The following is a 56,265-nucleotide window of genomic DNA, read 5'->3' as shown; positions in this document are numbered from 1 at the left end:
AGATATAGAATCTCCAAAGTATAGAATGTTCTTCGAAGAAGAAGAATACCCACAAAGTAAGTCGAAACCAAATCAAACTGATGGACCAACTAGCAAATCTTAGCTTCTTTGGATCCATACTTGTTTATGGGTTCGTCAGTAGTTTTCATTGTTTGGTGATGTGCGGTCCCTTTGTTTCCCTTTTACAGACCGAAAAAGGAAAGTCCATTCCCGTTTATCTCTACCATCTTGGCCGTGTGATCTCTTATACGTTTCTTGGTATGGTGCTTGGCTTTCTTGGCAAAGGAGCCAATGCCCTAGGAGATCTAACTGCAGTGAAAGGAGTCGCAGGAGTTTTCACATTCATTTTCCTAATTGTATTTGCAATTCGAACCTATTCTTTTAAATCAAGCTCTTCCTTTGGTACTTTGCCCCAAGGGATTCGAAAGTTTTTAGAACAAGTTCGTTCTCGGTTTAGCAAAAACGGACTTGGATTTGGAATCGGAATCGTGAGTGCCCTACTCCCTTGTGGTGTATTGTATCCAGCCTATGCCGCTTCCTTTGCGACGGGGAACCTTTTCACGGGAGGACTTGTGATGTTTTTCTTTTATTTGGGAACGGTTCCCGCACTCACTGGCCTTAGTTTCATAGTGGGAAAATGGAGGCAGCACATCCAACCGAAATGGATTCCTGCATTTGGTACTCTTGTGATTCTAACTTCTCTTAGTTTTTTACTCTACCGATTGTTTTTCCATGCACATGGTGAATCTTGCGATCATTTACTATAACTCTTGTATCCTACGGATTTTCCTCTAGACAAACTACTGTTTGGTTATTAACTACAAATACTCACTTAGCCTAAAATGAAAATTCTCTTCCTCGAAAGTATTTTTCTTTGAAGTGACTTACTAAGTCTTGGTTGATATTGGTGTCATTGTTATTGCCTATCACAGCAATGAGTTTTTTTGCTAAGTTTCTATCATGATTTACGAGCCATCTTCTGTACTGAGCATTCAGTTCCGACTCTCCAACAAGAATCACCTCGCTTGGTGATTGTAAGGTTTTGGTGATGTCCTCAAAATCCCAAACATCCGATTCCATTGGTTTTTCCCAAGTTTTAGATCGCATTTGGTCTGATTCAAACTTGATCATCTCAATTCGCTTTTTGTTGAGGTATAGGATGCAGGCGTTCATATTTTTCACTTCCCTTCACTTAATTATGACGCAAAGGAAAACAAAATCACACTCTTTTTAAAAAAACCTCCTGTTCTCTTTCATGACTTTTATCATTGATAAATGTCAATCCATACTCAGACTCACAATCGATTCTGAACTTAGTTCGTCTACCAGATAATGGACATTAGTTGATAGTTCACTTGGTTCGATGATCCACTCATTGAAAAATAATAGGGAAAAGGCTAAACAAGAGGTAGCTAAAGCGACATAAATTTTTCGTTTTGTCTTCTCTGTTCTGATTCTAGCTTTGGTTTGTCTTACCAATCGTAATTCAAAATCAGAATCATTCAATAGTTGTTCCCATTTTTTAGGATTCTTGGAATTCATTTTTCCCTCCTGGTATGTGTTTGCGGATCCATTCTTTGGTACGAAACAAACGTGACTTCACTGTTCCCTGTTGGATCTCTAATTCCTTCGCAATTTCTTCCATCGTATTGCCAGACAAATAGAGACGTAAGGTTTGGCGATACACTTCAGGGATCCTGTCAAGCATGGATTCGATCCATTCTTCTTTTTCCCATCTAGCCTCTTCCCTTTGTCCCGAAAGTTGGACTTTGTTTTTTACTAAGTACCTTTTTGCTTTCTCTTCTTCTCGCAATCGTTTTTCATTCAAACGTAATGCTTCGTTACGAGCTATGGTGTAGATCCAAGTAGAAATTTTAGACCTTCCATCAAAACCACCTTTCTCCAAAGATTTAAAAGCACGAAAGTATACTTCCTGAACTACATCTTCTGTAGCATCATCAAAACGGTCGATGAGAGTGTCACCGACCGTTTTAAGTACCAAATATTTGGTTTCTTTGACTACTGTTTCGAAGTCAAACTCTGGCATTGTTTACTCTTCCGGTGGTTGGTGGCGACTTGCGAAACGTTCCACTAGATCTGCAAATTTTTCCCTTTGTTCTGGTTTTAAAACCGCATGGAATTCTACAAGTTTGGTTTGAAAAAACTTACGCATCTCTTGGTGGCGAGCTTCTCTTTCTATACTCATTTTATCCAATAACTTTGTGTCTATTTTTTCAGCCCGAATTTGGGTAGCCATTTCTTTCGCCCAAGATTCCTGTTTTGGTTTCATTTCCTTGTGTTTGGCAATGAGTTCCGCTTTGATGGTTTCCAGTTTAGCTTTTTGAGCATCATCCAAATCGAGTTTGGATGTAAGTTTTGAAGCTACCCATTCAATTCGTTTTTCGAAATCTTTATGCCCACGGCAATTTCCAAAAGCAAATGCCATAATCGATACAAGACCGACCGTTGTTGTAATTTTTAAAACTCGTTTGAGAGAGATCATAAAACCTTCCTTGTTTGTTTGGCGTATATGACCCGGAAGATCGAGGGAGAGTTCCCTACCTCTGAAAAAAAGAGGCAGGGAATAACAAAATTTAGATTAGAAAGTTGGGAATGGGTCTCCTGTGAGATAACCATCGGTTTTCAAATCTTGGCAAGAAATGATATTAGTGATTGTAGACCCGAGTAAAAAACCTTTGAACCCTTGAATCTCAGAAACACACTGATCCACATCTGCTTTTACATAGTACTTTGCAGAATCAATATTAGCAATATCTGCCGCAAGCAAACTGAGAATTGAAACACTAGCTCTTCCTGCCAAAACAGTAGAATTGATTAGATCCGTTTGGATCGCCGCATCTGTGATTCGGGAAGCCACAACAGAACCTTTTTCGCGATCGATCGTTGCACCTGCAGGATTTAAGATCAAGCAGTTAGTTAGCGAAAACGCTAAAGCAACAAAAAGTAATTTTTTTAACATAAATGTTTCCTTGGATAATGGTTTCACCAAATCTAAATCATCCATACTTGTGTTTCAAGAAAAAACTATAGGAAATCTTTAATTAACAGCGGTCAATCGCCTACAATAAAGATAGTGAGAACCCAATTGTTTTTCTTTTTTTCAAAGAATGCTCTGTAGTCCAGAGGACTACGTAAAAACCGATCACAAACATACCCAGGTTTCCCTTGTGGAGTACAAATCTTTTTCCAATTACAATTGCTTTCTTTTTCGAGTCGCCGGCCATCCAAATCATCTGCTTCTGCTCTCACAATTTGGTAACTAAGCTGTGCGATTGATTTTGATTCTTTGGTAGCATCTTCTCTAACATTCACATTCTTTCCAATGACCAAATAATGAGTGAAGGGGTCATAATCACCTGGAAAGGTTTCAAAGAAATAAGGGGCAACCATTTGCCCTTCTTTGTTCTGGCGAAAACCTAATTTGACAACTTCTTCCATTAGTTCCCAAAAGTTAGAGGAAGATGGTTTTTCTGTTAGTTGGAATGATTTTAAAAAATCCTTTTTCCCAGCTTCTCCACCAAAAGAAAAATGAATGTCCTTATCGATAACCTCTTCCAAAGCTTTTCGGTCTTTGGATTTCAGAATCTTCTGGAATTTGTTTTTAAACTCATTAAAACTTTTCTCTTTCGACGAATGGTCGATAGGTGTTAATGTTTTAGAAGGGAAAGGGTCACATGGGAGGAGAGCCATTGGGACAAGGAAGATAAAAAGAACTGTATAGTATTTTAGCATAAAACTTGCGAGAAGGATAAACCAAACTCCCAAAGAATCAATTCTTTTTCGATACGTTTACCGCAATGGCACATTGTTTTGCGATCCCAAGGTTTTCACGTATTTCTTCTAAGGAAAGTTTTTTCCGTTTGAGTTCGCATACTTTCAAAAAAAGTTCGGAATACTCTTTGTCCAATTTTTCGCCTTCCTCATCTTCTTCGGTAAGCACAAGTTTGGCAATATCGTGACAAGATTTTTCCGATTCAGGTAATAGTTGGAAAATGGTTTTCACGGTTTCTTCTTTTTGTTTGCAAGAAACTCCCGTTGGCTGTTTTTCCTTTGCTACCAGCGTAAAGAGGAAATTGAAAAAGATTAGAGGGAAGAGCAAAAATCTGATTTTAAACATCGGCAACATAAATCTTCTTCCCAATTGGATTTGGTCGAGTATCTTTCGTCCTATCCAAGAGAATTTAGGAAACTATGAACGAATCCACGCGTAGAGAACACGACCTTTTGGGGGAACGAGATCTCCCCGCTCTTGCCTATTGGGGCATCCATACCTTGCGAGCCTTAGAAAACTACCCCATTACCAGAAAAACGATCGGAACCTATCCTAACTTAGTGAGTGCCTTGGCCTATATTAAAAAGGCAGCAGCCAAAGCCAATTTGCAACTGGGCCAACTCTCAAAGGAAAAAACAAAAATGATTACCGATGCCTGCGATCGGATTCTTGCGGGAGAATTTCATTCCGAGTTTGTTGTGGATGTAATCCAAGGCGGTGCAGGTACTTCTACAAACATGAATGCCAATGAAGTAATCACAAATATTGCTCTGGAAATGAACGGATTTCGAAAAGGAGAATATGAACATTTACATCCTTTAAATGACGTCAACATGTCACAAAGTACAAATGATGTTTATCCCACTTCCATCAAGGTTGCAGCAGTGTTTGCTATCAAAGGATTACTTAAGGCTATGGAGGAACTCCAAACCTCTTTTCGCAAAAAATCAGAAGAGTTCAAAGATATCCTAAAAATTGGAAGAACCCAATTACAAGATGCGGTTCCAATGACTTTGGGACAAGAATTTTCCACCTACGAAGTAATGTTAGGTGAAGATATTAGTAGGTTAAAAGAAGCAACCTCTCTCATTGGGGAAATCAATTTAGGTGCCACTGCCATTGGAACGGGAATCAATACTGACTTTCGATATTCACAAATTGTCACTGATATTTTATCCAATGATACAGGCCTTAGTCTAATCGCAGCACCAAATTTAATCGAGGCCACACAAGACACCGGAGCCTTTGTCCAGTTATCAGGAGTACTCAAACGGATTGCGACTAAACTTTCGAAGGTATGTAATGACTTAAGACTTCTTTCTAGTGGGCCACAAGGTGGGTTTAACGAAATCAATCTTCCCGCAAAGGCGGCAGGTTCTTCCATTATGCCAGGCAAAGTAAATCCCATCATTCCAGAAGTAGTCAATCAAATTGCCTATGAAGTGATTGGTAACGATATCACTATCACCATGGCTGCAGAAGCTGGACAACTCCAATTGAATGCTTTCGAACCAATCATTGCTCATAGTCTATTCAAAAGCATTGAACACCTAACAGCCGGTTGCAAAACATTAGAGATTAATTGTATCAATGGAATCACGGCCAATCGGGAACTTTTAGAATCTCGAGTGAAAAATTCGGCAGGTCTTGCCACGGCCCTGAATCCGTACATTGGGTACGAAAATGCAACCCTTGTAGCAAAGAAAGCCCTTCTAGAGAACCGATCGGTGGAATCTATTGTTCTTGAACTTGGTCTCTTAGAAGAAAAAAAATTAAAAGAAATCCTTAGGCCTGAAATTTTAACTTCACCCCATACTCTTTAAAGATGGTTTATTTCTTGCTTTCTTTTTCTTTTTCCAGAAAATACGCTCGGCTCTATTCGTAATTTATGAAACAATTAAGTATGATTTATCTAGTTGAAGATGATGTGATTACAACATTTCTCATCAAAACTTTGATGGAGAAATTTTCTTTTGCGGACGAAATTCATGGATTCCAAAATGGAGAGGAAGCTCTCCATGCGCTCCTAGACGGAAGTGTGGACCCCGATATGTTATTTTTAGATTTGAATATGCCCGTCATGGATGGCTGGGAATTTTTAAATGCCATAAGCAAACACCCCAAATATGCCAAACTTCCCATCTATATCCTTACCTCTTCCATTGACCCCACTGACAAGGCCCGTTCTGCAGAATTCAAAAATGTAAAAGGTTACCTTGTAAAACCCCTCTCCCTCAGAGATCTACAATCCATCAACCCTTCAGTGGGCTAATGAGACATATTTTTTTCTTTAGTTTTCCCCATCTTTGTCGATCTTTAAGTTGTGAGATTGACTGATATTCCTTCTGTATCTTCTGTGTTGAATCGGATGGAGTCCCTATCCAAACTTTCGGAAAATCCCAAGTCTCTCGTTTCCTTTCCCGATGTTTTGGAAAGAGAATGGAACCAGACAAAACAATCCGGAAATCCAACCTCTTCCTCGAATCCAAACCCAGTAGATTCCATCACACTCCCTTTCCCGGAAGAATCTAAATCGCAATTCCCTACTTCCTCACAGGCAGGTAGAAACACTAAACCAAATGATATCTTAGGAACCATTGAATCCATTGCCAAATCCCAAGGGATGGATCCCAATTTGGTTAAAGCCATGGTCAAAGCAGAATCGGATTTTAAACCCAAAGCCGTATCACCGAAAGGGGCTATGGGACTTATGCAACTGATGCCAGAAACTGCGGAATCTTTAGGAGTGACTGATCCCTTTGATCCTGAAGATAATATCGGTGGTGGAGTGAAGTTTTTAAAAGGGCTTATGAAAGAGTTCAAAGATCCTGAAAAAGCGATCGCAGCTTACAATGCCGGACCTGGGGCAGTCAAACGGTATAAAGGCATTCCTCCTTACGAAGAAACACAAAAATACGTAAACAAAGTCAAACGTTATTATAAAGATTTTAGTTCTTAAAACTTTTGATTTAATAAAAAGTTAAATATCCAAATTTTTTCTGTAATCCGGCTGTATAAACATCAAATGGATGTTTTGTGGCAGTTCCAAGCCATGCATCTTCCACTTTTTTAGCGATAAACTGCAAACTCTTCTCATTTTTAATTTTTTCAGCCGTTGCTCTTTGGATGAGAACATCATCTTCACTAATAGGTACGATAGCAAAAGATCTAGAGTTACGTCGGAAGAGTCCTGACTTCTGTATCAATTGGATGTCTTGGTTCCAAATTCCATCCACATACAAAAACGATTTATCGGTAACTTTGTCTTCCCGTATGTATTTGGTTTTAGTACCTGTTTGAAAATAAAAAGCAAAGGAAAATTCCTTCGGTAAATAAATAGGATCTGATTTTAAAATGAGAGCTTGTCCAAATGCTTTGGTAAGATTTTTGGATTGTAGATCCCATGGTTCTTTATCCGCTGATTTTAAGTTTTTGAAAACAAAATAAATAGAACCTGCAATACAAAGTACAAGTATAATGGAAGCAGTGATGGTATTTAATTCTTTTTCTGTTTTTAATAAGACATGCCCAATTCCAAGAACGACAAGAGGGAATAGAATGAGAAGTGCTGAAGAATACCAAGTTTTGAATAAAAATCCAACGGAGTTTCGTCCAAAAAAATCTGTATAAGAGAAGTAAATGAGAGAGAGGATAAAAAATCCTAGGTATCCAAGTAAAAATAGAAAAGGTACATTTTTCTTTTTATAGAATACTGATGTTTTTTGGGCTGCTTTGCGAGATCCACGAATTCCCGTAAAGATGACAAAGAAGGTAAACCCAAGATAGAACATGATAAAACTAGAAAAGAAGGCAAGAGCGGTAAAAGTAGGAAAAACCAAAAGGTCTGTCATCTTTTCCAATCGAAACGTGAGAAAAACTAAAAGTAAAAATACAAGGCAAAGTGTTTCTGTAAAATAGGAAGTGGGGAAACCGTACGAAAAAGGCAAAAAGGCTGCCAAGTAGACCAAAAGGTAATGGTTTCGTTTCCACTCTTCTTGCTTTAGCAACAACATAAAAAGATGTAAGAAAAGACTGTAAAAAATTCCAGCTAACACAAGAAAGGAAGGGATATAATTCATCCCAAAAAGTTTCTTCCATGCGACAACAAACCAGATCGCGAGAGGTTCTCTGGCGGAAACGAGTCCCCCTTCTTCGGTAGCAGCCTTGATATTAGCCAAAAACTCCCATTCTGTTTCCGTTGTAGGAAAAGGTCTAAAATAAGAGAACAGTGCAAAGCCCAAACTTAAGAGTAAGATGCTAAAAAGGAAAGGAAGTGGTGAAAAAGGTTTTGGGTCGCGCATCTTGGAAAAGGCTCAAATTGCCTAGTCCTGTATAAATTTTTAGGTGAAAATATTCCAGAAGATTTTCAATTATACATAGAATTTATAAAACGAGGCAAAGAATGTCCGCCGAAAAAAAAGATTACCTTCTCGTGGACGAGAATGGACAGGGAAAACCTGACAAACCATGGATTTTTAGGACTTATGCAGGGCATACCAATGCAAAAGCCTCCAATGAGTTGTACAGAAAGAACCTTTCTAAAGGCCAAACAGGGCTTTCCATTGCATTTGATCTCCCAACACAGTGTGGTTATAGTTCCGACCACGAGGTATCACGCCCAGAAATCGGAAAGGTGGGAGTTCCTATCAACTCTCTCGAAGACTTTCGTATTTTATTCGACCAGATCCCGATTGAAGAGATGAACACCTCCATGACCATCAATGGAACTTCCATGTGGTTACTTTCCCTATATGTGGCGCTGGCAGAAGAAAGAGGTGTGCCTTTAGAGAAACTCAATGGAACCACTCAAAATGATTTAATCAAAGAATATCTAGCACGCGGAACCTACATTTACCCTCCAAAGGAATCCATGAAAATCATCGTGGATATGTATGAGTATAGTTTGCACAAGATTCCAAAATGGAATCCATCTAACATTTGTTCTTACCACTTACAAGAAGCAGGTGCCACTCCCGTACAAGAACTTTCCTTTGCTTTAGCAACAGCCATTGCCGTGTTAGATGCCATCAAAGAAAGAAATTGTTTTACAGCGGATGAATTTGAACAGTGTGTCGGCAGGATTTCCTTCTTTGTCAACGCAGGGATTCGTTTTGTAGAAGAAATGTGCAAAATGCGCGCATTCACTGAAATGTGGGAAGAAATTACCAAAGAACGTTACGGAGTCAAAACGGCAAAGTACAGAGTGTTCCGTTATGGAGTGCAAGTAAACTCCCTTGGCCTTACAGAAGAACAACCGGAAAACAACGCATGGAGAATTCTAATCGAATCACTTGGTGTGACACTTTCCAGAAATGCAAGATGCCGTGCATTACAACTTCCTGCTTGGAACGAAGCACTATCTCTTCCAAGACCTTGGGACCAACAATGGTCACTACGATTACAACAAGTCCTTGCCTACGAAACAGACCTACTCGAATACCCAGACATCTTCGAAGGTTCTAAAGTCATTGAATCAAAAGTAAAAGCTTTGAAAGAAGAAGCCAAACTTGAAATTCAAAAAATCGTCGATATGGGCGGAGCCCTTGTTGCGATTGAGAATGGATACATGAAATCTCAACTTGTGAAATCACAAACTGAGAGACTTTCAAAAATCAATTCCAATGAACTTGTGATTGTTGGTAAAAACAAATGGACCGACGGAATTAAATCCCCTCTGATGACAGACTCCGATGGCGGAATTTTTAAAGTAGATCCAAAATCCGCAGAACAAACATTAAACGTATTGGCAGAAGCAAAAACACGTCGTAACGCAGAGGCTGCAAAAAAATCATTAGCTGATTTAAAACAAGCAGCAAAAGACGGGAAAAACCTTATGCCTTTCTCGATTGCTTGTGCAAAAGCTCTTGTAACCACAGGAGAATGGGCCGATGCTCTTCGTGAAGTATATGGAGAATACAACCCACCTACTGGAGTAGATGGTCAAAAACTCTTTTTGTCAGATGATAAAGTATCTACTGTTCGCGGAAAAGTGGAAGCCTTTACAAAAGCCAATGGACATAGACCAAAAATTGTAGTAGGAAAACCAGGTCTCGATGGCCATTCGAATGGAGCAGAGATGATTGCAGTTTCTGCAAAACATAGTGGTTTTGATGTGATTTATTCAGGAATTCGCCTTTCTCCGGAAGAGATAGTACAGTCCGCCGTGGAAGAAAATGCCAATGTCATTGGACTCTCTATTCTTTCTGGTTCTCACAAAGAAATCGTGAAACAATTGTTTGATGAACTCACTCATTACAAGGCAAAAATCCCTGTTGTGATTGGAGGAATCATTCCTGAATCCGATTTTGAGGAACTAAGAGCTATGGGTATTCGTGAAATCTTTACACCAAAAGATTATGATCTAATGTCGATTATGGAGAAAATCATCGACATCATTACCGTAGAACCAGTTCTCGTTTAATCACGAAGACCCGTTTTTTTAACTTCCATTGCAATTCAAATTCCAAATTTGCAATGGAAGTTTACACTACTCTATTTTATATCTAAATAATGGCAACATCCCTTGATTGATACTAAAGAATCATTATCCCAATTGGTTTCTGATGCACTGGTAGGTGAAAAATATCCGATTGCCAAAATCATTTCTAAAATTGAAACCGAAAAGAATTTAGAATTCAGAGAGTCTTTATTTCAGGAACTATCACACCAAAAACCAAATTTTAAAGAAGGAATTACCATTGGCATTACTGGAACTCCTGGTGCCGGCAAATCTTCGTTACTTGGTGAATTATGCCGACTTTTTTTAGAATTTGCTCCAGATAAAAAAATGGCAATCGTAGCCATTGATCCTTCTTCTAATGTAAGTGGAGGTTCCATCTTAGGAGATAGAACTCGCGTTACACTTCCAAGGCGAGACAATAGACTGTATTTTCGATCCCAACCATCCCAATTAGAACTGGGAGGACTGAATCCCTATACTTACCATGTGATTCGATTTTTAAGACGGATCTTTGATTATGTATTTGTGGAAACAGTAGGAATTGGCCAAAACGAAATTTCTGTTTCACTAATCTCCGACTTGTCTTTTCTTGTAATGCAACCTCTGGGTGGTGACCAAGTTCAATTTATGAAGTCTGGAATTATGGAAGTACCAGAAGCATTCATCATCAACAAATGTGATGAAGAATCGTTGGCAAATTCTAGTTACTATATGTTACAATCTACTTTGGAATTCATCAAAGATATCCTTCCCAACCAGTCGCTTCCGCCCATTTTCAAAACTTCAGTTACAAAACGAAAAGGAATCGAAGAACTATTACAATACATCCTGCATTATGAAAAGAGAAAGGACAAAAATGCGGAAACACTTATCCAACTCACACAGTGGATCCGGAATGAGTATGGTAGGTGGGGGATTTCGATTTGGGAAGAATTAGAATCGTCACAATGGAACAGAGCTGTCAAACGAAACCCAATCGGCGGAATTCATAAATTAAAGTATGAAGAAGAGGAACGTAAAATTGTTTCCTCTATCCAAAAAAAAATCAAATAAAAGTCATCCCACTGGTCCTAGAACTTTTAAAAAAACTTCAGGAATAGGACAAGGTTTTCTTTCCGCATAATCAAAGAATACGATGGCAGTTTTGGCTCTCGCAATTTCTTTTCCTCCATTTTTATGTGTAATCACATAAACCATCTCTAAAGATTTTTTGGACACATTGTCCACATAGAGCTGCATCTCTAAATCATCAGGGAAAAAAGCTTCAGATTTATACACTATGGCCACATCAGAAACTACAATCCCCTTCCCTTCTACATTGATTTCAGTCCAACCATGGAAGTGAAAAAAACGGGCCCGGCATTCATGAGTTAAAGTTAAAATCGCATCATGAGCCAAATGCCCAGCGAAGTTAATATCCGAGATCCTTACACTTAGATCTGTAGAATAAATTTGTTTTTCAGGAATATCAATGGTGATTCTTGCCATCAGTCAACAAACCACTTGTATCTTTGATCCACAGCCTTAATTTCTTCTTTGAGTCGGTCCGCATTCCAACCGAGTACTTTTGCAATTTTTTTGTCTAACCGAGTTCTTTCTTGAGGATCAAGGTTTCCCACAGTACCTACCCCAGACCTTCTAAAGTAAAAATCCGTTAGATGAAGGATATCTTCATGAGTTACCAAATATTCGACTTCTTCTTCATAGTAAATCTCTCCATTCGGAATGCGGTACGTATCACTTCCTTCTAAAGACAGAATTTTCCATGTCACACTTCCATACCGTTTCGATAAAGTATCAATTTTTGATCCAGGTGTTTTTGGAAATTTGAACTCTAATTCTGTCGTAAGTTCTTTTAGATTTTGGTATCTTCCGCCAAGAAGTGGAGTAAATTTTGTGACACAACTTGACTCAGACCCCTTAGAAAATAAATCAATTGCATTGACTAAAGATTCTGCAACGGCACGGCTTGTAGTATACTTTCCACCTAACGCAGAAAAGAAACCAGGGAAACCTTCTTTTTCATAATGAAAGATTTCTGATTTTCGGGAAGCAGAATAGGTACCTTCCGTACTTCCCGGATCTTCCACTAACGGACGAAGGCCACCATAGTAATAATCCACATCTTTTAGAGTCAATTTTGCGAATCCAAAACTATGATTCACTTCATCTAATAAATCTACAATTTCGGATTGTTTGACTTTAAACAGATCGGGGGCATCTTCATAGGCTGTATCTGTAGTCCCTACAATGGTTTTCCCTCTCCAGGGAATCACAAAAAGATGAGATCCATCTCTTTTCGATAATACAACACATTCATTTCCACAAATATTGCGTACTACCGCATGAATCCCTTTAGAACGTACTAATTTTTTCTCTGCAGTGACACCAGTCATAGTCTCAATCACGTCGGCCCAGGGACCTGCGGAATTCACAACAACTTTAGTGGAAACTAATACTTTTTTTCCAGAAATGGAGTCAGTAAGACCAACCGTATAACCACCGCTATTTTGTTTTTTTAATGTAGTCACGGAAAGATAATTAAAAGCATGGGCACCCTTTTCTTTCGCAGACAAAATAAATTCAGTTGTATGTTTTTCCGGATTGGGATTGGCATAGTCGTAGTATTGAAAACTACCTATTAAAAATTTTCTGCCAAGGCCAATTACTTTATAAATCGTTTCAGCAAGGGAATTCCATCGGTATCTAGGAAGTTGTACATCAGGATCAATTTCCTTGTTTCGATCGAAGGATAGGGCATTGTACAATTCCATTCCTAAAAATAACTGAATCCTTTGAAACCATGATCGGATCGGAATGATAAAACCCATGGGACGTACCGCATGAGGAGAAATTTTTGCTAAGTATCTTCTTTCCGATAAAGATTCACGGACCAGTGCAAATTCAAAATTCTTAAGATATCTGAGTCCCCCATGAATTAATTTTGAAGTGGCTTGGCTTGTACCGGAAGCATAATCGTTTTTTTCCACAAGCAGGCAATTATAACCGCGAAGGGTTGCATCCCAAAGTACATTGGCACCGGTAATTCCGCCACCAATGATGACGATGTCGTATTCGTTTTTGAGATGCTTTAATCTAGAACTTTCTAATTTTGTTATTTGTTTCATTCTATTAACATTTGATAGGTAAGACTTTCGGTAGTACTTTAAAATGGGCAGGAAGTTGGCCCATATTTTCGCCGTCCACATCGATAAAAACATCTTCTTCTGAATCTGCAGTTAATTCAGTTATTTGTTTGGAAATCACTTTAGAATCATCTGATAACTTTCCTTGATACAATTTACCAAATTTTCGAAGGGTTTCCAAAACAGTGACATTCTGAATTGCAAGAAAATCCATTTTACCATCATCGAGTTTTGCTTTGGGTGCAAACCACATGCCACCACCCGCATATTCGCCGTTAGCGCAGACTACTAACCGACACTGATTTGTAATTTTTTCAAACTTTGAGAGAGTCAGAGTAATCTTTTTATTGGTATAAGTAAATAAACCAAGAAAGGAATATAAAAGAAATACTCCTTTCCCTCCTAAAATTGTTGCAAGTTTGGAACGATTGACTTTATACACTACTTCTCCACCCATTCCAAAGTCAGCTAAGTTCAAACAGAGATAATTTCCTTTTGTTTTGTCTGCTTTTGTGTAAGTAACTGCAATTAAATCAATTATCCTTTCTTGTCCGTTCAAAATCTGTTCTAATGCCTTGATAGGATTTTTGGGAACTTTCACGGTTTTAATAAAGTCATTTCCACGACCCGCAGGAATGGGACTAAAAATAACATTTTTATTGATTAGTTTTCCATTTTCGAAAAGGCCATTGATAACATTTGAAAAGGTACCATCACCACCGATTCCAATGATCCAATGGAACCCTTGTTTGACGGCGTCTTTTGCGATATCTCTCGCTGCTCTATCCTTAGTGGTAGCTTCAAATTCATAAGGAATTCCTCTTTTTTGTAGCTCGGGTTCTACTTTTTTCCAAACTTTTGCAGAAAGACCTCCGCCTGATACAGGATTTAGAATAACTTTAATCTTTCTCATCAAGTCTCTCCTTTGTTACCACCAGAAAATAATCCATAGAATAATACATGTTCAATCGTGTCTAGATAGGCTTTTTCACTTTTGATTTCATTTTGAAAGTGCCCATCCAAAATGACTTCCACTGCACCGCGAATCATTCCCCAAGCAACTGCAACGTTTGGATAAGTCCCTCTGGAATTGATTAGATTTTCTAGTTTTGCTTGTTTATAGATCTTTTCTAAAAGTGTTAGCCGGTTTGTTCTTTCCTCTGTTAAAAGTCTGCGCATATCATCAGAGACATTATCAATGTTTAAATTGACACCGCATTGTTTAGCAACAATGTACATATGACGATCTCCTAAACAATGATCAATGTAGGCACGTATTGCCTTTCTTGACATTTCTATAGCAGTTTGTTCATCAAAGGCCTTTTCCAAACGAGCTCTAAGTCTTACATAATCCTCATATTGAATGCGTGCCATCAAATCGTCTTTACTTTTGAAATGGAGATAAATCGTCCCCCGACCTATTTCTAATTGTTTTGCAATATCATCCATCTTTACTAGAGATGGATGTTTGGTTCTAAAGAGTTCAATGGCACAATGAAGAATATCCGTTTCTCTTTGTGCAAATTCTCGTTTTTTCCTTTCAGAAACGCCCATTATTTAAGTCCTAACAATCCGCCCGGATTCATGATTCCTTTAGGATCAAATGTTTTCTTAAGAGATGATAAAATCCGAAGCCCTTCTTTCCCTACTTCTCCTTCCATCCAAGGAGATAACATCCTTCCAACTCCATGGTGGTGAGAAAGGGAACCTCCATGTTTATGGATGCTATCAATGATTCCCTTGTGAAATTTCACAAAATTAGCCTCTTCATTCTTTTGGTTCATAGGACTTAAGAAAATAAAATACAAATTGGCACCATTTTCATAAGCATGAGAGATATGCACCATACATGATGTGTTTTCATGACTTTTGATATAAGCACGAGTTTTTTCCCATAGTTCATGAAGGTTAGACCAACTAACAGCCGTCTCTAAAGTATCAATTCTGATCCCTTCGTCCATTAGATAATCACGGAGGTATGCACTGGAGTACCTTTGGTGTAACCACTTATTTACTGGAGATTCTCCTGTCGAAAATCCACCATTCCGTTTGGCAATTTTTTTAATCTTTTTTAATACTTCTTTAGAATAGGACGGATCTCCATCTACAATGATATGCATGAGGGACCTTTCCATTGGTTTGTATCCAATGAATCGTAAAAACAAATCTTCTTTTCCACCATGAAGGCCACTCATATGGAACGAAATGTCCGTTTCTTCCGGATCTTGGATACGAAAGAAATGTGGTTTGCCAAATCCAGCTTGCATGACATCTCGCATGGTTTCCACAGCCTTCTCAAAGTTCTTAAATATAAAAGAACCTTTTGCTGAATTTTCTGGATGATACTTCCTAATTTTTAATGTGGCTTTGGTTATGACTCCAAAACTTCCTTCGGTTCCAAGAAACAAACGGAATAAATCGGGTCCAATGGAAGCAGCCGGATAAGCTTTTGATTCAAATTTCCCTGAGGGAGTAATGGCTGTTAGACTAAGGAGTATATCCTCTATCTTTCCATAACCTGTGGAGGCTTGTCCGGCGCCTTTTGCAGCTATCCAACCACCAACAGTAGAAAATTCGAATGATTGGGGGAAGTGGCCGCAAGTGTATCCACGTTCATTCAAATGTTTTTCCAAAACAGGACCGTAAACACCTGCCTCTACTGTCACAGTAGAATCTATAGCATTGAATTCAATGATACGACTCAGGCGAGATAAATCTAAGGAGATCCCACCTTTTGGAGCTTGCAAAGCTTTGGTCACTGTGGAACCTGCTCCATAAGGAATCACAGGGATTTTTCCAGCATTCGCTAATGAAATAATTTCTATGACTTCCTGTTCATTTTTCGGCGATACAACTACATCAACTACGTCAGTCACTTCACCAAATCTTGCTTTATAAATTTCTGTATAAAACTTTCCAATGGAATGCCTAGCCCGCGTTGCATCGTCTAACGAAACATAATCTTTACCAACAATTTGTTTGAGTTTTGTAATAGTAGTTTGTGTGATCTTTGATTTTTTTAAGGAATTGAGTGGAATTTCTCCTTTAGGAAGGGATGCTTTAAACTCTTTATCTACAGGGAACTGCTGTTCCAAAAATTTCAATGTATGTTCCGGTAGTTTTTCTTCTACATCGGGAGATCCCCATTTATAAATTGTACGAGTTTGCATATTGGTAACCAAAGTCCTTATTTGTTCCAAAATTTGAACCAAGTTCAATATTTGACAATCAAAATAACCTTGGGAATTGAAAATTCTTCAACCACGAAATTCTTTGATGTATTCTGCTCTTACATGATCAATGAATTCATTCGTTAAGGATGTATCGAATAATGCAGATAAGGTTTCTACAAGAACATCGTCCAAATCAAACCCTGTTAAAATCCATTCGATGAGTTCTAATGTTATGTCAAGTGCTGGAATAGGATATGACTCTGATTTACCTTTCGCAATCTGTAACAACAAATTGGTGATATTCGATAGTTCTCCCTTATCAATGAAAGAACGAATTTCGGTTGGATAGGAAACCATTAACTTTTGTTTAATGGCATTAGGAGTAAATACGATCTGGTCTTCAGTGATCTCTAATGCTTTTAAAAGATGATCTTTGAGATTTTTCACTGAGTGATGGCTTTGCTGCCAAACGAGAAGAATTTTCTCTCCTACGAGAGAATCTTCAAAAGGTAAAAACGGATAAGGTTTTTTATCCATAAAATGCCCAGGGGGACATCCTCCTGGGTTCACAAACTAAATTATTTTTTAGGAGGCACAACTGCATCTTTGCAAGTTTTAGAAAGTGTGAATTTAACAACAGTTTTAGCAGGAATTACAATCGCTTCACCGGTTGCTGGGTTTCTTCCTTTACGTTTTGGACGATTGCGTTTAACAAGTTTTCCTAAACCTGGAATGATGAAAGCACCGTTTTTCTTGGTTTCTTTATAAGCGAGATCAACAAAGGAGTCTAAGAACGCTGCTACGTTCTTTTTGGTCATACCAGTTATTTCAGCGAGTTCGCTGAGCATTTCGGACTTCTTCATTGGGGTAGGAGTTGTTGCCATACTTTGATTTTCCTCTAAACCATTTAACGGTTACACATTATTTATAAAACTACATGATTTGGTACAAGATTAAATTGATTTTGGATACAATTTTTCTGCAAATTTCCTAAGAAAAACGAAGTTTTTGTAAAAAAACCTTTATTTCCCTAAGGAAAATAGGAATTTCTTCCAAAACTCATGGCTTCAACCAAGTATAAACAGGTCGTAGTGGTCTTCAAACGTACCAAATACGAATTAGATTTGGAAACTTACGGTTCCATTCAAGCCTATAAGGAAGTCGCACGTCACAATCCTGAAGTCTTTGAAAGGACATTGGAATCGCATGAAAGACAATTACAGTCCCGTGAGTTTCTAAAATCACAAGTATTTCCAAATGCCGACTTTGTTTTTCGGGAAAATTTTGATCCGGAAGGTGGAACCAGGTATGACTTAATTGTGGCTCATGGTGGAGATAATCATTTTACTTATGTAGCCCATTTGGCAGGAAATACTCACTTAATTGGATGTAATTCCGATCCAAACTCCTCAGTGGGCGCTCTCCTTGGGTTTACTGCGGAAGAATTAAAAAAAGCAGTTAAAAATAACTTCTCTCAAACAAAACTAGAGTCATGGTCCCTACTCGATACGGAAATTCATTATCCAAATGGGACAAAACTAAGAACTGTCCCTGCTATTTGCGAACTTTCGATTCGAAACAACAGCCCTGATCTCACTTCAAGGTTTTGGATTTCCTACCAAGGCAACAAAGAAGAACAAAAATGTTCGGGACTACTTGTCTATACCGGTGCAGGATCAACTGGATGGATCAGTTCCTGTTTTCCAAAGAAATTCCAGCCATTTTCAAAACATGAGCCTTTTTTCCATGTTTATTCTCGAGAAATACGAGTGAAGTCTCGAGAAACAGAGTTTTCCTTGGCAGATTTTAGGGCTTTAGATCAAGTGGAAGTTATTTCCGAAATGAATGGTGGACTAGCGGTTGACTCTCTTACAGAGAGACACTATCCCTTTCCACCTTACGCAAAGGCGACGATTCGGTTATCGCCTGAGAAATTATTTGTAATTGTTCCGCTAAAGAGAGGGGAATCCATGCAAGACTTACCATACGAAATAGAGCAAAAACGCATCAATGGAACCGTCATCGTCCAAATCAAAGGTCGTATGGAATCCGGGCCACTCGATCGTATCACTCAAACGATCTTAGATGAAATGGTCGGAGCCGATAGAAAACATCTCATTTTGGATTTTTCAGAACTTCGATACATCTCAAGTCTTGGCATTCGAATGATTTTGGATGTTAAAATGAACTTACAAAAAAGAAATAAAGAAATGGCTCTCGTGGGAGTGACTAGTTCCATCTTACAGGTCTTTCATTTGCTTGGTCTTTCGAATGCTTTTCAATTCTATAGTGATCGCGAAGAAGCTTTAAAGTCTTTTGAGGAGCCATCTAAGTCCTAGATGTCTCCCCGAATTCCCGTTTGGATCGCCAATTCGGTTTTCGTATCCTTTCTTGTCATATCCCTATTCTATTCTCTTGTTCATTTCGAAAATAACTACCTCAAGTCAGAAACAGCTACCTTAAACGAGGAAAAAAACCGAAGTTTTGCCATTGTACAGGAACTTTCCCGTGTCAAAAATCAATTTCCCATTGCTTACCAATGCCACTATAGTTTTGGGCTCAGCAATGGATCTCTCTATGAAATTACAGAAAGGATTCCCTATTCCATTTACAAAAGACTGCGGTTAGGTGATACCATTGAGGTGTATAAGAGGGAAATTGGAATTTTTGGGAAACAAACAGCTATTTCGCGAATCAAGGGGAATGAAGAACCACTCCCCCTTTTGGAAAACTTAGAAAAATACTTTCAATATGGCTTTATCTATTTACTTGTATTAGTTGGTCTTACAATAATCTTTAGGGTTTGGGGATTATTATCTCGAACTTATCCTTCGCAGCAAAAACTAAATGAGACTGACGAGATTGTTGTAAATAAGTCTCAGGATTAACATCAAAACTAACAAAACACATATATTTATCATGTTTTACTATGTACATGAATTCTGAATAATTTAAATGAGTGTTTTGTGTCATAAAACCACGAAGCCATTTACTCTCTCGATATACTCTTTCAAATTGAATGTTGGTTGCGTCTATTTTTTTGATCGCTTCTGCAGACTCTTTTGAATAGTCGCGACTCATTATTTCTTTTTTGAGCGTCTTAATCAAGTTATACTCTAATTTAGCTTTATTAGGTGGTAAATTTTCTGGGCGAGTTTTATAATAGTATTCGAATAACTCTTTATCTTGTCCCTCTTTCGAATCGTGATTCTCTTGGCTCACATCAGCGGGGGTAACTTGCGGTTTAGTATCTTGGGCAGAAATAGACGCAACTGCTACAAATAATACAAGGGTAATCAAAAGGGATTTTTTCGAGAGTTCCATAGTCTTCATTATCGGAATCCTGACTCAAATTTCAAAATAAAATTTTCTGTTTTCAAAAAGAGAAACAAGGTTCAAAACAGGTTTATCATGTCGATTCCCCCACTCATCACCTTCCAGGAGGACTTTCTTTCCGGAAAACTGATTTCCAAAGAATATGTCCACTTTTCGGAAATCGACTGCCCTGAACTGGACGTTTGGATCGGAAGAGTGGTTCGAAGCATTTCCCTAGAATTTCTGCATGAAATCCTCTTTACCATTCTCAGTGAACTACTAGTAAACGGATGTAAGGCTAACGGCAAACGTGTTTTTTTCCAAGAACAAGGACTAAACCTCTGGGATGAAAAGGATTATGCTAGAGGAATCCCAATGTTTAAGGATGAATTTGGTCATAACCGCAAAAGAGTGTTTTTATCACTGGATCATTCAAATTTCAAGATAACATTAAGCACAATTTTTAAAGAAGACTATATAGAGTTTAAAGTCAGAAATAATGCAAAAATCCTTCCGGAAGAAAAAAATAGAATTTTAAAACGAGTACAAGCCTCAGCAAAATACAAAAACATCAATGACGCCTATCGCGAATCAGTTGATAACGAAGAAAGTTCCGGGCTTGGAATTGTACTGATCCATATATTACTCAGAAACTCAGGGATTTCTAATCAGTTCTTTCAATTGATGACAACCGAAGACTATACAGAAGTGGTCATCAGAATTCCTAAACAACTAATCCCAAAAGAATACCAATCGAATATTAAAAACCTATTATTACGTGAAGTCAGTAGTCTACCTCCGTTACCTCCGCAAATCCAAAAGCTAATTTTAATCGCTAAGAAAAAAGATGTAGATTGGCATGAAATTTCCTCGCAAGTTGAAAAAGACCCAGCCATAACAGCAGAAATCTTAAAAATAGCAAACTCACCTTTATTTGGTGCACATATTCCAATAATTTCCGTACTTGATGGTGTAAAACGAATTGGCTTAAAAAACCTCGAGTCCATTTTTTTGACACTAGGTGCAAAAAAAGTTCTTAACTCTCGTTATGCGAAACAAGTTTTAGTTTGGACTCATTCCTTCAAAACATCCATGTATGCTCGGTTCCTGATCGAAGACCGAAAAAAACATTTAAAGTTATTAGAACCTGCGATCATATCTGCCCTACTCCATGATTTAGGAAGAATGGTGCTTCTTTCTTTAGATCTAAGCCAAGTAAATCAGATCCGCGTTCTTAGAAGTGATGACAATAATGAGATTTCTGAATGGGTGGAAGAATATACTTTAGGAACTACTCATTCAGAAATCGGATACCTGATGGCAGAAAAATGGAATTTCCCTGAGGAGATTCTCGATGTCATTCGTTTCCATCATAAACCTTGGCAGTGCAAAACCAGAAATAACATCCTTTGCCAAATCATTTATCTTTCAGATATTTTGGCTAATATTGGTCGCGGAAAAGGAAATTATTTCACTGTGGAACCGGAAGTATTGGAATATTTTGAAATTACGTCAGAAAAGGAATTTCGCGAAATACAAGAAAGGTTTAAACTTCAATTCGAGGAACATAGAGAAGAATACCAAACTCTATTAATTTAATTATGAACTGGAAAGAATTACTGAACCTTGATGACCAACAATTAGAAGATCCAAAACTAGCAGAAACATTCAACTTAGTAGGTCATCCCGAATATCCAAGCATTTCCAATCTTCCACCGGAAGAAACACTCGAAATCCTAACAGAGTTTTTGAAAGCGGAAGGTCAGGCAGTTACAATTAAAAATCTACTCAGTTATGCTCCCATCTTAGAAATTACCTTGATCAAAAAAAACTTACCCACAATTTACGGATAGTCATTCCACATCTTGTACATCACTAATTCCAATTTGGTGTTCTTTTCCCACATCTGTACTAAATTCAATTTTCTTAGCTACTGATTTTTCCATACTACTAATTAATAGTTCATTCGTACGAGCCAATCGATCTGCCATAATCGAAACCATCTTTGCTGCAAACTTTGGATTCTTAACTAGAAAGTTTTCCAGCTGTTGTTTACTTTCAATGACGGCAACTTCACAATTTGTAATCGTTCTTGCAGTGGCACTTCTTGGGTTAGAACTAAATAGTGCCATCTCCCCAAAAAAATCTCCAGGTTTCATCAATGCCAATCGAGTTTGGCTATTGTTCACTGTAAAAAAAATCTCAACGTTCCCTTGGAGGATGATATACATCGCATTATTCAGTTCCCCTTCTTTGAAGATCCTCTGATTTGGCGGAATGTTGAGTTTGCTCATTGATTCGTGGCTCCTGTATCTATTTTTGGCTATTTTGCCTAAAATCTGAATTCATTTTCCTTTCCCCCAGGAAATCTGAAAAGAAAATGCCGTAAAGGAGATAGCATTTATGGAATGGGAATTACTAGGGATCATACTAGCAGGGCTTGGGGCCTTGTATCTTTGGGTTTTCCAAATCCCCTACTCTCTTCCGCATCCATTAGCAGTTACCGGCAAAAGAGAGAATCGATTCGATATCCTGCGAGGATTTGCCATGGTGGGAATTGTATTAATCCATATCCACTCGTACTTTCAGTTCTTTCATCCAGCAGACAAATTAGTAATCCATACAACTCTGTTTTTTTCCAATTTATCTCGCTTCTCAGTTCCTCTATTTATACTAACATCCGCTATATTCCTTCGAAAAAAAGAAGGATACTGGATTTCAAAAATAAAGAACCTTCTTCTGCCTTATACTTTTGCGTCAATGATTGGTTATCTGCTAAAATATAACAATTACCATGTATGGGAATTTATACAGTTTTATTGTTTAGGAAAAGTTTTTGCACCTTTCTATTTTGTCCCACTATTAGTACAATTCTATGTTTTCTTTTACTTGTTTGAAAAATTTCTCATAAGCAAGACATTTATCAAACCAATTCTATTTTTATCATTCATAATTAATTTAGCTTCTAACTTAGGATATTTTGATTCAATACTGCCAGATGAATACCATTCCATTTCTGTTCTAAATTATTTATTTTTCTTTATACTAGGAATTCAAATTGGACTCTCCAATGAAGAAAAAAACAAACCAAAAGTGAAAGTATCACTACTCTTCGGTTCCCTATCTTTGATTTTACTATTCTTAATCGTCCTATTCAGTGCAGTTTATTATTTAGATTTCAAAAACCACCACCTAGTGTATCCAATATTCTTCTTTTTTGTTATTTGGGAAGTAATACCAAATTTTGGTCAAACAACAATCCATTGGATCAGTTACATAGGAAACAATAGCCTTTTCATTTTCCTTTTACATCCTTTTGTCATCCATTTGATGCATAGTGTAGACCCTTATTTTTTTGGAGGACCATTTTTAGGTTATTTAGTAACTTTAATTTTGAATGTTGGAATTCCGATTCTTATTGCTATTATAATCCAAAAGGGTAAGTCTTTATATCGATTACGCCACTCTGGCGAACTGCGTTAAGAGCTTTTGCATACTCAACTAGTACATTGAGTGTATAATTGAGTCTAGCCCTAATGTATTCGTCGTCCTTTCCTTCGGGAAGTTCCGAATTCAATATGGATTCAACATGACGAACAATCACATGGTCGGGGATATAAACAATTCGGGTGTTTTTATAACTGGACATTCTAAGTTCTGCATTTGGGTAACTGCCACCCATTCCGCTAGAGACAGTAATGATAAGACCTGGTTTGTGAGATATATCTCCACCAGTTAGATAAAGAAAAAAATTCTTTAAAGCTGGACTAGCCATACCAGCATACTCTGGCGAAAGGAATACATATGCATCAGCACTTGAAAATCCAGCACTGTATTCTAACCAAAATTTTTTAATTTCAGAATCTTTCTCCCACATTGTAGGTTCCCAAAGAGGTAGCGGACTTCCACCTAAATCTAAAAGTAAAGTTTCGATCCCTTTTGCTTCTAGTGTTTTTGCAAGAAACTTGCCGACTTTTAAAGATTGGGAGTTTTTTCTGTGACTTCCAGCCACTAGACAAACTTTCATCTAGGGCCGCCACCTTGGTTTTTATTACCTTTGTGGTGCGGTTTTTTTTTGTTTTTCCATTTGCGGCTGTTATGACCACTCGGTTTTATATCCCGATCATCTTTTTTCTTTTGTGGATGATTATGTTTTTTTTCAGTAAAGGATTTTTCTTTCCTTTGTTCTCTCTCTTTCGCAAACCTTAACTTTTCATCGCCATATAACTGTATATAACCAAACAAAAAAACAGCGAGTATTGCATGAATCCTTTCCCATTGTTTTTTATCCAACTCGCCAAATACGGAATGTTCAGCAAATGGACCAGAGTGTAATCTAAATGCTGTCAAAGATGTTTTTAATCTTAGGAGTGCTGAGTCCGCATCACCTAAATCTTTTGGTGGAAACCCAGGAATCTGATTGGCTTTGGTGTAATTTCCTTTCGAAAGAAGCTTTGCATATTTATATTTACCCAATAATTTATTGATAGTGTTTCTTTTATTCGTAGATCCAATTCTCTGGATTGATAATTCAATAGATTCGGCGAGAAAATCGTAAACTTGGCTTAAACTAATGTCTGCTTTTTGTTTTTTTTCACAAGCTATAATGATTGATAACTCTCTGTCGATATCCTCAATCGTCTTAAGTTTTAAAATTGACTTCATTTTTCCTCTATTCGTTAATTCCGTATTTCTTTTTGAGTAAGCTCAGTTCTTTTAAAAAGTTATCTCTGACCTTTCCACTTAGTTTACCCAAATTGATACTAATACGGCCTGAACCAGGTGCTACACGGGGTGAAATGATTTCACCCCCTCTGTTTTCTTTACGTTTTAGTAATTCTTCTAGGTTCTTTACTGAAAGCGGTTTCCCGCTAATCATCAATTCCATAACCGATCTCTGATCCAACCTAGCTATACTACTAAGTTGTTTTACATACCTTCCGCTGTAACCCAACAATTCGGATACTTCCTCTGCAGTTTTTCTTTTTTCTTTGCGGAGAAATTGGATCGCTTTACCTACTTCCCAAGGATTCAGGTTCTTGCGTTTCTCATTTTCCGCAAGGGACATCTCGTAACAAACATCTTCATTGGCGTCCGTTACAATAGCGGGAATTTCTTTCCATCCCAACTTAATCGCAGCACGGTAACGACGTTCCCCGGCGACAATTAAATACTTACCTTTATCTTTTCTAACTAAAATTGGTTCAATGAGCCCTAACCTTTCCATCGACGGAACCAAATCCGTTGTATCATCACGACCAATTAAACGTGGCTGAGTTGGATTCGGAAAAATTTGACTAAGCTCCAAATGCGAAGGGTTCTTTTTCTTCTCGGAGTATGCGGAGATTAAATCTAAAGCTTGGAATTCAGTTTTTTTGGACATCGATTTTACTTTTAACCTCTACTGCAAGATCTCTAAAATTTTTCATTGTTGTTAAGTCAATTTTGGCCAAAAAAGACATCTTAGCTTGGGCCTGCGGTATTGCTTCTCGACGTTGAATGACTGTTTCAAATACGGGGAAATATTTTTTTACCCCTTCAGCCAAACCAGCAAGTGCCTTTTGGCCTTCATATTGGTTTAGAACTGCGCCTAATAACTTTAATCTTTGGTTCGCCTTTCTTTGTATTTTCTGAAAGGTTTCATAAAGATCTCTGATCCCTTGCAAACTAAAAGCTCTAGTTTGAATTGGAACTAGAATGTAATCAGCACAAATCAAAGCATTCTCTAATATAAGCCCAAGTGAAGGAGGGCAATCGATGATAATATATTCGTAACGTGAACGCAAAGGAAGGATTGCTTCATTAAGTAATTCAAAATCATCTCGCTCATAAGGTGTAGTTAAGTTTGCGAGTTCCAAAGTAGAGGGGAGTAAATCAAAATTTTCGCCAATCGTCTTGATTGCCGGCTCAATGTTCTTTGCTTTTTTCCCGCGGTAACCCAAATAATCCATCACCGAAGGTACATCATCTTTCAAAAAAAGCTGTGTTGCGTTTGCCTGTGGATCCCAATCGATCAAAAGAACCTTATGGTTCTCGGCGAGAGCCTCTGCTAAATATAAACTGATAGTTGTTTTCCCCTCCCCTCCTTTTTGATTTGATACTGCGATGACATGACTATCAAAACCATCGGAACGAGTTGGTTCAAAATATTTAAGTAAAACGGATTGTTTGAATTCTCCAGATTTCCACCCAGGGATCTTCAAACTTGACGCCTTATCTGAGAACTCATCCATGTTCAAACCAACAAATTTGGCAGCTTCTTCTTCGGTAAGTGTCGGATCTGTTTTGGCCATAACCTTCCCAAAGATTGCTTGAGTCTGTCCATACTGTCAATTTAATTATGTCTCTTAGGGGTGAAATGGTTTCACCCCTAAGAAAAAACTGTCCGCTGCCAAGGTTTCTAAAATCCTTCAATTCACATCTCCCTAAGTTTTAATTTAGGAATTTACAACTAATGGGTAAAATAGAAGCTACGTTGGTGCCTAAATTTTCCACATTACCTCTGATTTTTTTATTCTTAAACATAACTTCAGTCTCTGCGGAAATAATATGGGGCCCGACAGCCGAAAAAGCAGGTGGAGAATACATCTTTGAAACGGGTAACAAATACCCAAATTTATCGGGTATTCGTGGTGGCTCTAGAATCACATTCCCACGAACATTTACACTCTTTGGAATCCAAGGAATTTATACTAAAGATAGATGGGAAATAAATGGTGCTTTAAAAACAACTGGCTGGAATCAAAAATCTGGTCAGGCAAGAGATGAAGATTTTGTCCTTGGAACTGTATCAACTGAAAATACGACAAATATTGCAACGCGAGAATGGAGTTATAGAGATTCGGCAACTATCTATTCAGGGAGCCGAAACTTTGCAGATGGAAAAGGGAAATCTACTGTTTACGAAAATAGAGCAGAATTGTATGGAAGATATTATTTTCAAGATGCAAATCCTAATTACTGGTCCAATGGATCTGGATTTTTCTTATCAACAGGCGTTAGATATTCATACTTCAAATACCTATTTTACGATGTGAACCAGTTCATAGAATCAACCCCAGTATTCTACGGACCCATCGGAATTGGACTTAGTTTTTCCAACGATCTTTGGGAATTCTTTGCCGGCGGTGGCTATCGTTATTCGTCGGGGGATTTCTATTTAGACCTAAATTTTATGCCTTCCTTCGGAAGAATCAAAACAAGAGATTTCCATGTACAAAGGTCGATTAATTTCTTTTCTGAAAACTATGGCTTAGGTTGGGCTTCAAAAGCGGAAGTGGGATACAAAATCAATTCTAGTTGGTTGAGTTACCTTAGAATCAACCACCGTAGATTCTTTTCAGAAGGCAGGTTCACATCTCAAGGTGGGCTAACAGCGGAAGACATAGCTTCTAATTTAGTAAGCGGTTTTAAATCACATATCAATATCAAAGATTATTCAATCGAAATTGGAGCACTAAACAAATTAGATTGGTCATCGAAATCAGAAAATCCAGAAAAAAACGACCAAAAAACAGAAGAGTAATAGAATCTAATAAACAATGATAGATTTTGAAATCGAACGAAAAACTACTAAGGGAAGAAACATCTCTCTTGTTGTTTATCAAAATGGCAAAGTAGTATTAAAACATCCACCGCGAGTTCCCAAAAAACAAATAGATGAATTTCTTTCTGAAAAGAAAGATTGGATTCAGTCAAAACTCCTCCAGATCCCAAAGGATATACCTAAAAAACTGAAATTTATAGAGGGGGAAAATACCCATATATTTGGAAATCAAACAACGATCCATTTAGTTGAGAAAATAAAATACAAATATCTTGGGAAAATTCTCGAACTCCCATACACAAAAAGCGAGCAGTCTCAAATACGCAAAGGGAAACTGATTTTAAAAGAAATACTTCAGAAAAAACTAGAACCAATGATTGCGTCCATTTCAGAGAGCTTAAATACAAAAGTCACAAAAGTATCAATCAAAACAATGAGATCCCTATGGGGAAGTTGTAATTCCAAAAATGAAATTTCTTTAAATCTAAGTTTAGTTCATTGCCCAGATCATATTATCGAATATATAGTTTTACATGAAATAGCTCATACAATAGAACATAACCATTCATCGAAGTTTTGGGAAATTGTTAAATCAAAGAATCCTACATACAAACAAGCTGAAAAATGGTTAAAAGAATATGGGAAAAAATATATCTATTACCTCAATTAAATGAAACAAAAAATAAAAGTTCTTTTTATCTGTTTAGGAAATATCTGCCGATCTCCCGCTGCCCAAGGTGCATTTGAGAATTTAATAAAAAACAAAGGTTTAGAAAATCAATTTGAAATCGATTCATGTGGCACTTCAGGATACCATGATGGAGATCTTCCAGATCCGAGAACTAGAAAAACAGCAGAAAAAAGGGGAATCCATTTAACACACAAATCTCGAAAATTAAACAAAAAGGATTTAACTCATTTCGACTTTTTGTTAGTCATGGATGAGATCAACTTCCAGGATGTAATCAGTCTAACTAATGATATAATAATTCAGGAAAAAATATTCCTGTTTGGACAATTTAGAAGTGATCAAGGTGCTCCTATTGTTCCTGATCCATATTATAAAAATGAATCTGCATTTGAAATGGTTCAAGATCTGGTAGAAGATTGTTCTCTTGGCTTTCTAAATTTTTTAGGAGAAGAGAAATGTCTCAAATAAAGAAAAAGATTTTAATCATTGGAGCGGGATTTGGTGGGCTACAAGTAATCAAATCTCTCGCAAACCATAAAGTTTTCGACATCACTGTTGTTGATAAAAAAAACCACCATCTTTTCCAACCACTTTTATACCAAGTTGCAACCGCAGTACTATCGCCAGCAGATATTGCAATTCCATCGAGATCCATAACCACGAAATACAAAAATGTGAAAATTCTACTTGGTGACGTAACTGAAATTGATTTCAAAGCCAGAGAAGTGAAATTCCAAAACAATTCGGAATCATATGACTACTTAGTTCTAGCTACAGGAGCTAGAACTAGTTATTTTGGAAATCATAGTTGGAAAGAAAAAACACTAGGTCTAAAAAATCTAAAAGATGCTTTAGCAATTAGAAGAAGAATACTACTATCTTTCGAACAAGCAGAGTTAATTGGTAACTACGAAAAAGCAAAAAGTTTTATGCACTATGTTATTATTGGAGGTGGTCCGACAGGAGTTGAACTTGCTGGCTCGATTGCTGAACTTTCCCATAATATAATTAGAAAAGATTTTAGAAATATCGATTCTGGGATGACTAAAGTCACACTAATTGAAGCCGGTCCCAGACTGTTAACTGCATTTAGTGAAAAATCCAGTACTTTTACAAAAGAAAAATTGGAAAGTAGGGGGGTTGAAGTTCTAACGAATTCCCCCGTATTGGACATCACAGACACAGGTGTGGTTCTAAAAGATAGAACCATTGAATCGAAAACTGTAATTTGGGCTGCCGGAGTAGAAGGATCAGAACTGGCAAAACAATTACCACTTAACAAAGACAAGGCGAATAGAATTATAGTAGATGAATATTGCCGAACAATTGAGTATCCTGAGGTATTTGTAATAGGAGATGCAGCTAACTATAGCAAAGGACTTGAGAGACCCCTTCCAGGAGTTTCACCAGTTGCCATGCAACAAGGAAGGTATATTGCGAAAAATATTGATTTAACTGAAAAGAAAAAATCAATCTCTCCATTCCATTATTTTGATAAAGGAAATATGGCTACCATTGGAAGAACCGATGCTGTTGCAGAATTCGGAAAATTTCGCTTAAAAGGAATTTTAGGATGGCTCGGCTGGTTATTCGTCCATCTCGTTTACCAAGTTGGATTTAAAAATAAAGTCAGCACTTTACTCAGTTGGGTCTGGAGTTATTTAACATTCCGAGCAGGTTCAAGGCTCATCCAAGAAGAGATGGATGAACTTTCAGTTAGACCTTAAGTTATAATAATTTTTTTCAGATTCGGAAACACATTTTTTATAAGCTAACTCAGTATTTCCAATCCATACGGTTCGATTGAGTTCGGTATTTCCGTCTGTAGTATGTCTTTCTAAAATTGGCAAGAGAAAGGTATAACTTCTGTTTCTTGTTTTTTCACACTCCTCTCGAAATTGATCCTCTCGAGAGAGTTGAGAACAGGCAAAAAATAATAAGATCAAAAGAGAAGAGAATCGCATCACTTGGACTGACCTAACAAAGCTTTCAATTCTAAAAATTCACTGAGTTCTTTCTTCGATAAAGAAGTTTGATTCAATTCAATAAAACGTAGGTCTTCTTCTGCTTTAAGCAATTGCGATTGTTTGTATTCAGGTTTATGGCTAACTTTTAGGACAACTTCGCCTTGATAACCCGTGTCACCATTTGCTTCCAAAATTGTTGCCCTCGCTCTCTTCAGATACAATGGTAATAAATTCTGAGTAGCAGCCCCATGGGAATACTGAGTAATACCGTTGGATAAAAATGTGATTTTTTTTCGGTGGATTTGAGTGTCATCGGATTTTTTTTCACAGTCCGATAGACTATCACAAATAATTTTTGGTTTGGTCTCCGGCAATAGTAGCGACCCAACAAAGATGAAAATGGCAATCAAAAGAAAACGACTCATGAACAAATTTCAATAAAAAAGTCAAAAAGAATCAAGCCTAAATCTATAAGATAAATGTTTACAATGGTACTGAATCGAAAAGGCTTAGGTATATGTTACCGATTTCGATTCGCACAAAATTTCACTCGATTGAAGGAGTGGAGTGGGGGAATCCACAGGGAACACCGATTCTTGCCTTTCATGGTTGGTTAGACAATGCCAATAGTTTTGCACCACTAGCAGAATACCTTAAAGATTATCGTTTTATTTCTATCGATTTTCCTGGCCACGGAAAATCGAGCCACAAACCAGAAAATACAGTTTACTACTTTTCCGAATATGCACTTGAAGTTGTGTCAATAGCCCAAGCATTAGGCTTAGAAGATTTTATACTTATGGCTCATTCAATGGGAGCCGCTGTTTCCACGTTAGTTGCTGGGACCAATCTTTTAAAAATCAAAAAACTTGTTCTCATTGAATCACTTGGTCCCTTAACAAATTTATCTGATTCTGCCCCAGATATCCTTACAGAAGCAATCAAACAAATTCTCCACCCAAGAAGCAAAAAAGAAACATTCTTTCCTGATATGGAATCTGCAGTAGGAGTTCGTATGCGAGCAGGAGATATGAAAATTGAATCTGCTGCCATCCTAATGGAACGGGGAATTGAAAAAACTCCGAAAGGCTTCAAACCAAGAAGAGACTTAAGACTTCACTACAATTCCTTTTTCCGATACACTGAAGAACAAATTGAATCATTTTGCAACCGCATTGAGTGTCCAACCTTACTTATCTTAGGTGATAAATCAGGATTTCCAATCGCCGAAAAATACAAAAACAGAAAAGAAGCTGTAAAAAATTTAAAAGAAGTGATCTTACCTGGGGGACATCATTTACATATGGATTCCCCAAAAGAAGTATCCTCTGCAATCTTAGAATTTTTAGAAAATGAAACAATTAAGGACAATGAATGAACCAACCTATAGAAAATCCTTCTAAACATGGCTATGAAATCCATCATGACACATGTTTTGGATGTGGAAAAGAAAATCCATTAGGTCTTGTCGCAGACTTCACCTTTCATGATGAAACTGGCGAAGTAAACTTTACCTATAGTTTTAAAAAAATGTATAACGGCGCCCCTGGTTTTGTACACGGCGGAATTTTATCAACGGTTTTAGATGAAGCAATGGGTGGATTGTGTTTTCATTTGGGTTATATAGTGATGACTGATACAATGAGTTTTAAATTTCACAAAGCAACTCCGGTCGAAAAGGAATTACTCATCCGTGCTTGGCCAATCAAAAAAGCAAAACGCAAAGTAATTTTGGAATGTGAACTTACTTCTCTCGATGGAGAAATTTTATATGTAAAGGGGGAGGGTGCCTTTCATATTCTGCCCCCACGTTTTTTCTCTGATAAGTTGACCGGCGGTAAAATAGCGATTGCGAATGAATTGCTATCGGTAAATAAATTGAAACGCGCACATCTCTTCGATAGGATAGAAACATGAAACCAAAAATTCTTTACTTAATCATCACCTCACTGGCCATCCAATGTTCTGGTGCCTCCATAAAAGACGGGTCAGGCGACCAAGAATTTGAACTTAAACTTAACAAAGGCAAGTGGGTTAGAACAGAACGTTTCAAAAACTCTGGCGGAATTCGTGCTATTGGAGAAGTGAAAGCAGAATGCGGTGGTGCCCGATGTACAGAAGACCAAGTTTCAAAATTTGCTCCAGCTAAAATCAAATCATTACCAAAACAAGGAGCATGGGAAGAATACATTCAATTCGAACAACCAGGTTCCACAGCAGAAAGTCCAAAATACAAATCTACCTTGGATCAAGTTGGTGAATATGTGGATGGTAAAAAAACGGGAATTTGGAAAAAACCTGATCCAGAGAGTCCGCAAAAATTCTTGGCGGAAACTCCATGGATTGATGGGAAAAAAGAAGGAATAGCAAAAACTTTCGATAAACTAGGAAACATAACCTCGGAAACCACCTATGTAGATGATAAAAAAAATGGACCCTACTACCGAAAGAATAACAAAGGTGAGTGGGTAGAAAAGGGCTCATTCAAAGACAACGAAGAAGATGGTGAATGGACTTACTATTTTGTTGGAGCTGATGGAAATGGAATCAAAACAAAAGTTTCCTATAATAACGGACTAAAGAACGGACAAGAAATTAATTATTTTAAAGACGGAGCCATTGAATCGCAAGGATCTTATGTGTCCGATGTACGTTCCGGCTTGTGGAAAATGTTTGGACCTAAAGGAAACGTTTTAGCTGAAGGATCATATTCTAAAAAAGAAAATTCCGAAAACCTAGACATTAAGTACGAAAGAACAGGGATTTGGAAAGAATACTATGCTGACGGAAAAATTTTTGGAACAGGACCAAGAAAACACACGAGAACTGGCGAATGGAAGTTCTACTATAAAAATGGGCAGATTGGATACCAAGGCAATATGGCAAACGAAAGTATGTTAGAATCAGCTAAAGTATACGACAATACAGGAAAAATTCTTGGTGAAGGGAAATTATTCTTTTCACTTGTGAAAATTGACGAAGAAACCCAAGACTTAAAACTGAATTACAAACCAAGCATTCCTTATACTTACTTTTATCCATCAGGAAAAAAAAGAATGGTGATTCGATCCACTGAAGATGCAACCGAATATTCTGAAGATGGAAGAGAGTTAGGGAAAGGACCTGTGGAACCTCAAGGTAGAAAGATGGGATGTTGGACCATTGGAGGCAAAACAGAATACTATATGATTGATAAACCAATGCCAAAAATGACTCCATCACAATGCAAATAAACAAAGAACAAATTACAGAAATATCCGACCAAGTAAAACTACTTCGGTCGGAGCTATCCGAATCGATTTCCGGAATGGATAACGTAATCCAATCCCTATTTGTTGGCCTAGTTGCTAACGGTCATATACTCTTAGAAGGAATGCCTGGGCTTGCAAAAACACTAGTTGCTAAAAACTTAGCATCCATCATTGACGCTAAGTTTTCTAGAGTACAATTCACTCCAGATTTACTACCAGCAGATCTGACTGGGACAAACATATTCAACCCAAAAACCTCATCTTTCGAAATACGGAGAGGACCAATTTTCACTAATGTATTGTTAGCTGATGAAATCAACAGGGCTCCTGCAAAGGTACAATCAGCTTTACTTCAATGTATGGAAGAAAGGCAAGTGTCGATTGCCGATGAAACATTTGATCTCGAACCTCCATTTTTTGTAATCGCGACTCAAAATCCTATTGACCAAGAAGGAACCTATCCGCTTCCAGAAGCACAATTGGATCGTTTTTTATTCAAAGTAATCGTCACCTATCCCTCCTTTGATGATGAACTCGCAATTTTGCACCAACATGGCAATTTGGACTTTTCAAAGAAAAAAGCCAAAAAAATCTTACGTCCCAAAGACATCCAAAAAATTTCTGAAATATCAAACAAGGTATTTGTAGAACCAAAACTTCAGAACTATATTGTAAATCTTACAAGAAATACAAGACCTCAAACTACAAGCGACAATGAATTGAAAAATTTCATTCAACATGGAGTAAGTCCAAGAGCAAGTCTTGCCATGCTTAAAGTAAGCAGGATAAATGCTCTCTTAGAAGGAAGAGATTTTGTTATTCCCGAAGATATCCAACGTTTTTTCTCTGAAATTGTAAAACACCGACTCCACTTAACTATCGATGCAATTAGCGAGGATATCAGCACAGATTCAATTATCAAAAGAATCCTATCTGTTACGGAAGTTCCATAGATGTTATCACCAGAACTAAAACGACTCCTCCAAGTTTTACAATGGGAAACGAAAAAGAAGTTTTCCTCTTCTAGGCAGGGATTCTTGGCAATGAGAGAACGGGGGAGGGGACTCGATTTTAAAGAAGTCAGAAACTATCACTTTGGGGATGATATACGTTATATTGACTGGAATGTAACATCAAGGACTGGCGAACTTTATACAAAAGAATTTTATGAAGAACGTGATGCCTCTATTATCATTTTTTATGATAGAAGTGAGTCAATGAACGATTCCAAAAAAGATACAGCATTCCAAATTGCCCTGTTTTTATCTTTATTTCATATCAAAATGGGAAACCGAATTTTACTCATTACATTTTCGGGCACAAGTTTATCACCAGGGAAATGGTTAAGGACAGAATCGGATGTTTTTTCGACATTTACAAACGTCACAAAACAAACTCCAGGTGGCACTACCAACTATTCAGACGCCTACCAATTTGCATTCAGACTTTATCCGAAATTTGCAGTATCTTATTGGATATCAGATTTCATAGAATTCGGAAACTACTTAACCACCAACAAAATCCATAAAATATGGGAACCGATTGGAATTTGGATTCAAGATGAATTAGATATATTAAATCCCCCATTTTGGCTACGAATGTTTCGAGAAATTTCTCAAGAACAAGTCAATTTTCGCAAAAAAGGAACAACATATTCCAAAGATTTAAAAGCTGCTAAGTCTTTCTTTGGCATAAACCTTGTGCAAATCAATCCAAACGCAAAACTTTCAAATCAAATTTTACCATTATTCAAGATGAAACGAAATGGCTAAGTACATTGTCTGCGTTTTAGTTTTATCCACTTCTCTGTTTGCAAAAGCAAAAGAAACAGTTTTGGAAACTGATGTTTATGTGGGAGATACAATTCATTACCAAATCGAACTCACAGAAATAAACGAATCTAACTTAGATATGGAAGAAGGCGAAATCTATGAAGATGACACAATGCCCTCTTATAAAGTCTTCGATCTTGTTAAAGAAAAAACAAAAATAAAAGCATCTATCGTTTTTTATAAACCTGGCACATATTTTCTTCCTGTTAGTTGGGATCAAAATGGAAAACGACTGAAATCTACAGAGACCATCAATGTAAAATCGCAACTCCTCGGAAATGAAATCGACATTGAGGATATCGAACCGCCAATTTATTTTTCTGGACCTTTTTTCCTTCGACTCCTCGTGATTCTAATCATCACTGCCATTAATATTTATCTATTGTATGCTCTCTATATCTATTGGAAATCCAAACCAAAAGTTATGGATGCAATTTGGGAAAAACAACCTATACTGGAAGAAACAACCAAAAGACTTCATTCCATCGAATTGTATTTTAAATCCGAAATTATATATGAAAAAGAATTGGCATTCAAAATTAGTGAATACTTAAAAGAAGCCTATTCCAAAAAATTAAACAAAGATTTATTAGGAAAAACCGATTCTGAATTTTTAGCAGAACTCTTTGATCGAACTCATATCGATGAATCTATACTTCGCGAAACTCGAGTTTATTTTAGAAACACAAAGTACAATGACAATCATACCAAATTAACCAAAGAATCTGCAAACTCCTTATGGGAAAAAATCAAAAAGGATTTTGAATTATAACCATGGACCAATTCCAAAGACCTTACTTACTTTTCTTATTGATTCCTTTGTTTCTCCTTGGCATCTATCAATGGAAAACAAAACCTTTCGGAGCAATTTTACTCATCCAATCCGATCGATTTCTAAAACCTGATTCAAACCTATCGATAAAAATTAGAAGATTTTTCTTAAGTTTTACAGAAGCATTATTTTATATTGCGGGAGCATTTCTCATTATAGCAGCTGCCGGACCAGGAGAAAAATACAAACTTACTCCTGACATAACCAATGGAATTGATATCATGATAGCTTTAGACATTTCGGGATCCATGGTAAACTCGTATGATTTTTTGCCCAAAAATAGGTTAACAGTTTCAAAAGAACTATTAAGAGAATTCATTCAAAAACGACTGTATGATCGAATTGGAATTGTGCTATTTGCAGGAGCCGCTTACCTCCAGTCACCTTTATCCAACGATCGATATGCGTTAGATGAACTCATAGCAGATACTTCCGATGAAGATATCAGCGAACAAGGTACTGCTGTTGGCGATGCTCTGGTTTTATCCACATACCGACTGAAAGATTCCCAAGCAAAATCAAAAATTATCATTTTGCTTACTGATGGAGTTTCCAATACAGGAAAATTAGATCCAGAGACTGCTTCGTATGCCGCCAAAGCGTTTGGAATCAAAGTCTATTGTATCGGAATAGGAAAGGAACAAGGACAATATGAAGTCAATTATGAATCCTTGGAATCCATATCAGAAAGTACGAATGGAAGATTTTTTCGCGCAGAGTCCCCAGAAGTTTTACAAGAGGTGCTAAACGAAATCAATGGACTAGAAACTGTGGAACTTCCTTCAAAACCAATGGAAATACATGAAACACATTTTCCAGTCGCTGTGTTTATTTTCTTCGCCTTACTCGGAATTGCTGCAATTTCAATGATCTATCCACTGACAGAAAAACTATGATTGATTTAAACTTCGTAGCAACCTTTGCCATCATCTCCATAGTAATTTGGATCTTGATTTTTGCAGGGAAAATCTACATAAATGTAAAAGCAAATAGATTCAAAGAAGAACATTTGAGCTTAAAAAATAGGATTTATAACGCTAATACAAAGATTTATCTAACAAGAATTTTCTGTTTTCTTCTCTCACTGTTTTTTGCCTTCTATTCACTATTTAAAATAAAATCTACTGAAATGGAATCTACTAAAGAATTCGAATCAGCTGACATATTGTTTGTAGTCGATGTAAGTTTATCGATGAATGCAATTGACGTAAAACCAAGTAGGCTCAAAAGATTCCAAGACTTAGCCTTGCGGATCCTTCCAAGTCTCAAAGGAAATCGTATTGGGATTGTAGTATTCGCAGGCCAATCCTTCTCTTTTTGTCCCTTAACATCAGACGTCACTGCCGTTTCAGATTATATACAGGCGCTAGGTGTTGAAATGGTTGGAGCAAAAGGAACAGACCTCTCATTATCACTCGAAAGAGTCAATAAAATCAGGAAGAAAAACAATAACATCACATCACAAATTACAATCATTGTTTCTGACGGAGAAGATCACGAAAACCAGAAATTACCACAGATCGAAGGTGAGGTAATCGTATGGGGAATTGGAACACAGGAAGGTGGGTATATCGAATATCGTGATCCGGGAACCGGACGCGGAGGGTATGTAACTACAGATGCCGGAATTTCAGATTCACTAGTAGCACCTAATTTAGTTTCTTCAAAACTAAATTCAGATAGACTAATGGCCATAGCTGATCAAAATAACGGATCCTATTATGATGTTTCTTCCCAAGCTGAGGGAGCCTTTGCTCTATTAGAGACAATACAAACTGTGAAAAAGAAAAAAATCAAAACAATAGAACGTTTTAAAAACGAAGACGGTGCTCATCCCTACTTGATCGCCTCTTTTATATTTCTTTTTCTGGAGAGAATCCTAAACTTATTTTTACAAAAAACACCGAAAGGAATTTACATACTACTAATTCTATTCCTCTCCTTTGGATTTGGAAAACTAGAAGCTTGGGAATTAGATCCTGGTGGAAATGCAATCGAACGCGGAGTCAAATCGTACAATAACAAAAACTATAATGAAAGCCAAAAAGAATTCGAAAAAGCAAAGGAATTCATCACCGATGATCCAAGGTTACTATACAATGAATCAGCAGCAGCTTACCAACTTGGCAAATACAAAGATGCAATAGGAATCTCAGAAAAAATTCTAACAAACCCAAAATCTGATAACGATCTAAAAGCAAAAACAAACTTCAATCTTGGGAACATATACTCAAGACTGGGTGATAAAAAAAATGCACTAAAATCTTATACAAAAACACTCCAAATTGATCCAAACTACTTATCGGCTAAAAAAAACATTGAGCACCTAACGAAAAAAAATGATTCCAGTCAGAATCAAAAACAAAATGAAAATGGTTCCCAACCGGAGACTGATCCAAAAGAAAAAAAAGAAAAAAACAAAGTAGAGAAATCAGACGCAGATAGAATATTAGAACCATTTTCACAGGACTCCATTTTAAAAAACAAAAAAGGAGGTTCTTTCGATAATGAAAAATTTTGGTAAACTTTGCTACTCACTCTTTTTCTGTCTGATTCCGTTTCCTACTATTTTTGCCTCCGAAGTGGATTTTCAATTTTTCCCGAATGAGTTTTCACTAGGTGAACATGCTAAACTAGAGGTGAGAGCTCATGGCGACAAAATGTTTCGAGCATTAAAAACCAATATAAAACAAAACGGAGTCCGTGTTCGGTTTATCGGCAGCGGAACTGAAACTCAAATCATCAACTTCAAAGTTTCTAAATCACAAATTTTAAACTTTTATGTCGACACGGAATCAGAAGGAACTTTCAAACTTCCAGAAGTAACAGTAGAGTACGATAACAAAACTTACACTTCTCCTCCTACGCAGTTTAAGGTAAGCAAAAGAAGTAAACACTCACAAAACCAATTTTTCAACCCATTCCCTATGGAAATCGATGATGAGCCTTCTGACGAATCTCCAGAAGTATCCTTCCATACAAATAAATCTGTTTTTTATAAAGGAGAACCAATCGTAGGATATTACGTACTATACTACAATGGATACAGGCAACCCTTTTTAGAAAGAGACCCAAACCAATCCATTTCATTCCCATATTTTTTATCGGAAACATTGAGACAAGTATCTGTACAAATTGAACCAGAAGTATTTAGGAATAACCGTTTAAAAAAAACATTAGTTTACGATAAGGAAATTTATGGTTTAACTGCGATTAAACCGGGAAGATTCCAAATTGGAAAAACAAAATTCATTTCCGGAGATAGTTTACGGTTTAATTCTCTACAAGAGACTGTTGATACAACGCAAGCAACAGTGACCGTTCTGGATCTTCCACCTAACAAGCCTAATGAATTTACGGGAGCCATTGGCAATTTCAAACTGAACTTAACAAACTTTCCAAAGTCCATCCACCAAGAAGAAACTGCTTATTTTGAAATTACTATAGAAGGGGAAGGCGGTTATGAAGGCATCAGTCCATTACCGCAATCCAACCCAAAGATTCAACTCATCTCACAAACAAAAAATAAAACATTTCAGAAATTATATTCTGGCGACTATGGATTTTATTCAGTAGTTAAATTTCTTTACGGTTACCAGACACAATCCCAAGGGAAAATCCAAGTCTCGCCATATTTGTTTAGCTTTTTCTCTTTAAAAGAAAATCGATACAAAACACTTTCCATTCAGTTTCCAGAAATGGTTGTACTACCAAAAAAGAAAAGAAAACTCCAAACACTACCAAAGGAATCTAATTTACCGAATCCACCTTCGATTTTTCTTTTAGTTTTTCTTGCAGTTTTAGGTATTTTTTCCTATCTAGGATATAAAAGCTATAAGCATACTAAACAATCCAAGGAATTTCTCGAAATGGTTCAGAGCTTTGGTAAAAAAAGAAATGTATTCCTAACAGACTACTTAGAGAAAAATGGAGTATCAACGGAAAACTCACAACTTCTCTCAAAACTTCTCGGAGACCACGACATTCCAACCATAGAAAATACTTTCCATAAATTATCCGGATTGGATAGAAACAAAGTTTTATTAATAAAAAATCAATTAAATACCAAGGAGTAAAATATGTCAGCTGAAGAAACAGGGAAAATCAGTGTAGAAACGGAAAATATCTTTCCTATCATTAAAAAATGGCTATATTCAGAGAAAGATATTTTCTTAAGAGAATTAGTATCCAATGCGAGTGATGCCATCACAAAGTTAAAAAAGATTTCCTTATCAGAAGAATTTGAAGGTGGGAATGATTATAAAATCGACTTAAACTTTGATGTAGATAACAGAATTCTATCTATTGAAGACAATGGCGTGGGAATGACAACAGAAGAAGTCAAAAAGTACATCAACCAAATTGCTTTTTCAGGAGCAACAGACTTCGCAAAACAGTACCAAAACGCAGAAAACAAAGCAGAAATCATTGGTCATTTTGGACTTGGATTTTATTCCTCTTTTATGGTTTCGAAAAAAGTTACCATCGAAACTAAATCTTACAAAAGGGATCAAACTGCCGTTTTGTGGTCGAGCGAGTCAGGGACTGAATTTACTATTTCACCAATAGAAAAGGAATCTAGAGGAACTAAAATTTCCCTATACTTAGATGGCGATTCCGGCGAATACCTAGACAAATGGAAACTAAAAGAGTTAATCAAAAAATACTGTGACTTTTTACCTGTCGGAATTTATGTGCAGGGGGAAAAAGCTAACCGAGAAAAACCATTATGGTCTGAAGAACCGGCAAAGGTTACTCAAGAAGATTACAAAGATTTTTATTCTTACTTGTTTCCATTTTCTGGTGAGTCGCTTTTTCATATCCATCTGAATGTGGATTATCCATTTCGATTACAAGGAATTTTGTATTTCCCAAAACTCACCCATGAATTAGAAGCATCTAAAAATGGGATCAAATTATTTTGTAATCATGTCTTTGTCAGTGATAATGCAAGTGAACTGATCCCACAGTTCCTTACCATTCTAAAAGGAACCATAGACATCCCAGACCTTCCTTTGAATGTTTCCAGATCCTATTTACAAAACGATCCACTCGTTAAAAAGATTTCTAACCATATCATCAAAAAAGTTGCAGATCGGCTCATCGAAGATTTTAAAAAGAACAGAACCAAATATGAAGAAAATTGGAATGATATATCGTTGTTTGTAAAATACGGAGTCCTTACCGACGAAAAGTTTTATGATGCAATGAAAGACCATTTAATCTTCAAAAATTCGGAAGGCGGATACTCAACCACTTCGGAATATTGGGAAAAAAACAAAGAAAAGAACCAAAACAAAATCTTCTACGCAAATGAAACGGAGATGGGTTCTGTTTATATGGAACTTCTGAAATCGCAAGGACTGGAAGCACTGCTTGTAGATTCCAAAATTGATTCTCACCTCATCCAACACTTGGAAATGAAAAACCCAGAATGGAAATTCCAAAGAGTGGATTCGGAAATTGCAGATCAAATCGTTGATAAAGAAGCTTCCAAAGATTTAGTAAATGAAGACAACAAAACGGAATCTGACAGAATCCAAACCTTGTTTCAAACCTCTTTACCAACAGAAGGAGTGGAAGTAAAGGTCGAAGCCTTAAAATCAGCAGATGTGCCAGGTGTCATCCTTTTACCTGAGTTTATGAGACGAATGTCCGAAATGAACTCGATGTTAAACCGAGACGACATGAAAAACATTCTAAAATCACATACTCTAATGGTAAATTCGAAATCTCCATTAGTAAAATCCGCCTTACAAGCGTTCGAAGGTGTAAATCCAGAAAAAGGGAAAAAACTAGCAAGGATCATCTACGACCTTTCATTACTCTCTGCAAAGGTTATGGATGAAAAAGAAGTTTCGGAGTATACCAAAAGGACAACGGAATTCCTCCAAGAGATTTTTTCTACATAAGGGCAAATCCATATAGAATGATTTGGCAACGATTCCTATTTTTGGAATTGTTGCCATGTGATCCAGATTTGTATAACAAGTCGCCTTAGTTCTTTACCTGTAGTTGTTGCCTATAAAAAAGGTTACTTTGAAGAATTTGGAGTGAAGGTAACACTTCATGTCAATACTCACCATAAGGCAATTATGCCCTTACTTGACGCTGGTCGAGTGGAAGCAGGCGAAGTCCCAACCATTGCCTACTTACAAGATAGTTTCTTAAAAAAATCCAAACTCAAACGCATTTATAAAGGAATTTACCTCTACCACTCACCACTTTCCTTTTATTCCCGGTTCCAATTCAAACCAGAAGATCTTACAAGAAACAAAGCATACATATTACCCGTTCCGCACCAATACTCCGTCGAAAGACTTTTTGCAGAAAAATTCCTAGAAGAGTATGCTCCCAAAAATCCGGTCAAAGTTCGTTACATTGACACTCCAGGATTTTTAGAGGAAAAAGAATTTTTAAAACCATCCTGTCTTGGCCTTGTGTCAGATCCGTTTTCTAGCCCTTTCCTTCGGAACTTTCAAGATTTTGCCAACACTCTGGAACTTCCTATCCTTAATTCCAAATCCTTTTTTCCATCCACCTTACTTGCGTTTAGCGGAGATGCTGTATTAAAAACTGGAAGAGAAATCTCTGGTGTCCTACTTGCAGTCAAAAAAGCCATCGATCTTTTACAAAATACAAACCAACTAAGCACAGGAAATCTTTGGGAAGATTTACAACTCTCTCATTTTTATCCGCATCTTAGAGTAGGGGAGACAAAAAATCTTCTCAACGCACATCCTCTCATCCAAAAAGGGATTTTTTCCTATAAGGGAGATGCAACAACCCTCAATCCTCTTCTTAAAGATGTTTATTTTCGATTGATACGGAGGGTCATACAACCAGATGCCGTAAAAGCTGCCTTTGATTTTGATGAAATCCTATCGGCACTAGAACCAAAAAAAGTGTTTGATGTTCGTAAACTAAGTAGTTTCCAAGAACCAACAGAAACTAAACTCCACGCACCGTCACAAATTAACTATAGAAAACTAAATGCTGTGCGACACCTCATCGTTGACGTGAACTCCGTAGTACTCGACATCCTGCAAGGAAACTACAACTCAAGACTCAACTCCGATGAAACATTACAATTAGACAACCGAGTCAAAGTTCTCGTAAACTCAATGTTAGACTCCTTTAATGCAAAGTTAGAGCTCCAAAGAGAAGAAATCACCGAACTTGAAAATTTAATATCCATTCTAGAGATCAAACTAGATAGGTCTGCCGTAGATTTACAATATTCGGAAGAAAAGTATAGATATCTATTTGAATTTTCCAGAGAAGCTATTGCCCTCGTCGATGCCGATACAGGAAGTATATTAGAGGCAAACAACCAGTTTCGGTCACTCACTAGTTATACTCGCGGTGATATCACTAAAATGAATATCGAAGATATCATTCTTGGAAACCAAGTATCCAACCAACTTCGATTTGGTACAGACCTCTCTTCGGATACTATGTTATCTCTTCCTGATGTGGAGATCATGTTAAAAGACGGAAGTAAACTTGAAGTGGATATTAGTTTTACATCCATTCTTTTATCACCAAAAAAACGCTACCAAGTGCAGTTTCGACCCAACTCAGAAAGAAAGGAACAAGAACGTCTGCAACACGAATTTATATCCAACGTAAGCCATGAACTCCGAAGTCCAATGACAAACATTAGAGGCTATTTGGAATTTTTTAAATCGGACACTTCATTACCTTTTAACACCGAACATAAAAACATGTTAGAAGTGATCGATAAAAATGCCAAACGTCTTAGTTTTTTAATCGAAAACCTATTAAAGTTAACCACCTCTAGAGAAAAAGACAAAGAAGCCGAGGTCATTGAAATTTTTGATCCAGTACCTGTGATTGAGGATGTTATACATATGAACTCTCACCTTGCCAAAGGAAAACCCATCGAGTGGGATCTAGCACTCAAAAAAGGCTTTTTCTTACGGGGAATCAAATTTGAATTTTCACAAATCATTACTAACCTTTATGTTAATGCACTGAAATATACATTCAAAGGAAAAATTGGAATTTCTATCCGCGAAACCAATGGCAAAATTGAAATCACTGTTGAAGACACAGGGATAGGCATTGACCCGAACTACAAAAACCAAATCTTCGATCGTTTTTTTCGAATCCCATCCTCTGATAATAAAAAAATTGGGGGAACTGGCCTTGGGCTTTCCATTGTTAAATCACTCGTGGACAAAATGTCCGGAGAAATCTTTGTAGAAAGTACAATGGGAGAAGGAAGTAAATTCACCATTTACTTCCCCAAAGTCAATATTAGCGTTTAGAAGTTTTTTTCTTCTTTGGGATTTGTTTTTTCTTCGGTGCTGGTTTTGTTTTGTTTACGGATGATAAATCATTTGGTTTTAGCACAGTAAGAGCCGGCATATTTTTTTCTTCTAAATGCATCCCCGACAACAGTAGTGACAACTCCAACATTTCTCGTGTTCCAAGTAAATGCATCATTTCTAGTGCTTGGTTCATCCCCAGTTTTTTAAAAATCACAAGAGCATTGGTGACTCCAAAGAATTTTACGAGTATAGGAAGTTCCGCAAGGCCTCGTTGTTTGATCCATTTCTTACAATCCGCTACTGAAAGTTCGCTAACAAGTTGGATGACTGGCCCTACATGGATTTCATCTACCAACCAAAGAAAATCTTTCATTGGAATTTCTTTTAGAAGTGCAATGGACTTTTGAATTCCTAAAGTTTTCAAAATTTCTACACTGGTCTCTTTACCCAAAGTTTTTGCGAGTAACCCTACATCATGTGGAGGAATGCTCCGCGAAACAAGGGCTAAATCCTCCATGGGCAGGGAGTGGATAAAATATACCAAATCATCGTCATCATTCTCGCGAATCATCTCCACGAGGATCTTTTCCGGAATTTGTTTTACTAGTTCCACAACAGTATCTTCACTTAACTTTTGAGTAAGAACTATTAGTCTTTCTTTAGGAACCTTTCCGGTTAACGAAAGTAACTTTTCATAACCCAGATTTTTCAAAATCTGGAAGGATTTTTTGGGGCCAAGTTTTTCTAAATATTGATAAACACTTTGGATTGTAACGAGAACTTCTTTCATTTGCCCCAACTTTGGATACAAACTGTCAGAATCTTCGTAAAATTCCAGAGAAATTCCTTTTCGAATCTGTTAAATTTTGCAAAATGGAAGTGTGAAACGGCACCAACTTTGGTTTTTATTGATTTTTTTCCTTTTAGGAGTAGGGGGACTCATCTACTTCAAAACAGCTCCTTACGAACACTCCCTTTCCGCTCTGATTGGGATTTGGGAAGGTTTTTACGAAATCAATCCAAACCTTGTTGATCCACAATTTGTAATCTACAGATCAGGTGGTTACGACGGTCAGTTTTTCTATTTTCTCGCAAAAGATTTGTTTGTTGGTGGCGACTGGGATCTTATCGTAGATTCTTACCATTTCCGCTTTCACAGAATGGGACTTTCTCTCTTTGCGGGTGCCGTTTCCCATGCAGTTGGATTTTCCAATTATCCCTTAATCACTCTTTTGTTTTTGCTGTTAACATTTTCCGCCTCCGTCTTTTGTTTGTACTCTCTACTTCCAGAATCAAAAAAATGGTTTATTGTCTTTTATCTATTTTCTCCTTACTCTTTAAATGCAAATCTACTTCTTGTAGCCGATTCTCTCTTTGTCAGCTTTGGAATCATAGCTTTCTACTTCTTTAAAAACAAAAAAGACCTTCTCGCAGTTTTCTTTTTTCTACTAATGGTTATCACTCGCGAGTTAGGTGTCTTATTTCTTATACCCATTGTGTACAAGGCTCTTCTTGAAAAGAGAGGAAGAGAAGTTTTACTTTATTCCCTTCCTGGTGTCGCATTTCTTTGTTTGGTGGCTTACGGCAGGATACAACCTCCAAACCACTTGGGAACCAATCCTCTTGGATTTCGGGATATGACAGACTTCCCGCTATTCGGTTTTTGTAAAAGTTTCTACGATGCTGGATCTTTTCAGTTCAAACCAAAAGAGTTCCCAAAAATTCTCTTTTTTATCTCTTTTATCGCACTTTCTGTCGTCAGTTTACAATCACTGAAAGAATCCTTTTCCAACAATATCCCTCTACTCATTCCGATATTTGGAAGTTTGTTTGTAATCCTCATTGCAGAAGAAGGGTATTGGCGATCATTCGATAACTTAAGCCGGATGTTCACACTCATTTTGCCTTTTTCCTTATTACTAGAAGGGGCTCTAAAAAGACCATTTTTACGTTTATTTCTAGGTATTTCGATTACCTTGTTCTTATTTTTAATCATCCGGATCCTCTGGATCACACCCACCAAGGAGTTTTTCTTAAGTCCATGATATCTCTTGCCTATTCCCCATGCCCCAATGATACTTTCCTCTTCTACCACTTGACCCGTAACGCCAGTTATCCTGTAAAAGAAGAATTATATGACGTAGAGAACCTGAACGAATTTGCTTTCCAGGGTAAATTTCCTGTCACAAAACTTTCGTTTGCCGCCTACTTTCAAATCATCGACAAATATATTTTACTGGAAACAGGATCGGCTCTCGGGAGAGGTTGTGGCCCTTTACTTGTCCGAAAGAAGAATTCCAAAACTGATCTTACCAATTACAAAAAACTTTACATTCCAGGGATGTTAACTACAGCTAACCTACTTTTGTCTTTATATACGAATGGAAAACACACTCCAACAGCATTACGTTATGATGAAATCATTCCGAAAGTGATGAGTGAGGAAGATAGCCTTGGTGTAATCATTCATGAAGAAAGATTTACCTACGAAGAACGAGGAATGGAAAAGGTAGTGGATCTTGGAGAATGGTGGGAGGAATCTACCGGTTATCCCATTCCTTTAGGCGCCATTGCCATCCGCCGCGACATACAAAAAGTTGAGGCTCTCCAGTTCCAAACCAATCTAAGAAAAAGCCTTAGCGACGCTTACTTAGAACCCAAAGAAATGATGGATTACATTCGCTTCAATTCGCAAAACAAAGATGATGCGGTAATCAAATCTCATATTAATTTGTATGTAAATGAATTCACAAAAAATTTAGGAGAAGAAGGGCACGGAGCCGTGGAATATCTTTTGAAACGAGCGATTGAGGCAGGTTTTATCAAAAAACCTACCCCATTGCCTTTGTTTTTAGGAGAAAGTTAACATACAAAGGATATTCCCTTTGTCTCGTTTGCAGGCTTCAATCGCCTTTGCTACAAGCATTCCTGGTTTTAATTTTGTAGGATCTGCTTTCACTGCATGACCAGAGGATAATCCAGAAACCAAAAGATCTCCCGGATAAATGGGCACTTGTGTTGCATCCACATGCATTTTTGTAATTCCCAGAAGGGCAACAAGAACATATTCTACAGCCTTTTCTTGTTTTCCAAAAACCACATGAGCATTTGTGACACATACTCCAATGACATTTGTAGAGTAGGGGTGTTTAGACCTTCCCAGAACTCCCGGTTCTTCGGTTGCCACCAGTAAATCCCCTGCAGTTACTACATCCTTTCCATCCAATCGAAAGTAACGAGCAATACACTCTTCACCACCTTCTTTTGTAATGCGAAGGTTCCCTTCAAACAAAGACTCACCATTGGCATAGATGGCTTTGCCGGATCCAGAAAGTTCCAGTTCAGGAATTCCTTTTCCATCCACTACAAGTGCAAAATCTGATTGAGAAAGAAACCTTCCCCCAGGCGCCGTAGTTCCGGCACCTAAGATTCCTGCCGATTGTTTGGATGACTTCCCTTTTGATAAACCATACACACCGATAGAGTCTCCAAAACCAGTAACTCCAGTTCCTGCAGATACACCCACAACCCCGGTTCCTACTTTTGTATTCTTTCCGTAAATCACAGCATCATTTGTTTGCGGAGGAACAAATCCTTTAGAAGAAGCTTCTGCCTCTCCAGTGATTTTCAAAAGTCCTGTATGTGAATTAAAATCATGTTCTTTTTCGGCATATGGATGGGTGTGTGGCTTCGGATCTCTTTTATCTGACAATCTAGGATCATCAGAAAGGACTACCTTACCCGGAACCGCTTCTCCATGATTTGCAAGTAAAACAATACCTGCATCATGAAATCCAGCCTTTGCCAATCGTTTGTCACTTCCTTGGACTACAGCTCCAGGTTTCGTTTCACCAGAGTGGGCCAATTGTACTATCCCATGTATCTCCGTACTCGCATGTTTGAGACGTTTGTCATTTCCTTGGACAACGGTATTTGGCTCTTCACCACCGTTAGGTGCTAGTTGCACAATCCCTTTGGCAGTATTTGTGGCATCTCTAAGTCTTGGATCATCCCCGGTGACCACTTTATCAACAGCCACTTCTCCAGAATCAGCCAGTTGCACAAGACCTATGGATTTTTTCGTGGCAACACGAAGACGAGAATCATTTCCTTGGACTACTACTCCAGGACGAGTTTCGCCATCTAACGCGAGCTCAACGATACCGGGATGGTCGGTGGAGGCACTTCGCAAACGTTCATCATCTGATTGCACCACAAGCCCTGGTCGCGCTTCCCCACTTCTTGACAACCGAACCAGGCCATGGGTGAGTTCAGTGGCGATTTTTAGGCGTTTATCATTTCCTTGAACAGCCACTCCTGGTTTTTCTTCTCCGTCTGAAGCCAATTCCACAATTCCGCGGTATTCCGTCGTTGCATCACGGAGACGTCTATCATTAGCCTGAACCACAACACCTTCTTTGACTTCTCCATCCACTGCAAGGCGAATGATTCCCGAACGAAGCACTGAAGCATAGGGGAGTGGTTCTCTCGTCGGACCTCCGGAATCTTTTTTATCTGCACTAGAGTATAACTCAAGTTCTATGACTTCCGTAATGTAGTCTTTTTTGTTTGGTTGTTTTTCTTGGATAAATACCAGTTTTAAATATCGTAAGTTGACTGCAGGAAACCGCCATTTATACCAAGTGCCAGGTTCTGACAAAAAGAAGTTCTCTTCATGTAGTTGGTGCCAAGTAATATCATCTTCACTATAATAGGTTAAAAATCTCTCTGGGAAATTTGTGATTGGATCATTTTTTGTGAGCATTCGCATTTCTTCAATGCGGTTCACAGAGCCCATATCCAAAATTAAATATTCCTCTTCTGGTTCTTCTTTCTTTTTGGAAGACCATCCATAATCAGGCCTTGTATCAAAAAGATTTTCTTTCACATACAGACGGTCCAACTCAGAACTTGCTTGGATGGATTGGACACCGGTAACCTGTATCTTCAATTGACCAAAACTAATCCGGTTTTTCCCGTTACTGGCTTTTCTTGAAATTTTGGAAACAAACTTCACATAACGGGCGCTAGTAAGAGAAAAAAGCCATTTAGCCGAAGTTTTGAAGGACTTACGAAAGGAAGACTCTTGCAAAATTGGTTCCCAATACTTTCCATCATGAGACAATTCAAATCGGAAAGAGTCGGGAAAAAAGTCCAAACCATCTTTCCCAGGCAAAAGTTCGATTCCATTAAAATATACAACATCATCAAATTTAAAGATGATGGAGGATAGAGAGGACTGCTCCTTTTCTTCAAAAAAGGATAAAAATTCTTCGTTTTTGACTTCGAAGGTTCCCGAAGTGGAAACTGATTTGATCGGTAATGAGTAGGGGTGGCTTGTGCGGATTAAATGATCTTTCATTGCGCTTTTTGATTCTGATTCCTTCCAAAAAATACCGTTTTTCTTTCCAGTCTATCGAATTTCACTGAGGCGCGATCCTTCTTCTTTTTCTGAAAATACCACAAGGACCGCGGGTTTCACTCGTTCCGTAAAATACATATTCACGATTTGGCGTAAATGTCCCTGTAGGGGGGAAATCACAATAATCACATTCCCATCTGTTTCTACCTGCACATTGCCGAGTTGGTTCCAAGAAGATTGGGTCAACTCCTTGCTTGCCCAAGATAAAAATCCTGCCCAAGAAGCCGGATGAGATAGACTTTCTTCAGTAGAAACATTCTGCCCAGTTTTAAGCACTTCCTTTCTTTGCATAGAGACCAGCTCTCGGCAGAGAGACTGGACATAGGAGACGTTTGATTCCATATGCAAGGAGACCGCCTTTTTATAGGCTTCCAGCGCAATCTCAGGTCCAAAGAGTTCCACCAAAGTTTCGAATGCTTTTTTCTCTTCCTTTTCTTTGCCTAATTCCCCTGATGCGGGCACCGCAGGTAGATTGTTTGTATTAGATATAGTTATATTAATATGGTTAGGGGTTCCGTCAGCACCCCCCTTTCCGGCAAGTTTCGAACCCCCAGAGGTCTCCGTTTCGGAATCCCTGAGGGTTATGTTTGTATCCCCCAGAGGGGTAATTCTGGATCCCTCATAATGGAAGGAAAAGTGATACCGGGTGGAAGTTCGTCCGTTACCGGGGACTTGGTAGAGTAGGCCCGCCCTGGTGAGTTCTTTTTTGGCAGATACAATGGATTTTTTAGTTTTGAATCCGGTAAGCCTCATCAATGTTTCTGTATTGGGCCAAACTGGTTTGAAGTTGTAGTCACTGAATTTCAATAAGACCGGGTAGAGTGTTTTGGCCGCATGGGATAGGCCAGCCCAAACACCAGAATCTATGATGTCGGTCATCAGTCGGATATAGGGATGCCGCTGGTCGCTCACAAAAGCTCCTCCGCTTTTCTGCAAAAATTAAACCAAATTTAAGCAAATTTTACGAAGGAGTTGACATTATCTGACATAATGTTAATTATGTCTCATCCAACAACATTCCTTCGGGAAACCCCGACCCCCTGGTGTTCCAGGGGAATTTTTTTATATTTCGGGTTGGGATACTACAGATCCCCCGTCTCTTGGATTACAAGAAACGCCTGCTCAAACTCAAATCACTTTTATTATGTCACATTATTGTCGGATTCCGGCAGATGTCAAGTTCGTACAGCATTTTTCCTGAGCTGTACTAAAAATTTTTTTCCTAAGTACTTGACTGCTTAGTACTTGTCTGGGTTATGCCGAATCTCCGTATTTTTTTACCAATTCTTTACGAACGAATTTGTAAATGTCTCCGAGTAAAATTTCGTCATCCGACAAAATCTGAATCCCTGTTCCTGTCCTTCTGATTTTGTAACCAGAAAATAAGGAGTTTTTTGCCGCATTCGGTTCACCCGATTTCATCTGTTTGTTAAAATCTTTTGCATCCCTCACCGTTTTCAAAGCCCCTTGATGGAAGAGGGTTAAAAAATCGTCGAGGCTTCCTTTTTTTGCAGCTTGGGCTGCTTGGACCAAAAGGTTCTTATTGTAGATTTCATTTTTTTTACATTTATCGAGGTCTTCTTTAGACATCGAGGTAATGGAAAGGACTTCCGTCATATAACTGCGACTTTTTCCAAAAAGGTCACCTAACTCCTGATCGGTGTAGTTGTGGGAGTTTTTCAAAAAAAGTAGGGCATCCACCTCTTCGTAGGGGGACAAGTTTTCTCTTTGTAGGTTTTCAATGACGGCTAATTTATAGATTTCTTTGTCAGGACGATTTAGAATTTTACATTCAATTTCGATCCAGCCGAGCGATTTGGCCGCATGGTATCTTCTTTCCCCGGCAATGATTTTATAATGACCTTCCCGTTCCCCTTTGGAGACAATGATCGGTTGTAAAAGTCCATCGACCTTTAAGGTCTGTGCGAGCTCTTCGATCCCTTTTTTTCTTTCCTGTCTCGGTTGGTGTTCGGAAGGTAAGATCCTGTCCATCCGAATGGTTCGAATGGTCCCATCCAAATTTTCCGCTTGGTAGATGTCGGCGAGAGTTCCGAGGCGTTTACTTTTTAAGCTCATTTAAAACCTCCTCTATAAAACCTTCATATTCTTGAGACTGGCGAGAGGTCCTGTTGTAATCGAAAACAGATTTTTTTGCCAGATGGCTTTCTCCGATCGCCACTCCGTCCGAAATGGTATGTTCGAAAATTCGGAAGTATTTGGTTAAAACGGGAAGGATGGTTTTTGTGAGTAGGGTCTGGGGTTTGAGCTGGGTAATGAGAGCTCCTAAAATTTCTAACTCCGGGTTGATCCTTTTTTTGATCGAAGAGATGGTTTGTTGTAAGCCCATAATTCCATCCATGGAGAATTTTTCTGCCTGGAGGGGAATGAGGACGTAGTTTGCGGCCACAAGACTGTTCACTGTGAAAATGGAAAGAGATGGGGGGCAGTCAATAATCACAAAATCAAATTCTTTGATGGCGGCAAGGGAGTCTCTTAATATATAAGGAGCCTCCACAGAGTTTACAGAAACTGTTTCCATTTCCGCCAAACGCATGCTAGATGGCGCTACCCACAAATGCTCGTTATATGCCGGGGTGATGATTTCTTTAAGGCTGGCAGAATTTTGAAAGAGGTGGGCAAGATCCTTTTCAACTGTCTCTGGATTCAGAAAAATTCCCGTAGAATTGGCCTGAGGGTCCATATCAATGAGTAGGGTTTTAAGATTGCGACGGGCCAACCCCATGGCAAGATTCAAAGAAGTAGTCGTTTTTCCTTCTCCGCCTTTTTGGTTTGCAACTGCAATGGTGATCATCTATCTCTATTTTCCCTTCCCAAATGGTATGCTTTCCTGCCGAAAATTTGGGATCAATTGTATTTTTAGAATGGAGCAAAAAAAGGATTTTTTGGTCTCTTCTCTCTTCATTGTCGGACATCCGACATACTGAAAATTAGCAAAAACTATCTCCTTTCTTTTGGTCGGACATCCGACATTCAAATAGGTACGTACTTGACAAAGTGATTAAATTTAAACAGTTTCATAGCATGCCATCTCAAGCCATTTCCCTACTTGCCTCTGAAAAAACAGGCAAGGATTGGATGGATTCTGTCCTACCCAAATTGTGGGAAGGGCTATGTACAGAGCTTGGTTTCTCCGCTGGTGTGGTTGTCCTAAAGGTCGAGAAGGAAGATTCATTTTATGAATCTGCGAGTTTTGGATATGGAGAAGATGGATTTTATTATTCCTTTTTGAATCGTGGTTCTCTGCACTGGGAAGAGTTAATGCACTCCCAGGAACCAGTATTTTTTTCTGGTTCAGAGTTTGAGTTGTTTGGTAAAAAAACAAATGCGATGGCCATTCGGATTCGATCCAAACAGACAGAAATTGGATTCTTACTTACGGAAATGGATGAATCCCTTCCTTTTCCTGCAGGAATTTTTCTAACATTTTTTGCAGAAAAAATTGGGAACGAATGGGGTAAAACGCAAAAGGATATGGTGAGTATTGAAAAACCGACTTCAGACAATTCACATACTTTATACCGCTCTGAAATTCCCAATTTGGATCTAGCAACTTCGGAATTTACGAAACAAAAAATCCTTACCATTCTCGGACCTTCTGGTTCTGGGAAAAAAACATTGGCCAAATGGATTCACCAAACCCAGTTACCGGGAGCACCTATTTTAGTGGTAGAATCCTTGCCGGACCATTTTGGGAAGTTGGAAAAAGCCCTCGCCCTTTGGGGAGAAGAGTCTAGGTTTGGAAGTTTGGTCCTTGTTGGAGTCCAGGCGCTTAACTTAGGGCAACAACAAATCCTTTCTGATTGGTGGTTCAAATCCGGGTATTCTGGATCTTTATTCCTGCTAGGACCCGAAGAAATGGGCCAAGAATTATTACCTGAATTTGAAAGATTTTTAAGGAAAAATTCGTTGGTACTACCATCCCTCAGGTTCCTTCCCAAAGCAAAATTGCAAACTTTGGTTCAGGCCATATTTGAAGAATTATGTGATTCTCAGAACCGATCGGGTTTGCAATTAGGGGCAAAGAGTTTGCAGGAATTAATATCTAGATCCTATTCAGAAAATTTTACGGACTTACGAAATGCAATTCTCACTGGGATTTTGACTTGCCGGACGAACCAAGTGGAGCCGGCAGATTTGGAACCTGGGAAATTTAAGATGGATTTAGAGATTCCCGATGCGGAAGATTTAGACTTGCGGCGTGGAACAGAGGCCTTAGAAAGGCAGAAGATTCTTCTGGCTATGCGGATCTTTTCTGGCAACCAAATCCGAATGGCAAAGGCCTTAGGTATTTCGAGGGGATCCCTCCAATATAAAATGAAACAACTTGGTTTAATGTAAAGATGGATGATACTGTATACGAAGAGCGGAAGACCCCTGCCGGTTTTCTCGTCAAAGTCCGACTTTCCAAGCTGACCTACGTTGTTTTCACTGACACCGGCCCGGAAGTTCCCAAAGGTGCTAGGAATAATTCCATCGTGGTCAATGTCCCTCGGGTGGGTTTTTTTGGGGACGATTTTGATGTTTCCCATTTCCATTTAGGAGAACTTTCCTTTGTCAACGTGAAAGCCGGGAAACTGGTCATCCCTTACCAACACGGGTTTTCCAACGAAATCAAAACCATTTATTTGGGGACAGGAAGCCTAAGCGACGTCCTCCCCGTAGTCATTTACCATTATAAGAATAAAGAAGAATTAATGGCCGCTTGGGAGAGGGGAGAACATGCCCAGTTTCTAGTGGTCGATGAAGAAATTCCTAGATCGGACATGGTTTCTTTTAAAATCCGCTATCCTAGTATGAATATCCTTGTGATCAAAAAAAGGATCAATACTTCCGCAGAATCTCAGTCCCCCAAAACTGATGAGTCCAAAGACAAGGGAGTGGTCGACTATGACAAGGTTCGAGCGACTGATGTTGCTAAAAACCAAAACCTCAACACCTATAGCGAAAACCCCGTGTTTTTGGCAAGGATCCACCTCCGAGCTATGGAGTTGGATAAAGTAAAACAGCTCCTTTTGGATTTCCACCTCTCTTCCGATGATGTCATGTTCATCCGAACTTTTTTGGATGTAATGATCAAAAACGAATTAAAAAAACCAGAATTGGATGTAGTCAAACCTCAGCTGATTGCAATGACGGAAGCCTTTCGATTGGCAGTGCTGATTTTGGAATATCGTGTGGAAGATTTTGAAAAAGAATTGGACTCAGGATTTTCAAAAGAAATCTCCCATATGATTTATGCCCTCCTTGCGAAGGAACAGGAAACTGCCCAAGACCTCGAACATGAAATTGTTTTGTGGGAATGGAAACTTCGAGTGCGTTCGCAAATCATCAAAAAATAGCCAAAATCCTCTAAAAAAAGCTTTATTTTTCTATGATTTCGATGAAAACTGAGGTTAATCCTATGTTTTTCTTGGAAAATTTAAAAAATCTGGCACAAAAGTTGCAAAAGAGCACCCTATTGGTTTTGCTCTCTGTATTTTTTATATTTCCTATGTCGGGTCTTTTTGCAAACGAGTCCGACCTTCCCGTCATCATTCCTGCTGACGAACTTCTCACTCCTATTGAGCTTCGCGATGGTTTGGTTCTTGAGGTAAAGGTTCCGGACAATACGGAACTTACTTTCGAAAAAATCTCTCCACAAGAAAACCAACTAACAGAAGACTACATTTCTTTCGATGAGTCTCCTCTAGGGAGAATCATTTTCACTGAAGTTTCAGCGATTGCGGAGGGATCCGTGAAAGAGACTGGATTTTCTTCCAAAATCCAAACATCGGGAATCAGCAAAGCATCTATAGTTTTTGAGAAAGGGCCAGAGCATTTCTCTGTAAAATCGATTGCCAGCCCAGGACTTTTTGGTTTTCTGGGGATATGTCTCAGCCGAAGCGAGTTGCCTTCCAAAAATTCCTCAATGCTATGCGAAAACTCTCTACTGAAGTCAATGACTCGGAGATCTGCAAACGATTGGAAATTCTCATGGCAACCAGTAAGGACGATCTCCCAATCGCTGTGGTCAACCAGCTCTTGCAGGATCCTAAGAACTTCGATCCAAAGTCCATCCATGAGCCATATACTCAATATGTCCGACATTTCATCTACATGGTCAAACGCAATGGAAGGGTCCCCAGTGACCTTCTGGCCGGAGAAGAAGACAAATCTTCTGGTGATCGCACAGGTCACAAATCAGCAAAAAAACAACCATCGAGTCGTTCTAAGACGAAACGTAGTACATCCAAACCCACAAGTCCTGTAAAGAAGGGGAAGTCTTCCTCTAAATCTACTTCTAAAAAGTCCTAAAACAGTCAGTTAGTCTTTTCTCAATCTCCTCCTGTGTGCACCACAGGGCCATTTCTCGAATCCAAGCAATTTAGGGACATAATGGTCCTCCTGCAAAAAATGACCATTTTTAAGCATTTATTGGGTGTTTCCTCGAAGAAGGGCTTCGCTGGGATGGATAGTTCACTCCGCCGCATTTGAATTGCCTAAAATTAGGCAATTAACTAAAAACACTGTCGCCTGAGT

General features: G+C 38.1%; 60 protein-coding genes (1 of these 60 cut by a window edge). 32 read left to right on the top strand and 28 right to left on the bottom strand.

Annotated elements, in window-relative coordinates; translation table 11 throughout:
• On the top strand, nt 1-103 hold the 3' portion of the coding sequence (locus LEP1GSC203_RS19100) for a cbb3-type cytochrome oxidase assembly protein (RefSeq protein ID WP_002975779.1). The gene continues 95 nt to the left of window position 1, outside the view; the window shows 103 of its 198 coding nt (coding positions 96-198); the start codon falls outside the window, past its left edge; it ends in the stop codon at nt 101-103.
• A complete protein-coding gene (locus LEP1GSC203_RS19095) occupies nt 81-767 on the top strand; it encodes a sulfite exporter TauE/SafE family protein (protein WP_002975726.1) in 687 nt (228 codons plus the stop codon). The genes LEP1GSC203_RS19100 and LEP1GSC203_RS19095 overlap by 23 nt, the downstream gene beginning before the upstream one ends.
• Nucleotides 768-837: 70 nt before the next feature.
• Here LEP1GSC203_RS19095 and LEP1GSC203_RS19090 read toward each other — a convergent pair whose 3' ends face one another.
• From LEP1GSC203_RS19090 to LEP1GSC203_RS19060, 7 genes are all read right to left on the bottom strand, one after another.
• Nucleotides 838-1,131 (bottom strand): hypothetical protein, encoded by a 294-nt coding sequence (locus LEP1GSC203_RS19090; RefSeq protein ID WP_002975589.1) that lies wholly within the window; start codon nt 1,129-1,131, stop codon nt 838-840.
• Between the two features lie 147 nt (nt 1,132-1,278).
• Nucleotides 1,279-1,542: a hypothetical protein gene (locus LEP1GSC203_RS19085; RefSeq protein ID WP_002975636.1), complete on the bottom strand. Its 264-nt coding sequence runs from the start codon at nt 1,540-1,542 to the stop codon at nt 1,279-1,281.
• Nucleotides 1,523-2,047, bottom strand: a complete 525-nt coding sequence (locus LEP1GSC203_RS19080) for an RNA polymerase sigma factor (protein WP_002975712.1) — start codon at nt 2,045-2,047, stop codon at nt 1,523-1,525. Before LEP1GSC203_RS19080 ends, LEP1GSC203_RS19085 begins: the two co-directional genes overlap by 20 nt.
• 3 nt (nt 2,048-2,050) lie before the next feature.
• Entirely contained in the window at nt 2,051-2,503 is a 453-nt protein-coding gene (locus LEP1GSC203_RS19075; protein WP_002975751.1) for a Spy/CpxP family protein refolding chaperone, read from the bottom strand.
• A gap of 96 nt (nt 2,504-2,599) precedes the next feature.
• Nucleotides 2,600-2,980 carry a TIGR04452 family lipoprotein gene (locus LEP1GSC203_RS19070; RefSeq protein ID WP_039938527.1) on the bottom strand — a complete coding sequence of 127 codons (381 nt, stop codon included), beginning with the start codon at nt 2,978-2,980 and terminating at the stop codon, nt 2,600-2,602.
• Between the two features lie 92 nt (nt 2,981-3,072).
• Nucleotides 3,073-3,753, bottom strand: coding sequence for an SH3 domain-containing protein (locus LEP1GSC203_RS19065; protein WP_039938497.1), 681 nt, complete (start codon nt 3,751-3,753; stop codon nt 3,073-3,075).
• Nucleotides 3,754-3,790: 37 nt separating this feature from the next.
• Nucleotides 3,791-4,147, bottom strand: coding sequence for a hypothetical protein (locus LEP1GSC203_RS19060; protein WP_002975632.1), 357 nt, complete (start codon nt 4,145-4,147; stop codon nt 3,791-3,793).
• Nucleotides 4,148-4,212: 65 nt separating this feature from the next.
• Between LEP1GSC203_RS19060 and LEP1GSC203_RS19055 the strand changes: the two genes are divergently transcribed.
• From LEP1GSC203_RS19055 to LEP1GSC203_RS19045, 3 genes are all read left to right on the top strand, one after another.
• A complete protein-coding gene (locus LEP1GSC203_RS19055) occupies nt 4,213-5,616 on the top strand; it encodes an aspartate ammonia-lyase (RefSeq protein ID WP_002975804.1) in 1,404 nt (467 codons plus the stop codon).
• A gap of 65 nt (nt 5,617-5,681) precedes the next feature.
• Entirely contained in the window at nt 5,682-6,065 is a 384-nt protein-coding gene (locus LEP1GSC203_RS19050; protein WP_039938494.1) for a response regulator, read from the top strand.
• Nucleotides 6,066-6,116: 51 nt separating this feature from the next.
• Nucleotides 6,117-6,752 carry a lytic transglycosylase domain-containing protein gene (locus LEP1GSC203_RS19045; RefSeq protein ID WP_039938492.1) on the top strand — a complete coding sequence of 212 codons (636 nt, stop codon included), beginning with the start codon at nt 6,117-6,119 and terminating at the stop codon, nt 6,750-6,752.
• 10 nt (nt 6,753-6,762) lie between these two features.
• Here the strand turns inward: LEP1GSC203_RS19045 and LEP1GSC203_RS19040 are convergent, their stop codons facing one another.
• A complete protein-coding gene (locus tag LEP1GSC203_RS19040) occupies nt 6,763-7,971 on the bottom strand; it encodes a hypothetical protein (RefSeq protein WP_232225947.1) in 1,209 nt (402 codons plus the stop codon).
• Nucleotides 7,972-8,195: 224 nt separating this feature from the next.
• Between LEP1GSC203_RS19040 and LEP1GSC203_RS19035 the strand changes: the two genes are divergently transcribed.
• Nucleotides 8,196-10,214, top strand: a complete 2,019-nt coding sequence (locus LEP1GSC203_RS19035; protein ID WP_002975731.1) for a protein meaA — start codon at nt 8,196-8,198, stop codon at nt 10,212-10,214.
• Between the two features lie 102 nt (nt 10,215-10,316).
• Nucleotides 10,317-11,306, top strand: coding sequence for a P-loop NTPase family protein (locus LEP1GSC203_RS19030; protein WP_002975729.1), 990 nt, complete (start codon nt 10,317-10,319; stop codon nt 11,304-11,306).
• 3 nt (nt 11,307-11,309) lie between these two features.
• Here the strand turns inward: LEP1GSC203_RS19030 and LEP1GSC203_RS19025 are convergent, their stop codons facing one another.
• The 7 genes from LEP1GSC203_RS19025 to LEP1GSC203_RS18995 all read right to left on the bottom strand — a co-directional run bounded on the left by LEP1GSC203_RS19025 (nt 11,310) and on the right by LEP1GSC203_RS18995 (nt 17,456).
• Complete coding sequence (locus LEP1GSC203_RS19025; protein WP_002975619.1) at nt 11,310-11,741, bottom strand: acyl-CoA thioesterase; 432 nt, start codon at nt 11,739-11,741, stop codon at nt 11,310-11,312.
• Nucleotides 11,741-13,381 carry a glycerol-3-phosphate dehydrogenase/oxidase gene (locus LEP1GSC203_RS19020; RefSeq protein WP_002975750.1) on the bottom strand — a complete coding sequence of 547 codons (1,641 nt, stop codon included), beginning with the start codon at nt 13,379-13,381 and terminating at the stop codon, nt 11,741-11,743. The genes LEP1GSC203_RS19025 and LEP1GSC203_RS19020 overlap by 1 nt, the downstream gene beginning before the upstream one ends.
• A gap of 4 nt (nt 13,382-13,385) precedes the next feature.
• Nucleotides 13,386-14,312 carry a diacylglycerol/lipid kinase family protein gene (locus tag LEP1GSC203_RS19015; protein ID WP_002975727.1) on the bottom strand — a complete coding sequence of 309 codons (927 nt, stop codon included), beginning with the start codon at nt 14,310-14,312 and terminating at the stop codon, nt 13,386-13,388.
• Complete coding sequence (locus tag LEP1GSC203_RS19010; protein ID WP_002975694.1) at nt 14,312-14,953, bottom strand: TetR/AcrR family transcriptional regulator; 642 nt, start codon at nt 14,951-14,953, stop codon at nt 14,312-14,314. Before LEP1GSC203_RS19010 ends, LEP1GSC203_RS19015 begins: the two co-directional genes overlap by 1 nt.
• On the bottom strand, nt 14,953-16,569 hold the full coding sequence (locus LEP1GSC203_RS19005; RefSeq protein WP_002975799.1) for an FAD-binding oxidoreductase: 1,617 nt from the start codon (nt 16,567-16,569) through the stop codon (nt 14,953-14,955). The genes LEP1GSC203_RS19010 and LEP1GSC203_RS19005 overlap by 1 nt, the downstream gene beginning before the upstream one ends.
• Nucleotides 16,570-16,656: 87 nt before the next feature.
• Entirely contained in the window at nt 16,657-17,109 is a 453-nt protein-coding gene (locus tag LEP1GSC203_RS19000) for a hypothetical protein (RefSeq protein WP_002975673.1), read from the bottom strand.
• Between the two features lie 41 nt (nt 17,110-17,150).
• Entirely contained in the window at nt 17,151-17,456 is a 306-nt protein-coding gene (locus LEP1GSC203_RS18995) for an HU family DNA-binding protein (protein WP_002975595.1), read from the bottom strand.
• Nucleotides 17,457-17,633: 177 nt separating this feature from the next.
• Here LEP1GSC203_RS18995 and LEP1GSC203_RS18990 point away from each other — a divergent pair, with 177 nt between their 5' ends.
• Complete coding sequence (locus LEP1GSC203_RS18990) at nt 17,634-18,911, top strand: STAS domain-containing protein (protein WP_002975746.1); 1,278 nt, start codon at nt 17,634-17,636, stop codon at nt 18,909-18,911.
• Complete coding sequence (locus tag LEP1GSC203_RS18985) at nt 18,912-19,460, top strand: hypothetical protein (RefSeq protein WP_002975681.1); 549 nt, start codon at nt 18,912-18,914, stop codon at nt 19,458-19,460.
• Here LEP1GSC203_RS18985 and LEP1GSC203_RS18980 read toward each other — a convergent pair.
• A complete protein-coding gene (locus LEP1GSC203_RS18980) occupies nt 19,369-19,896 on the bottom strand; it encodes a hypothetical protein (protein ID WP_232225946.1) in 528 nt (175 codons plus the stop codon). The two genes, LEP1GSC203_RS18985 and LEP1GSC203_RS18980, sit on opposite strands and share 92 nt — an antisense overlap.
• 87 nt (nt 19,897-19,983) lie before the next feature.
• Here LEP1GSC203_RS18980 and LEP1GSC203_RS18975 point away from each other — a divergent pair, with 87 nt between their 5' ends.
• Nucleotides 19,984-21,486, top strand: coding sequence for an HDOD domain-containing protein (locus LEP1GSC203_RS18975; RefSeq protein WP_002975795.1), 1,503 nt, complete (start codon nt 19,984-19,986; stop codon nt 21,484-21,486).
• 2 nt (nt 21,487-21,488) lie between these two features.
• On the top strand, nt 21,489-21,740 hold the full coding sequence (locus LEP1GSC203_RS18970) for a hypothetical protein (RefSeq protein ID WP_002975686.1): 252 nt from the start codon (nt 21,489-21,491) through the stop codon (nt 21,738-21,740).
• Here LEP1GSC203_RS18970 and LEP1GSC203_RS18965 read toward each other — a convergent pair whose 3' ends face one another.
• Nucleotides 21,741-22,181 (bottom strand): Crp/Fnr family transcriptional regulator, encoded by a 441-nt coding sequence (locus tag LEP1GSC203_RS18965; RefSeq protein WP_002975769.1) that lies wholly within the window; start codon nt 22,179-22,181, stop codon nt 21,741-21,743. It abuts the gene before it with no gap.
• A gap of 109 nt (nt 22,182-22,290) precedes the next feature.
• Between LEP1GSC203_RS18965 and LEP1GSC203_RS18960 the strand changes: the two genes are divergently transcribed.
• Nucleotides 22,291-23,370, top strand: coding sequence for an acyltransferase family protein (locus LEP1GSC203_RS18960; protein WP_002975598.1), 1,080 nt, complete (start codon nt 22,291-22,293; stop codon nt 23,368-23,370).
• Here the strand turns inward: LEP1GSC203_RS18960 and LEP1GSC203_RS18955 are convergent.
• The 4 genes from LEP1GSC203_RS18955 to LEP1GSC203_RS18940 are packed head-to-tail and all read right to left on the bottom strand — an operon-like array spanning nt 23,312 to nt 26,180.
• A complete protein-coding gene (locus LEP1GSC203_RS18955; protein ID WP_039938488.1) occupies nt 23,312-23,914 on the bottom strand; it encodes an NADPH-dependent FMN reductase in 603 nt (200 codons plus the stop codon). The two genes, LEP1GSC203_RS18960 and LEP1GSC203_RS18955, sit on opposite strands and share 59 nt — an antisense overlap.
• The gene (locus tag LEP1GSC203_RS18950; RefSeq protein WP_002975756.1) at nt 23,911-24,552 is read right to left on the bottom strand and encodes a DUF1569 domain-containing protein; all 642 of its coding nucleotides are present in this window, start codon (nt 24,550-24,552) and stop codon (nt 23,911-23,913) included. Before LEP1GSC203_RS18950 ends, LEP1GSC203_RS18955 begins: the two co-directional genes overlap by 4 nt.
• Nucleotides 24,553-24,559: 7 nt before the next feature.
• Nucleotides 24,560-25,270 (bottom strand): ParB/RepB/Spo0J family partition protein, encoded by a 711-nt coding sequence (locus LEP1GSC203_RS18945; RefSeq protein WP_002975736.1) that lies wholly within the window; start codon nt 25,268-25,270, stop codon nt 24,560-24,562.
• Nucleotides 25,254-26,180 (bottom strand): ParA family protein, encoded by a 927-nt coding sequence (locus LEP1GSC203_RS18940; protein ID WP_002975747.1) that lies wholly within the window; start codon nt 26,178-26,180, stop codon nt 25,254-25,256. The genes LEP1GSC203_RS18945 and LEP1GSC203_RS18940 overlap by 17 nt, the downstream gene beginning before the upstream one ends.
• A gap of 161 nt (nt 26,181-26,341) precedes the next feature.
• On the opposite strand from LEP1GSC203_RS18940, the gene LEP1GSC203_RS18935 reads away from it, so the two are divergent.
• The 4 genes from LEP1GSC203_RS18935 to LEP1GSC203_RS18920 are packed head-to-tail and all read left to right on the top strand — an operon-like array spanning nt 26,342 to nt 29,851.
• A complete protein-coding gene (locus tag LEP1GSC203_RS18935) occupies nt 26,342-27,412 on the top strand; it encodes a putative porin (RefSeq protein WP_002975792.1) in 1,071 nt (356 codons plus the stop codon).
• A gap of 16 nt (nt 27,413-27,428) precedes the next feature.
• Entirely contained in the window at nt 27,429-28,103 is a 675-nt protein-coding gene (locus LEP1GSC203_RS18930; protein WP_002975580.1) for a M48 family metallopeptidase, read from the top strand.
• Nucleotides 28,104-28,592: a low molecular weight protein-tyrosine-phosphatase gene (locus LEP1GSC203_RS18925; protein WP_002975772.1), complete on the top strand. Its 489-nt coding sequence runs from the start codon at nt 28,104-28,106 to the stop codon at nt 28,590-28,592.
• A complete protein-coding gene (locus LEP1GSC203_RS18920) occupies nt 28,580-29,851 on the top strand; it encodes an NAD(P)/FAD-dependent oxidoreductase (RefSeq protein WP_002975793.1) in 1,272 nt (423 codons plus the stop codon). The genes LEP1GSC203_RS18925 and LEP1GSC203_RS18920 overlap by 13 nt, the downstream gene beginning before the upstream one ends.
• On the opposite strand, the gene LEP1GSC203_RS18915 is transcribed toward LEP1GSC203_RS18920, so the two are convergent.
• Nucleotides 29,837-30,088 carry a hypothetical protein gene (locus LEP1GSC203_RS18915; RefSeq protein ID WP_002975683.1) on the bottom strand — a complete coding sequence of 84 codons (252 nt, stop codon included), beginning with the start codon at nt 30,086-30,088 and terminating at the stop codon, nt 29,837-29,839. The two genes, LEP1GSC203_RS18920 and LEP1GSC203_RS18915, sit on opposite strands and share 15 nt — an antisense overlap.
• Nucleotides 30,088-30,516, bottom strand: a complete 429-nt coding sequence (locus tag LEP1GSC203_RS18910) for a hypothetical protein (RefSeq protein WP_002975602.1) — start codon at nt 30,514-30,516, stop codon at nt 30,088-30,090. The genes LEP1GSC203_RS18915 and LEP1GSC203_RS18910 overlap by 1 nt, the downstream gene beginning before the upstream one ends.
• Before the next feature lie 92 nt (nt 30,517-30,608).
• Between LEP1GSC203_RS18910 and LEP1GSC203_RS18905 the strand changes: the two genes are divergently transcribed.
• From LEP1GSC203_RS18905 to LEP1GSC203_RS18855, 11 genes are read left to right on the top strand one after another with little or no spacing between them, the layout of a single operon-like run.
• Nucleotides 30,609-31,469, top strand: a complete 861-nt coding sequence (locus LEP1GSC203_RS18905) for an alpha/beta fold hydrolase (protein WP_002975631.1) — start codon at nt 30,609-30,611, stop codon at nt 31,467-31,469.
• Entirely contained in the window at nt 31,466-32,008 is a 543-nt protein-coding gene (locus LEP1GSC203_RS18900) for a PaaI family thioesterase (protein WP_002975785.1), read from the top strand. The genes LEP1GSC203_RS18905 and LEP1GSC203_RS18900 overlap by 4 nt, the downstream gene beginning before the upstream one ends.
• A complete protein-coding gene (locus tag LEP1GSC203_RS18895) occupies nt 32,005-33,324 on the top strand; it encodes an LIC20035 family adhesin (RefSeq protein WP_002975654.1) in 1,320 nt (439 codons plus the stop codon). The genes LEP1GSC203_RS18900 and LEP1GSC203_RS18895 overlap by 4 nt, the downstream gene beginning before the upstream one ends.
• Nucleotides 33,315-34,295 carry an AAA family ATPase gene (locus tag LEP1GSC203_RS18890; protein WP_002975791.1) on the top strand — a complete coding sequence of 327 codons (981 nt, stop codon included), beginning with the start codon at nt 33,315-33,317 and terminating at the stop codon, nt 34,293-34,295. Before LEP1GSC203_RS18895 ends, LEP1GSC203_RS18890 begins: the two co-directional genes overlap by 10 nt.
• Nucleotides 34,296-35,114 (top strand): DUF58 domain-containing protein, encoded by an 819-nt coding sequence (locus tag LEP1GSC203_RS18885; protein WP_002975796.1) that lies wholly within the window; start codon nt 34,296-34,298, stop codon nt 35,112-35,114.
• Complete coding sequence (locus LEP1GSC203_RS18880; RefSeq protein WP_002975605.1) at nt 35,107-35,946, top strand: LB_053 family protein; 840 nt, start codon at nt 35,107-35,109, stop codon at nt 35,944-35,946. Before LEP1GSC203_RS18885 ends, LEP1GSC203_RS18880 begins: the two co-directional genes overlap by 8 nt.
• Before the next feature lie 2 nt (nt 35,947-35,948).
• A complete protein-coding gene (gene batA / locus LEP1GSC203_RS18875; protein ID WP_002975704.1) occupies nt 35,949-36,902 on the top strand; it encodes a VWA domain-containing protein BatA in 954 nt (317 codons plus the stop codon).
• Nucleotides 36,899-38,530 (top strand): VWA domain-containing protein BatB, encoded by a 1,632-nt coding sequence (batB, locus tag LEP1GSC203_RS18870; RefSeq protein ID WP_002975722.1) that lies wholly within the window; start codon nt 36,899-36,901, stop codon nt 38,528-38,530. Before batA ends, batB begins: the two co-directional genes overlap by 4 nt.
• Entirely contained in the window at nt 38,514-40,082 is a 1,569-nt protein-coding gene (locus LEP1GSC203_RS18865) for a BatD family protein (protein ID WP_002975582.1), read from the top strand. The genes batB and LEP1GSC203_RS18865 overlap by 17 nt, the downstream gene beginning before the upstream one ends.
• Before the next feature lie 3 nt (nt 40,083-40,085).
• On the top strand, nt 40,086-41,918 hold the full coding sequence (gene htpG, locus LEP1GSC203_RS18860) for a molecular chaperone HtpG (RefSeq protein ID WP_002975714.1): 1,833 nt from the start codon (nt 40,086-40,088) through the stop codon (nt 41,916-41,918).
• Between the two features lie 57 nt (nt 41,919-41,975).
• Nucleotides 41,976-44,300 (top strand): sensor histidine kinase, encoded by a 2,325-nt coding sequence (locus LEP1GSC203_RS18855; protein ID WP_002975706.1) that lies wholly within the window; start codon nt 41,976-41,978, stop codon nt 44,298-44,300.
• On the opposite strand, the gene LEP1GSC203_RS18850 is transcribed toward LEP1GSC203_RS18855, so the two are convergent.
• Entirely contained in the window at nt 44,290-45,093 is an 804-nt protein-coding gene (locus LEP1GSC203_RS18850; RefSeq protein ID WP_002975586.1) for a magnesium transporter MgtE N-terminal domain-containing protein, read from the bottom strand. The genes LEP1GSC203_RS18855 and LEP1GSC203_RS18850 overlap by 11 nt on opposite strands.
• A gap of 76 nt (nt 45,094-45,169) precedes the next feature.
• On the opposite strand from LEP1GSC203_RS18850, the gene LEP1GSC203_RS18845 reads away from it, so the two are divergent.
• Together LEP1GSC203_RS18845 and LEP1GSC203_RS18840 are read left to right on the top strand one after the other, a co-directional pair.
• Nucleotides 45,170-46,348, top strand: coding sequence for an AZOBR_p60025 family cell surface glycopolymer formation protein (locus LEP1GSC203_RS18845; RefSeq protein WP_002975668.1), 1,179 nt, complete (start codon nt 45,170-45,172; stop codon nt 46,346-46,348).
• Nucleotides 46,345-47,169, top strand: coding sequence for a 1,4-dihydroxy-6-naphthoate synthase (locus tag LEP1GSC203_RS18840; protein ID WP_002975659.1), 825 nt, complete (start codon nt 46,345-46,347; stop codon nt 47,167-47,169). Before LEP1GSC203_RS18845 ends, LEP1GSC203_RS18840 begins: the two co-directional genes overlap by 4 nt.
• Here LEP1GSC203_RS18840 and LEP1GSC203_RS18835 read toward each other — a convergent pair.
• The 4 genes from LEP1GSC203_RS18835 to LEP1GSC203_RS18820 form a co-directional block, all read right to left on the bottom strand.
• Nucleotides 47,155-49,665: a discoidin domain-containing protein gene (locus tag LEP1GSC203_RS18835; protein ID WP_002975734.1), complete on the bottom strand. Its 2,511-nt coding sequence runs from the start codon at nt 49,663-49,665 to the stop codon at nt 47,155-47,157. The genes LEP1GSC203_RS18840 and LEP1GSC203_RS18835 overlap by 15 nt on opposite strands.
• A 51-nt stretch (nt 49,666-49,716) precedes the next feature.
• Nucleotides 49,717-50,604 (bottom strand): helix-turn-helix domain-containing protein, encoded by an 888-nt coding sequence (locus LEP1GSC203_RS18830; protein WP_002975794.1) that lies wholly within the window; start codon nt 50,602-50,604, stop codon nt 49,717-49,719.
• A gap of 375 nt (nt 50,605-50,979) precedes the next feature.
• Nucleotides 50,980-51,801: a ParB/RepB/Spo0J family partition protein gene (locus LEP1GSC203_RS18825; RefSeq protein WP_002975773.1), complete on the bottom strand. Its 822-nt coding sequence runs from the start codon at nt 51,799-51,801 to the stop codon at nt 50,980-50,982.
• Entirely contained in the window at nt 51,785-52,537 is a 753-nt protein-coding gene (locus tag LEP1GSC203_RS18820) for a ParA family protein (RefSeq protein WP_002975660.1), read from the bottom strand. The genes LEP1GSC203_RS18825 and LEP1GSC203_RS18820 overlap by 17 nt, the downstream gene beginning before the upstream one ends.
• 230 nt (nt 52,538-52,767) lie before the next feature.
• On the opposite strand from LEP1GSC203_RS18820, the gene LEP1GSC203_RS18815 reads away from it, so the two are divergent.
• The 3 genes from LEP1GSC203_RS18815 (at nt 52,768) to LEP1GSC203_RS19710 (ending at nt 56,040) form a co-directional block, all read left to right on the top strand.
• Nucleotides 52,768-54,084 (top strand): helix-turn-helix domain-containing protein, encoded by a 1,317-nt coding sequence (locus LEP1GSC203_RS18815; protein WP_002975737.1) that lies wholly within the window; start codon nt 52,768-52,770, stop codon nt 54,082-54,084.
• A 2-nt stretch (nt 54,085-54,086) separates the two neighbouring features.
• Nucleotides 54,087-55,085, top strand: a complete 999-nt coding sequence (locus tag LEP1GSC203_RS18810; RefSeq protein WP_039938485.1) for a hypothetical protein — start codon at nt 54,087-54,089, stop codon at nt 55,083-55,085.
• 529 nt (nt 55,086-55,614) lie between these two features.
• Nucleotides 55,615-56,040, top strand: a complete 426-nt coding sequence (locus LEP1GSC203_RS19710; protein WP_084765032.1) for a phosphatidylinositol phospholipase — start codon at nt 55,615-55,617, stop codon at nt 56,038-56,040.
• Nucleotides 56,041-56,265: the final 225 nt, after the last annotated feature.

The organism is Leptospira terpstrae serovar Hualin str. LT 11-33 = ATCC 700639, from assembly GCF_000332495.1.
GTDB lineage: Bacteria > Spirochaetota > Leptospiria > Leptospirales > Leptospiraceae > Leptospira_A > Leptospira_A terpstrae.
Note: the sequence above shows the minus strand (reverse complement) of the source record. Positions and strands in the feature narration are given on the sequence as shown.

What these genes read in the sequence shown, in the direction of transcription:
- LEP1GSC203_RS19095 (WP_002975726.1), top strand. Translation starts at nt 81, where the DNA reads ATGGACCAACTAGCAAATCTTAGCTTCTTTGGATCCATACTTGTTTAT.
- LEP1GSC203_RS19090 (WP_002975589.1), bottom strand. Translation starts at nt 1,131, where the DNA reads ATGATCAAGTTTGAATCAGACCAAATGCGATCTAAAACTTGGGAAAAA.
- LEP1GSC203_RS19085 (WP_002975636.1), bottom strand. Translation starts at nt 1,542, where the DNA reads ATGAATTCCAAGAATCCTAAAAAATGGGAACAACTATTGAATGATTCT.
- LEP1GSC203_RS19080 (WP_002975712.1), bottom strand. Translation starts at nt 2,047, where the DNA reads ATGCCAGAGTTTGACTTCGAAACAGTAGTCAAAGAAACCAAATATTTG.
- LEP1GSC203_RS19075 (WP_002975751.1), bottom strand. Translation starts at nt 2,503, where the DNA reads ATGATCTCTCTCAAACGAGTTTTAAAAATTACAACAACGGTCGGTCTT.
- LEP1GSC203_RS19070 (WP_039938527.1), bottom strand. Translation starts at nt 2,980, where the DNA reads ATGTTAAAAAAATTACTTTTTGTTGCTTTAGCGTTTTCGCTAACTAAC.
- LEP1GSC203_RS19065 (WP_039938497.1), bottom strand. Translation starts at nt 3,753, where the DNA reads ATGCTAAAATACTATACAGTTCTTTTTATCTTCCTTGTCCCAATGGCT.
- LEP1GSC203_RS19060 (WP_002975632.1), bottom strand. Translation starts at nt 4,147, where the DNA reads ATGTTGCCGATGTTTAAAATCAGATTTTTGCTCTTCCCTCTAATCTTT.
- LEP1GSC203_RS19055 (WP_002975804.1), top strand. Translation starts at nt 4,213, where the DNA reads ATGAACGAATCCACGCGTAGAGAACACGACCTTTTGGGGGAACGAGAT.
- LEP1GSC203_RS19050 (WP_039938494.1), top strand. Translation starts at nt 5,682, where the DNA reads ATGAAACAATTAAGTATGATTTATCTAGTTGAAGATGATGTGATTACA.
- LEP1GSC203_RS19035 (WP_002975731.1), top strand. Translation starts at nt 8,196, where the DNA reads ATGTCCGCCGAAAAAAAAGATTACCTTCTCGTGGACGAGAATGGACAG.
- LEP1GSC203_RS19025 (WP_002975619.1), bottom strand. Translation starts at nt 11,741, where the DNA reads ATGGCAAGAATCACCATTGATATTCCTGAAAAACAAATTTATTCTACA.
- LEP1GSC203_RS19020 (WP_002975750.1), bottom strand. Translation starts at nt 13,381, where the DNA reads ATGAAACAAATAACAAAATTAGAAAGTTCTAGATTAAAGCATCTCAAA.
- LEP1GSC203_RS19015 (WP_002975727.1), bottom strand. Translation starts at nt 14,312, where the DNA reads ATGAGAAAGATTAAAGTTATTCTAAATCCTGTATCAGGCGGAGGTCTT.
- LEP1GSC203_RS19010 (WP_002975694.1), bottom strand. Translation starts at nt 14,953, where the DNA reads ATGGGCGTTTCTGAAAGGAAAAAACGAGAATTTGCACAAAGAGAAACG.
- LEP1GSC203_RS19005 (WP_002975799.1), bottom strand. Translation starts at nt 16,569, where the DNA reads ATGCAAACTCGTACAATTTATAAATGGGGATCTCCCGATGTAGAAGAA.
- LEP1GSC203_RS19000 (WP_002975673.1), bottom strand. Translation starts at nt 17,109, where the DNA reads ATGGATAAAAAACCTTATCCGTTTTTACCTTTTGAAGATTCTCTCGTA.
- LEP1GSC203_RS18995 (WP_002975595.1), bottom strand. Translation starts at nt 17,456, where the DNA reads ATGGCAACAACTCCTACCCCAATGAAGAAGTCCGAAATGCTCAGCGAA.
- LEP1GSC203_RS18990 (WP_002975746.1), top strand. Translation starts at nt 17,634, where the DNA reads ATGGCTTCAACCAAGTATAAACAGGTCGTAGTGGTCTTCAAACGTACC.
- LEP1GSC203_RS18985 (WP_002975681.1), top strand. Translation starts at nt 18,912, where the DNA reads ATGTCTCCCCGAATTCCCGTTTGGATCGCCAATTCGGTTTTCGTATCC.
- LEP1GSC203_RS18980 (WP_232225946.1), bottom strand. Translation starts at nt 19,896, where the DNA reads ATGGAACTCTCGAAAAAATCCCTTTTGATTACCCTTGTATTATTTGTA.
- LEP1GSC203_RS18975 (WP_002975795.1), top strand. Translation starts at nt 19,984, where the DNA reads ATGTCGATTCCCCCACTCATCACCTTCCAGGAGGACTTTCTTTCCGGA.
- LEP1GSC203_RS18970 (WP_002975686.1), top strand. Translation starts at nt 21,489, where the DNA reads ATGAACTGGAAAGAATTACTGAACCTTGATGACCAACAATTAGAAGAT.
- LEP1GSC203_RS18965 (WP_002975769.1), bottom strand. Translation starts at nt 22,181, where the DNA reads ATGAGCAAACTCAACATTCCGCCAAATCAGAGGATCTTCAAAGAAGGG.
- LEP1GSC203_RS18960 (WP_002975598.1), top strand. Translation starts at nt 22,291, where the DNA reads ATGGAATGGGAATTACTAGGGATCATACTAGCAGGGCTTGGGGCCTTG.
- LEP1GSC203_RS18955 (WP_039938488.1), bottom strand. Translation starts at nt 23,914, where the DNA reads ATGAAAGTTTGTCTAGTGGCTGGAAGTCACAGAAAAAACTCCCAATCT.
- LEP1GSC203_RS18950 (WP_002975756.1), bottom strand. Translation starts at nt 24,552, where the DNA reads ATGAAGTCAATTTTAAAACTTAAGACGATTGAGGATATCGACAGAGAG.
- LEP1GSC203_RS18945 (WP_002975736.1), bottom strand. Translation starts at nt 25,270, where the DNA reads ATGTCCAAAAAAACTGAATTCCAAGCTTTAGATTTAATCTCCGCATAC.
- LEP1GSC203_RS18940 (WP_002975747.1), bottom strand. Translation starts at nt 26,180, where the DNA reads ATGGCCAAAACAGATCCGACACTTACCGAAGAAGAAGCTGCCAAATTT.
- LEP1GSC203_RS18935 (WP_002975792.1), top strand. Translation starts at nt 26,342, where the DNA reads ATGGGTAAAATAGAAGCTACGTTGGTGCCTAAATTTTCCACATTACCT.
- LEP1GSC203_RS18930 (WP_002975580.1), top strand. Translation starts at nt 27,429, where the DNA reads ATGATAGATTTTGAAATCGAACGAAAAACTACTAAGGGAAGAAACATC.
- LEP1GSC203_RS18925 (WP_002975772.1), top strand. Translation starts at nt 28,104, where the DNA reads ATGAAACAAAAAATAAAAGTTCTTTTTATCTGTTTAGGAAATATCTGC.
- LEP1GSC203_RS18920 (WP_002975793.1), top strand. Translation starts at nt 28,580, where the DNA reads ATGTCTCAAATAAAGAAAAAGATTTTAATCATTGGAGCGGGATTTGGT.
- LEP1GSC203_RS18915 (WP_002975683.1), bottom strand. Translation starts at nt 30,088, where the DNA reads ATGCGATTCTCTTCTCTTTTGATCTTATTATTTTTTGCCTGTTCTCAA.
- LEP1GSC203_RS18910 (WP_002975602.1), bottom strand. Translation starts at nt 30,516, where the DNA reads ATGAGTCGTTTTCTTTTGATTGCCATTTTCATCTTTGTTGGGTCGCTA.
- LEP1GSC203_RS18905 (WP_002975631.1), top strand. Translation starts at nt 30,609, where the DNA reads ATGTTACCGATTTCGATTCGCACAAAATTTCACTCGATTGAAGGAGTG.
- LEP1GSC203_RS18900 (WP_002975785.1), top strand. Translation starts at nt 31,466, where the DNA reads ATGAACCAACCTATAGAAAATCCTTCTAAACATGGCTATGAAATCCAT.
- LEP1GSC203_RS18895 (WP_002975654.1), top strand. Translation starts at nt 32,005, where the DNA reads ATGAAACCAAAAATTCTTTACTTAATCATCACCTCACTGGCCATCCAA.
- LEP1GSC203_RS18890 (WP_002975791.1), top strand. Translation starts at nt 33,315, where the DNA reads ATGCAAATAAACAAAGAACAAATTACAGAAATATCCGACCAAGTAAAA.
- LEP1GSC203_RS18885 (WP_002975796.1), top strand. Translation starts at nt 34,296, where the DNA reads ATGTTATCACCAGAACTAAAACGACTCCTCCAAGTTTTACAATGGGAA.
- LEP1GSC203_RS18880 (WP_002975605.1), top strand. Translation starts at nt 35,107, where the DNA reads ATGGCTAAGTACATTGTCTGCGTTTTAGTTTTATCCACTTCTCTGTTT.
- batA (WP_002975704.1), top strand. Translation starts at nt 35,949, where the DNA reads ATGGACCAATTCCAAAGACCTTACTTACTTTTCTTATTGATTCCTTTG.
- batB (WP_002975722.1), top strand. Translation starts at nt 36,899, where the DNA reads ATGATTGATTTAAACTTCGTAGCAACCTTTGCCATCATCTCCATAGTA.
- LEP1GSC203_RS18865 (WP_002975582.1), top strand. Translation starts at nt 38,514, where the DNA reads ATGAAAAATTTTGGTAAACTTTGCTACTCACTCTTTTTCTGTCTGATT.
- htpG (WP_002975714.1), top strand. Translation starts at nt 40,086, where the DNA reads ATGTCAGCTGAAGAAACAGGGAAAATCAGTGTAGAAACGGAAAATATC.
- LEP1GSC203_RS18850 (WP_002975586.1), bottom strand. Translation starts at nt 45,093, where the DNA reads ATGAAAGAAGTTCTCGTTACAATCCAAAGTGTTTATCAATATTTAGAA.
- LEP1GSC203_RS18840 (WP_002975659.1), top strand. Translation starts at nt 46,345, where the DNA reads ATGATATCTCTTGCCTATTCCCCATGCCCCAATGATACTTTCCTCTTC.
- LEP1GSC203_RS18835 (WP_002975734.1), bottom strand. Translation starts at nt 49,665, where the DNA reads ATGAAAGATCATTTAATCCGCACAAGCCACCCCTACTCATTACCGATC.
- LEP1GSC203_RS18830 (WP_002975794.1), bottom strand. Translation starts at nt 50,604, where the DNA reads ATGACCGACATCATAGATTCTGGTGTTTGGGCTGGCCTATCCCATGCG.
- LEP1GSC203_RS18825 (WP_002975773.1), bottom strand. Translation starts at nt 51,801, where the DNA reads ATGAGCTTAAAAAGTAAACGCCTCGGAACTCTCGCCGACATCTACCAA.
- LEP1GSC203_RS18820 (WP_002975660.1), bottom strand. Translation starts at nt 52,537, where the DNA reads ATGATCACCATTGCAGTTGCAAACCAAAAAGGCGGAGAAGGAAAAACG.
- LEP1GSC203_RS18815 (WP_002975737.1), top strand. Translation starts at nt 52,768, where the DNA reads ATGCCATCTCAAGCCATTTCCCTACTTGCCTCTGAAAAAACAGGCAAG.
- LEP1GSC203_RS18810 (WP_039938485.1), top strand. Translation starts at nt 54,087, where the DNA reads ATGGATGATACTGTATACGAAGAGCGGAAGACCCCTGCCGGTTTTCTC.
- LEP1GSC203_RS19710 (WP_084765032.1), top strand. Translation starts at nt 55,615, where the DNA reads ATGTCTCAGCCGAAGCGAGTTGCCTTCCAAAAATTCCTCAATGCTATG.